The following is a 57671-nucleotide window of genomic DNA, read 5'->3' as shown; positions in this document are numbered from 1 at the left end:
TCGCGGTCATCGCCAACCCCAGGCCGGAAACCACAGCAGAAAGTTCCGCCTCGACCTCTCTCAGCCGCGCCGGCCAGCTTATTGCCACACTGCTGACGGATGCCCCAGACAAACCCCAAGAGCGGGCCACCCCTCTCAATGGTAATCAACCACTCCTTGCCAACCCCAAACTCCCCGCTGAACAACTTGCGCCTTTACTCAAGCAAGCTATCAGCACTAGCGGCCTCTTTTACGAAGCACACCAAGCCCGTTGGACGAGCGGCCAATTTAATCTGGCCGAGTTACTCAAGGAACCGCAGGCTCAGGCAGGAGCCAGCCAATCGCCGCCAGCAGCGCCCTCCAGACAAGAGCCCCCCTCCGTACCTCAACCGCAGTCGCAGTCTCAGCAGCCTGCGACCAGCAATACCCCCACCATCCCCGTGGCACCACAGAAGGCGGATGAGCCCACCGGCACCCAACCCCTTCCCCCTCCCCAAACATTCACCGGCAATACAACGCAAACCACCAGCAACACGCCCCCCGGACTTGCAGCCGATCTAGTTCCCTTAATTCGACAGCAATTGGAGTCCCTAGCCAGCAACACTTATATCTGGCACGGCCAAATCTGGCCTGGACAGGAAATGTTATGGGAAATGGTGGAAGAAGATGGTCGAAATGGGGCACAGGATGAAGACGGCGAACCGGCTAGTACATGGAACACCCGTCTGCGCCTGAATCTCCCCCATCTGGGGGAAATTCAGGCTCGTATCGGACTGACAGGTCACCAGATTTCGCTGCATTTGACCGCGGCCAACCCGGAAACCCGGGAACAACTGCGCGGTCACGGTCTGGGGCTTGCCAGCCAGTTTGAGGCAGCCGGACTCACCTTAGGCGGCTTCATGGTGGAGAAGAATGAACCAGACGCCACCCCCTGAGGACCGCCGTAGCGCCGTCGCTCTGGCCTATCTGGAGACCGATGCTGCCCCCAGGGTGGTCGCCAAAGGCCGGGGAGCGGTGGCCCAGGCCATCATCAACCGGGCCAAGGAACATGGGGTCTATGTGCATGAATCGCCCGAGCTGGTGGCCTTGCTCATGCAGGTGGATCTGGACGAGCGCATCCCCCCTCAGCTCTACCGAGCCATCGCCGAACTGCTGGCCTGGCTCTATCGACTGGAACACGGCGACAACTCGCCGCCACCGTTATTCCAAGCCCCAAGGGAGCAAACTGAGTAATAATGCAATTCTCTAGTTTGCTGCTTTTGTTTACACTTCAGCCTTGCCGAGAAAACCGAATAAACCATGACTGACAAGGCAAGCGAGCCCTTAGAGCCGGAAGCCCATCCTGTGCCACACCACCTAGACGTCGAAGACGACGACAATTACAGTCGCTACCTGCTTTACTCCAAGGCAGAAATTCTTTTCGTACTCAAGGCGCTGGTGCAAAAAGGAGTGATGATTACCGTTTATTTTGACGGTGGTAACTCCTTCCTGCTCACCTCGTTGAACCACATCGGTGCCGACGGGAACTCCCTGATATTCGACTACGGCAGCGACGACGAAATGAATCGCCGCGCCCTGCAAGCCGACAAGCTGGTATTCACCACGACCCTGGACAAGGTCAAGATTCAGTTCAGCCTGAAAGGCCTTACGCAGACGACCTTCGAGGGGCGTACCGCCTTTGGCGGCAAGCTGCCCGAGACCCTGCTGCGCCTGCAGCGCCGCGAGTATTACCGCCTTACCACCCCCATAGCCAATCCCATCAAGGTGTCGGTGGACGTCATTCTGGCGGATGGCACCAAGACCACTATCGAAGCCAACATGCTGGACATCAGCGGTGGTGGTATCGGTCTCATGCTGCCATTGTCCATGGGTGAAACCTTTGCCATCGGTAATGTTTTCCGCGACTGCAAGTTCACCCTGCCCGAGGAAGGACAGCTGGTCACAGCCCTTTCCGTGCGCAACTCGTTCCCGGTCACCACCAAGACCGGCAGTCAGTACCTGCGCATCGGTTGCGAGTACGTTGATCTTCCGGGAACCCGGCTGACCATGATTCAGCGCTACATCACCCGGATCGAACGGGAGCGCAAAGCCCGGATCAGCGGACTGGAATAAGCAATCTACCATTAATAAAAAAGGCACCCGAGGGTGCCTTTTTTTTGCCTACGGAAGACTCACTCCTCCTTCATCGAGGCGGCGATACGCTTGGTCAGGGGATGCAGAAGGTAGGTAAGTACCGAACGCTCACCGGTCTTGATGACCACCTCTGCCGCCATGCCGGGCTGCAGATTGCGGTTGCCCAGCTTTTTCATGCCTTCGGGAGAAATGGAAATACGCACCAGGTAATAGGAAGTCGGCTGGCCGGAACTGGGCTGATTTTCTGTAATAAGGTCTGCCGAAATCGACTGGATGGTCCCTTCCACCAGCAACTGGGGAGAATGGGCAAAGGTGGTGAAACGGACATCAGTCGGCAGGCCCACCTTGATACGGTCAATCAGGTGGGGGGGTACCTTGGCCTCCAGCAACAGGGGTTCGTCAACCGGCACGATATCCATCAACCGCTGGGCGGCCTGGACGACACCGCCAACAGTCTGGGTCACCAGACCGACCACCTGCCCGGCAACCGGAGAACGAATCTCCGTGTGCTCCAGTTCCTCGGTCACCGCCCGCAACTTGTCCTCGTCGACCTGAACGTCGCGCTGCACGTCGGCCAGCAGGGTATCCACCTCCTTGCGGTATTCCTGCTGGCGCTGGATCAGGCGCATTTTCACTTCGGCGATGCCCTGACGCGACTTGATCAGGTTGCCATTCAGGTCCGCCAGGATGCTGCTGACCTCTGCGGCATTACGCTCCAGCTCCAGTTGCCTGGTCCTAGCCATGAAGCCCTGCTTCACCAAGTCGCTGATGCTCTTCAGCTCCTTTTCCAGCAAGCGCAGCTGGTTCCGGCGGCTCTCGATCATGCCCCCATAGCCCGTGACCTGGGCCTCCTGGCCACGGATGGCCTCCCGCATTGCCTGCTGTTCGGCCTCGTAGGCCAATCTGCGGGACTGCAGCAACTGCTCCTGGGTAGCCATCTGCTGCCGGACCAGGGGGTCGTCCGCATATTTCAGGATATCTTCGTGAAAACTGATCTTGGTCGCCCCTGACTGCTCCGCCAGCAGCCTGCCCTCCACCGAACGCAAACTCAGATAGTGCTGACGAACCGCCTCGTAGTTGGCCCGGGCATTGGCATCCTCGAGCTTCAGCAGCAACTCGTTAGCCTGCACGTATTGGCCTTCCTTGACGTAGACCTCCCTGATACGGCCACCAAGCAGGTGCTGGATCGTCTTACGCTTGGTATCAATCGACACCACCCCCTGGGTCGGCACCCCTTCATCCAGTGGCGCCAGGGTAGCCCAGAGAAGCAGACCGCCAAAGCCTATTGCCAGCCCCCAGATGCCGATCCTTAGCGGCCTTTCCGTATCGGTTGGCAATGCGTCGTCGGCCAGGGGAGGGGGCGGTAGAAGAGAAGTTACGGTTGTCTTCAGACGCAACAGCAGGGATCCAAGCGACATAAATACCTTCAGCCGTAGCAGGGTGTTCATTCTAATCGGGTGGCAATGATTGCCCACCAAAAAAAACACCGGCCCGAGAGCCGGTGTTTTCAATGCCAGAGGCAATTAGCCGGTGACTTGGTGAAGATTGGCACCAATCAGCAACTGGGCATCTCCCTGGGTATAGATGTGATAGGTGACACCATCAATCACGGTCACGCCACCATCCGCCCATTGGCCCTGGGAGTTGTTGAGCTGCACAGTGTCATTGGCATCGCCCTTGACCACGATCTGCACATGGCCCTCGCCGGTCTGGGCGTTTTGCACCAGGTCGGTTACACCAAACTTCAGCACATCCTGGGCATTCACGATCAGCAGATCGCCATTTCCACCGTTACCGGCAAGGTTGATCTGGCCCAAGTTGCCTTGTTCAACCACAGCCTGATCCAGGGCGGAGAGGTCGATGACCCGATTCTGCCCTGCGCCAATCTGCAGCCAGACGTCGGACAGCTCATGGGTTTGACCATCTGCCGTGGTGTAGCTGGAAACCAGACCAATCACGTTGCCGTTGTCACCGTCGACCGTCCGGGTAGCCCCAAGATTCAGGCTGGTAATCCCCAGATCGGCCAGCGTGTGCAGCTCGGAGGACTGGGATACGCCGTCTTGGTTGGCATCCACCCAAACTCGCAGATCGGCGAATCCGGCATCCTTGGCATCCACGACACCATCCTTGTTGCTATCCATGGTTTGCAGTGCCTGGAAGCCATCCACCGCGTTGCTGCCATCCGCCAGCTTGGTGCTGCTACCGAACAACTCGCTGCCATCGTTGATGGCGCCGTCGTGGTTGCGATCGATCGCCAGGAAGCCGTCCTTGGAGGAAATCCAGCCCACGCTCGACTGCTCACCCACGGCCCGCAGGTCGAAAGTGACACCGGCACTGATGTTCAGGGTATGGATGCCATCTCCATCCAGATCCAGCACCAACGGCGTCAGCGAGGCCAGATGAGGCATCTGCTCGGTCGTCAGGGCTCCCACCTGGGTGGAAGTCAGCGCGCAGGACTGAGTCGTGGTCAAGGCTTCAATCTGGGACGTCGTCAGCGCAACGATCTGGTCCGTGGTCAGACTCTGAATCTGCACAGTGCTGAGGGCCATCAGGTCCGTGGTTTCCAGGGCGGTGACCTGATCCGTGGAAAGCGAGGTCAGCTGGCTCGTCGAAAGAGCTCCAACCTGGGCCGATGTCAGCGCAGCAATCTGGGCAGTATCCAGCACGGACACCTGCTCCGTGGTCAGAACCACCAGATCACGCGTTTCCAGGGCCGCAATCTGCAGCGTACTCATCACGGTCAGCTGCTCGGTCGTCAGTGCCAGCACCTGGGCCGTCGAAAGCGCAGCAACCTGGGCAGTAGTCAGTGCCTGCAGATCGCTGGTCTCAATGGCGGCAACCGCTGCCGTACTCAATGCTCCGATTTCTGCCGTGGTCAGCGCCCCTACTTGCGCGGAGGTCAGAGCCACCACCTGCTCAGTGGTCAGTACCGCCACATCGCGGGTTTCCAGCGCCCGGATCTGTGTCGTCGTCAGCACGGCGATCTGATCGGTCGTCAGAGCCGTCACCTGATCCGTACCCAAAGCAGCCACGGAATTGACGGACAGGGCCGAAATATCGGTGGTTTCGATCGCCACAATCTGTGCGGTGGTCAGAACACTAACCTGTGTGGTGCTCAGGGCTTCCACCTGGGCAGAGCTGAGGGCCACCACCTGATCCGTGGTCAGCACCACCACATCGCGGGTTTCCAGCGCACGCACCTGGGCCGTCGTCAGCACACCCAGTTGCTCCGTGGTCAGGGCAGCCACCGCAGCCGTCGTCAGGGCAGCCACCGCGGCCGTGTTCAGCGCCGTCAGGTCACCCGTTTCGATCGCCACTACCTGGGCCGTCGTCAGGGCCCCTACCTGGCTGGTCTTCAACGCACCGATCTGGCTCGAGGTCAGCGCCACCACCTGTTCCGTGGTCAGCACGCCCACCTGGGTCGTCGTCAGGGCGGCAACCGCTGCCGTGCTCAGGCCGGAGATGTCCGTCGTCTCGATCGCCACGATGGCCGCCGTGTTCAGCGCGCCAATCTGGGCCGTCGTCAGGGCACCCAGCTGGGTCGAGGTCAGCGCCACCACCTGCTCAGTGGTCAGCACCGCCACGTCGCGGGTTTCCAGCGCACGCACCTGGGCCGTCGTCAGCACGCCCAGCTGTTCGGTCGTCAGTGCTGCTACCTGGTCAGTCGTCAGCGCTGCAACACCCGCTGTGGATAGCGCCCCCACATCGGAAGTTTCGATCGCCACGACCTGAGCCGTGGTCAGGGCACCGATCTGGGCCGTGGTCAGGGCGGCAATCTGGCTCGAAGTCAGCGCCACCACCTGATCCGTGGTCAGCACCGCCACATCACGGGTTTCCAAGGCCGCAATCTGGCTCGTCTTGAGGACGCCGATCTGCTCCGTCGTCAGGGCAGCCACCGCAGCCGTCGTCAGGGCAGCCACCGCAGCCGTGTTCAGCGCCGTCAGGTCACCCGTTTCGATCGCCACTACCTGGGCCGTCGTCAGGGCCCCTACCTGGCTGGTCTTCAACGCACCGATCTGGCTCGAGGTCAGCGCCACCACCTGTTCCGTGGTCAGCACGCCCACCTGGGTCGTCGTCAGGGCGGCAACCGCTGCCGTGCTCAGGCCGGAAATGTCCGTCGTCTCGATCGCCACGATGGCCGCCGTGTTCAGCGCGCCAATCTGGGCCGTGGTCAGGGCACCCAACTGGGTCGAGGTCAGCGCCACCACCTGCTCGGTGGTCAGCACCGCCACGTCGCGGGTTTCCAGGGCACGCACCTGGGCCGTCGTCAGCACACCCAGCTGTTCGGTCGTCAGCACCGCAATCTGGGCGGTGTTGAGCGCCGCCACTGCCGCCGTGTTCAGGCCGGAGATGTCCGTCGTCTCGATCGCCACAAGTTGAGCCGTGGTCAGAGCACCGATCTGGGCCGTCGTCAGGGCGGCAATCTGGCTCGAAGTCAGCGCCACCACCTGATCCGTGGTCAGTACCGCCACATCACGGGTTTCCAGGGCGGCAATCTGGCTCGTCTTGAGGACGCCGATCTGTTCCGTCGTCAGGGCAGCCACCGCAGCCGTCGTCAGGGCAGCCACCGCGGCCGTGTTCAGCGCCGTCAGGTCACCCGTTTCGATCGCCACTACCTGGGCCGTCGTCAGGGCCCCTACCTGGCTGGTCTTCAACGCGCCGATCTGGCTCGAGGTCAAGGCCACCACTTGTTCCGTGGTCAGCACGCCCACCTGGGTCGTCGTCAGGGCGGCAACCGCCGCCGTGCTCAGGCCGGAAATGTCCGTCGTCTCGATCACCACGATGGCCGCCGTGTTCAGCGCGCCAATCTGGGCCGTGGTCAGGGCACCCAACTGGGTCGAGGTCAGGGCCACCACCTGCTCGGTGGTCAGCACCGCCACGTCACGGGTTTCCAGGGCACGCACCTGGGCCGTCGTCAGCACGCCCAGCTGTTCAGTCGTCAGCACCGCAATCTGGGCGGTGTTGAGCGCCGCCACTGCTGCCGTGCTCAGGCCGGAGATGTCCGTCGTCTCGATCGCCACGATGGCCGCCGTGTTCAGCGCACCTACCTGGGCCGTCGTCAGGGCACCCAGCTGGCTCGAGGTCAGCGCCACCACCTGCTCGGTGGTCAGCACTGCCACGTCGCGGGTTTCCAGCGCACGCACCTGGGCCGTCGTCAGCACACCCAGCTGTTCGGTCGTCAGCACCGCGATCTGGGCGGTGTTCAGCGCCGCCACCGCGGCCGTGTTCAGACCGGAGATGTCGGAGGTTTCAATAGCAACGATGGCTGCGGTGGACAAGGCACCGATCTGGCTGGTCTTCAACGCGCCGATCTGGCTCGAGGTCAGGGCCACCACTTGTTCCGTGGTCAGCACGCCCACCTGGGTTGTCGTCAGGGCGGCAACCGCTGCCGTGCTCAGGCCGGAGATGTCCGTCGTCTCGATCGCCACAATGGCCGCCGTGTTCAGCGCACCAATCTGGGCCGTGGTCAGAGCACCCAGCTGGGTCGAGGTCAGCGCCACCACCTGCTCGGTGGTCAGCACCGCCACGTCGCGGGTTTCCAGGGCACGCACCTGGGCCGTCGTCAGCACACCCAGCTGTTCGGTCGTCAGCACCGCAATCTGGGCGGTGTTGAGCGCCGCCACTGCTGCCGTGCTCAGGCCGGAGATGTCCGTCGTCTCGATCGCCACGATGGCCGCCGTGTTCAGCGCACCTACCTGGGCCGTCGTCAGGGCACCCAGCTGGCTCGAGGTCAGCGCCACCACCTGCTCGGTGGTCAGCACTGCCACGTCGCGGGTTTCCAGCGCACGCACCTGGGCCGTCGTCAGCACACCCAGCTGTTCGGTCGTCAGCACCGCGATCTGGGCGGTGTTCAGCGCCGCCACCGCGGCCGTGTTCAGACCGGAGATGTCGGAGGTTTCAATAGCAACGATGGCTGCGGTGGACAAGGCACCGATCTGGCTGGTCTTCAACGCGCCGATCTGGCTCGAGGTCAGGGCCACCACTTGTTCCGTGGTCAGCACGCCCACCTGGGTTGTCGTCAGGGCGGCAACCGCTGCCGTGCTCAGGCCGGAGATGTCCGTCGTCTCGATCGCCACAATGGCCGCCGTGTTCAGCGCACCAATCTGGGCCGTGGTCAGAGCACCCAGCTGGGTCGAGGTCAGCGCCACCACCTGCTCGGTGGTCAGCACCGCCACGTCGCGGGTTTCCAGGGCACGCACCTGGGCCGTCGTCAGCACACCCAGCTGTTCGGTCGTCAGCACCGCAATCTGGGCGGTGTTGAGCGCCGCCACTGCTGCCGTGCTCAGGCCGGAGATGTCCGTCGTCTCGATCGCCACGATGGCCGCCGTGTTCAGCGCACCTACCTGGGCCGTCGTCAGGGCACCCAGCTGGCTCGAGGTCAGCGCCACCACCTGCTCGGTGGTCAGCACTGCCACGTCGCGGGTTTCCAGCGCACGCACCTGGGCCGTCGTCAGCACGCCCAGCTGTTCGGTCGTCAGCACCGCGATCTGGGCGGTGTTCAGCGCCGCCACCGCGGCCGTGTTCAGACCGGAGATGTCGGAGGTTTCAATAGCAACGATGGCTGCGGTGGACAAGGCACCGATCTGGCTGGTCTTCAACGCGCCGATCTGGCTCGAGGTCAGGGCCACCACTTGTTCCGTGGTCAGCACGCCCACCTGGGTCGTCGTCAGGGCGGCAACCGCCGCCGTGCTCAGGCCGGAAATGTCCGTCGTCTCGATCGCCACGATGGCCGCCGTGTTCAGCGCGCCAATCTGGGCCGTCGTCAGGGCACCCAACTGGGTCGAGGTCAGGGCCACCACCTGCTCGGTCGTCAGTACCGCCACGTCACGGGTTTCCAGGGCACGCACCTGGGCCGTCGTCAGCACACCCAGCTGTTCGGTCGTCAGCACCGCAATCTGGGCGGTGTTCAGCGCCGCCACTGCTGCCGTGCTCAGGCCGGAGATGTCCGTCGTCTCGATCGCCACGATGGCCGCCGTGTTCAGCGCACCTACCTGGGCCGTCGTCAGGGCACCCAGCTGGCTCGAGGTCAGCGCCACCACCTGCTCGGTGGTCAGCACTGCCACGTCGCGGGTTTCCAGCGCACGCACCTGGGCCGTCGTCAGCACGCCCAGCTGTTCGGTCGTCAGCACCGCGATCTGGGCGGTGTTGAGCGCCGCCACCGCAGCCGTGTTCAGACCGGAGATGTCGGAGGTTTCAATAGCAACGATGGCTGCGGTGGACAAGGCACCGATCTGGCTGGTCTTCAACGCGCCGATCTGGCTCGAGGTCAGGGCCACCACTTGTTCCGTGGTCAGCACGCCCACCTGGGTCGTCGTCAGGGCGGCAACCGCCGCCGTGCTCAGGCCGGAGATGTCCGTCGTCTCGATCGCCACAATGGCCGCCGTGTTCAGCGCGCCAATCTGGGCCGTGGTCAGAGCACCCAGCTGGGTCGAAGTCAAGGCTTCCACCTGGGCCGTCGTCAGTACCGCCACGTCACGGGTTTCCAGGGCACGCACCTGGGCCGTCGTCAGCACGCCCAGCTGTTCGGTCGTCAGCACCGCAATCTGGGCGGTGTTGAGCGCCGCCACCGCGGCCGTGTTCAGGCCGGAGATGTCCGTCGTCTCGATCGCCACGATGGCCGCCGTGTTCAGCGCACCTACCTGGGCCGTCGTCAGGGCACCCAGCTGGCTCGAGGTCAGCGCCACCACCTGCTCGGTGGTCAGCACTGCCACGTCGCGGGTTTCCAGCGCACGCACCTGGGCCGTCGTCAGCACACCCAGCTGTTCGGTCGTCAGCACCGCGATCTGGGCGGTGTTCAGCGCCGCCACCGCGGCCGTGTTCAGACCGGAGATGTCGGAGGTTTCAATAGCAACGATGGCTGCGGTGGACAAGGCACCGATCTGGCTGGTCTTCAACGCGCCGATCTGGCTCGAGGTCAGGGCCACCACTTGTTCCGTGGTCAGCACGCCCACCTGGGTTGTCGTCAGGGCGGCAACCGCTGCCGTGCTCAGGCCGGAGATGTCCGTCGTCTCGATCGCCACAATGGCCGCCGTGTTCAGCGCACCAATCTGGGCCGTGGTCAGAGCACCCAGCTGGGTCGAGGTCAAGGCTTCCACCTGGGCCGTCGTCAGTACCGCCACGTCACGGGTTTCCAGGGCACGCACCTGGGCCGTCGTCAGCACGCCCAGCTGTTCGGTCGTCAGCACCGCAATCTGGGCGGTGTTGAGCGCCGCCACTGCCGCCGTACTCAGGCCGGAGATGTCCGTCGTCTCGATGGCAACGATGGCTGCGGTGGACAAGGCACCGATCTGGGCCGTCGTCAGGGCACCCAGCTGGGTCGAAGTCAAGGCTTCTACTTGGGCCGTCGTCAGCACCGCCACGTCACGGGTTTCCAGGGCACGCACCTGGGCCGTCGTCAGCACGCCCAGCTGTTCGGTCGTCAGCACCGCAATCTGGGCGGTGTTGAGCGCCGCCACCGCGGCCGTGTTCAGGCCGGAGATGTCGGAGGTCTCGATGGCAACGATCGCAGCGGTGGACAAGGCACCGATCTGGGCCGTCGTCAGGGCGCCCAGTTGGTTGGAAGTCAGGGCAGTGACCTGGTCGGTGGTGAGCACCGCCACATCACGGGTTTCCAGGGCAGCAATCTGGCTCGTCTTGAGGACACCGATCTGTTCCGTCGTCAGGGCAGCCACCGCAGCCGTCGTCAGGGCAGCCACCGCGGCCGTGTTCAGCGCCGTCAGGTCACCCGTTTCGATTGCCACTACCTGGGCCGTCGTCAGGGCCCCTACCTGGCTGGTCTTCAACGCGCCGATCTGGCTCGAGGTCAGCGCCACCACCTGTTCCGTGGTCAGCACGCCCACCTGGGTTGTCGTCAGGGCGGCAACCGCTGCCGTGCTCAGGCCGGAGATGTCCGTCGTCTCGATCGCCACGATGGCCGCCGTGTTCAGCGCGCCAATCTGGGCCGTCGTCAGGGCACCCAGCTGGGTCGAGGTCAGCGCCACCACCTGCTCAGTGGTCAGCACCGCCACGTCGCGGGTTTCCAGCGCCCGCACCTGGGCCGTCGTCAGCACGCCCAGCTGTTCAGTCGTCAGCACCGCAATCTGGGCGGTGTTGAGCGCCGCCACTGCCGCCGTGCTCAGGCCGGAGATGTCGGAGGTCTCGATGGCGACGATCGCAGCGGTGGACAAGGCACCGATCTGGGCCGTCGTCAGGGCGCCCAGTTGAGCCGAACTCAAAGCAGCCACCTGCTCGGTATTCAGCACCGCCACGTCACGGGTTTCCAGAGCGGCAATCTGACTCGTCTTGAGGACGCCGATCTGTTCCGTCGTCAGGGCAGCCACCTGTGCCGTCGTCAAGGAGGCAATTTGAGCTGCGGACAGGGAAGTCGTAAGTGCAGTGATATCAGTGGTTTCGATCGCCACGACCTGAGCCGTGGTCAGAGCACCGATCTGAGCCGTGGTCAGGGCGGCAATCTGGCTCGAAGTCAGGGCCACCACCTGATCCGTGGTCAGTACCGCCACGTCGCGGGTTTCCAGGGCGGCAATCTGGCTCGTCTTGAGGACGCCGATCTGTTCCGTCGTCAGGGCAGCCACCGCAGCCGTCGTCAGGGCAGCCACCGCGGCCGTATTCAGCGCCGTCAGGTCACCCGTTTCGATCGCCACTACCTGGGCCGTCGTCAGGGCCCCTACCTGGCTGGTCTTCAACGCGCCGATCTGGCTCGAGGTCAAGGCCACCACTTGTTCCGTGGTCAGCACGCCCACCTGGGTCGTCGTCAGGGCGGCAACCGCCGCCGTGCTCAGGCCGGAAATGTCCGTCGTCTCGATCACCACGATGGCCGCCGTGTTCAGCGCGCCAATCTGGGCCGTGGTCAGGGCACCCAACTGGGTCGAGGTCAGGGCCACCACCTGCTCGGTGGTCAGCACCGCCACGTCACGGGTTTCCAGGGCACGCACCTGGGCCGTCGTCAGCACGCCCAGCTGTTCAGTCGTCAGCACCGCAATCTGGGCGGTGTTGAGCGCCGCCACCGCGGCCGTGTTCAGGCCGGAGATGTCGGAGGTCTCGATGGCAACGATCGCAGCGGTGGACAAGGCACCGATCTGGGCCGTCGTCAGGGCGCCCAGTTGGCTGGAAGTCAGGGCAGTGACCTGGTCGGTGGTGAGCACCGCCACATCACGGGTTTCCAGGGCAGCAATCTGGCTCGTCTTGAGGACACCGATCTGTTCCGTCGTCAGGGCAGCCACCGCAGCCGTCGTCAGGGCAGCCACCGCGGCAGTGTTCAGCGCCGTCAGGTCACCCGTTTCGATTGCCACTACCTGGGCCGTCGTCAGGGCCCCTACCTGGCTGGTCTTCAACGCGCCGATCTGGCTCGAGGTCAGCGCCACCACCTGTTCCGTGGTCAGCACGCCCACCTGGGTTGTCGTCAGGGCGGCAACCGCTGCCGTGCTCAGGCCGGAGATGTCCGTCGTCTCGATCGCCACAATGGCCGCCGTGTTCAGCGCACCAATCTGGGCCGTGGTCAGAGCACCCAGCTGGGTCGAGGTCAGCGCCACCACCTGCTCAGTGGTCAGCACCGCCACGTCGCGGGTTTCCAGCGCACGCACCTGGGCCGTCGTCAGCACGCCCAGCTGTTCGGTCGTCAGCACCGCGATCTGGGCGGTGTTCAGCGCCGCCACTGCCGCCGTGTTCAGGCCGGAGATGTCGGTCGTCTCGATGGCAACGATCGCTGCGGTGGACAAGGCGCCAATCTGGCTGGTCTTCAACGCGCCGATCTGGCTCGAGGTCAGGGCCACCACTTGTTCCGTGGTCAGCACGCCCACCTGGGTCGTCGTCAGGGCGGCAACCGCTGCCGTGCTCAGGCCGGAGATGTCCGTCGTCTCGATCGCCACAATGGCCGCCGTGTTCAGCGCGCCAATCTGGGCCGTCGTCAGGGCACCCAGCTGGGTCGAGGTCAGCGCCACCACCTGCTCGGTGGTCAGCACCGCAATGTCACGGGTTTCCAGGGCACGCACCTGGGCCGTCGTCAGCACGCCCAGCTGTTCGGTCGTCAGCACCGCAATCTGGGCGGTGTTGAGCGCCGCCACTGCCGCTGTAGACAGGCCGGAAATGTCAGAGGTCTCGATGGAAACGATGGCCGCCGTGGATAAGGCACCGATCTGGGCCGTCGTCAGGGCGCCAAACTGGCTCGAGGTCAGGGCTGCCACCTGCTCGGTGGTCAGCACCGCCACATCACGGGTTTCCAGCGCACGCACCTGGGCCGTCGTCAGCACACCCAACTGCTCAGTCGTCAGCACGCCCACTTGGGCGGTGTTCAGTGCCGCCACTGCGGCCGTGTTCAAGCCGGAGATGTCGGAGGTCTCGATGGCGACGATGGCCGCCGTGGACAAGGCACCAATCTGGGCCGTCGTCAGGGCACCAAACTGGCTGGAAGTCAGAGCGGCAACCTGCTCTGTGGTCAGGACCGCCACGTCGCGGGTTTCCAGCGCACGCACCTGGGCCGTCGTCAGTACGCCCAGCTGTTCGGTCGTCAGGGCAGCTACCGCAGCCGTCGTCAGAGCAGCCACAACAGCCGTATTCAGCGCCGTCAGATCACCCGTTTCGATCGCCACTACCTGGGCCGTCGTCAGAGCCCCTACTTGGCTGGTCTTCAACGCGCCGATCTGGCTCGAGGTCAGCGCCACCACTTGCTCCGTGGTCAGCACGCCCACCTGGGTCGTCGTCAGGGCGGCAACCGCTGCCGTGCTCAGGCCGGAGATGTCCGTCGTCTCGATCGCCACGATGGCCGCCGTGGACAGCGCGCCAATCTGGGCCGTCGTCAGAGCGCCCAGCTGGGTCGAGGTCAGCGCCACCACCTGCTCGGTGGTCAGCACCGCCACGTCGCGGGTTTCCAGCGCACGCACCTGGGCCGTCGTCAGCACACCCAGCTGTTCGGTCGTCAGTACGCCTACCTGGGCCGTATTCAGCGCCGCAATACCGGCTACCGACAGAGCTGAAATATCCGAAGTTTCAATGGCAACGATGGCCGCCGTAGACAAGGCCCCCACCTGAGCCGTGGTCAGAGCAGCAATCTGGGAGGACGAAAGCGACTCAACCTGGCTGGTGGTCAGCACTGCCACATCGCGGGTTTCCAGGGCAGCAATCTGCCGGGTGCTGAATACATTCAACTGCGCCGTCGTCAGCGCCGCCACCTGATCGGTACCCAAAGCCGCAACAGCGGCAACGGAAAGGGCAGAAACATCAGACGTTTCGATTGCCACCACCTGCTCGGTCGTCAGGGCGGCAATCTGGGTAGTACGCAAGGCGGCAATCTGGGCAGAACTCAGCGCGGCGATCTGATCAGTGGTGAGAACAGCCACATCGCGAGTTTCCAGCGCGGCAATCTGGCTGGTTTTGAGAACTGCAATCTGCTCGGTGGTAAGGGCAGCTACCTGAGCCGTATTCAGCGCTGCGGTCGCAGCAGTGGACAGACCGACAATATCCGTCGTTTCAATCGCAGCAATCTGGGAGGTCGTCAGGGCGCCGACCTGGGTCGTCTTCAGGGCGCCGATCTGGGCAGAGGTCAGCGCAACGATCTGGGAGGTCGTCAGGGCAGCGACCTGAGAGGTTGTTAGTGAGCCAACCTGATTCAAAACCTTGAGCACCGCGATGTCAGCCGTTTCCATCACGACCAACTGCGCCGTATTCAAGGCAGCAATCTGGGTAGAGGTAAGCGCCATTACCTGAGTTGTAGTCAGGACCGGCACTTGCACCGTAGTCAGGGCCGCTATGTCGGCCGTAGTAAGGGCAGCGATCTGCGAAGTAGAGAGGGCCGCGATCTGAGCCGTGTTCAATGCGGAAATTACACTCATTTTTTTGCCCTTTTTTTGGAAGACAGCGCTCTGACTAATAACGTAAAGACACGTAAAGCGCACGATACACCATTGCGCCGATTCATTACATGAAATCGGCGTCAAGCATAAAGTGTGCCCACAACCCCGTTCGAGACCGAAGGGAATCCTTACGTCGTTTTACGGCTGGTAGCTCTAATACTTTAGGCCAGGGAAGAAAAAAAACTGAAAGACTTTTCATCCCAAACGGGACGACGGAAAAGGTTCAGCCCATTCACTGGGTGCCAGAGGACTTATGCACCAGAAACGTCACAGGGATGTGACAAGAATTGGCAGTTCGTGCTCAGGAAGCCACCGCGAGTTCCTGGCGCCGGAACTCCGCCACCAGCAAGCCGCCCTCCAGTTTGAGAATCCGGTCAGCAGCGGCTGTTGCATTATTGCGGTGGCTGATCATGACAACCAGTCGGCCTTCTGCCTTGAGCTCCCGAACCGCCCGCAACAAACACCCTTCGCCCGCGTCATCCAGATGGGCATTGGGTTCATCCAGGACGATCAGCAGAGGATCGCCGTACATGGCCCGGGCCAAGCCGATACGCTGGCGCTGGCCGGCGGAAAGCAGATGCCCCGACTCGCCAATCTGGGTGTCATAGCCTTTCGGATGCCGCAACACCATTTCGTGAATGCCGGCCCGTTTGGCCGCCCGGACCACCTGCTCCGGATCCACTTCACCAAACCGGGCGATATTCTCGGCGATGGACCCCTCGAACAACTCGATTTCCTGCGGCAGATAGCCAATCCGGGGACCGAGAAGATGACGATCCCAAGCTTCCACATCCCGTCCATCGAGCAGAACCTCACCTTGCCGCTCCGGCCAGATACCGACCAGACAACGGGCAAAGGTGGACTTGCCGGAGCCGGAAGGCCCCACCACCACCACCACCTCCCCCGAAGAAAAGCTGGCATTCAGGTGTTTGAGAATGGGCTTGGCCCGTTGGCTGGCGGTAGCCGTTAGTCCCCGGACCAGCAGTTCAGCCCGCTCCGGTACTGCATCATCCAATGAGGAAGGACGCCCCCCTCTCTCCAGCAGTTTCTCCAACCGCAGGAAGGAAACCCGGGCAGTAATGAAATTGCGCCAAGTGTTAACCATCATGTCGATGGGCGCCAAGGTACGGGACATCAGCAGATTGGCTGCCACCATGGCCCCCGGCGTCAGCCGGCCATCGATGACCAGCAGGGATGAAATGGCAATGATCAGGGACTGCTGGCTGTAGCGCACAAGCTTCGAGATTTCCTGCAGCCGGTGCGACCATTCCTGGGCCTGGTGATTCAGCCCCAGGGCCCGTTGCTGCTTCTCCCGCCAACGGCGCCGCAGGTTCTCTACCATTCCCAGGGACTCGACCACTTCACAGTGGCGGCTCTTCGCCTGCACATAGCCCAGGGCCTGGCCGCTGGACTCCAGAGCTGCCTCCAGGGGTTCGTGGGTGTAGTAATGGGTCGCCCAGGTAACACCTGCCAGGAGCAGACAAAACACAATGGCACTAAAGCCCAGCAGGGGATGCAGGATAAACAGCACCCCGATGTAAACGATGGTCCACGGCGCATCGAAAAAGGCAAAGATGGCCGGTCCGGTCAGGAACTGGCGAATGCCGGTGAGATCACCGAAACTCTGCACATGGGTTCCGGTACGATTCAGCACCGACTCGAAAGTCGCCTGAAAAACCCCGGTGCTCAAATATTCGTCCAACCGCACGCTCAGGCGCACCAGCAGCCAGGAACGCACCCACTCGGCAAAACCCATGATGCCCAGCAGGACGAAGGCAATGATGGTGAGGGAAATCAGGGTCAGTTCGCTCTGACTGATCATGACCCGGTCGAAGACCTGCAGCATGTAAAGCGTGGGCACCACCATCAGCAGGTTCGAGACAAAACTGAACAACCCCACCACCATGAACTCACGGCGGAAGCCCCATAGAGCATTGGCCAGGACGCTGCGGGAAAAGAACTCCGGCTTTTTCATGCCCCGCTCCCTCCCGAAGCCGGGGCAGGCACCGCTTTCCCCTTGATGGACTGGGGATAGAGCACGGCCAGCACCTCATCGCGCTTGCCATAGAGCTTCACGGCCCCCTCCTGGATCACCAGCAGGGAATCCACCACCCGCAAAACGCTGGTCAGGTGGGAAATAACCACCACCGCAACACCGCGGGCCTTCAGCATTTCCAGCGCCTGGGCCAGGGCCAGGTCACCAGCCTCATCCAGGCTGGCATTGGGCTCATCCAGCACCACCAGCTTGGGATTGCCATAGATGGCCCGGGCCAGGGCCACTCGTTGGCGCTGCCCGCCGGAGAGGAAGCAGCCGTCGCTGCCGACCTGACTGTCGTAGCCCTCGGGCAGGTCGGCAATGTTCTCGTGCAACCCGACGACACGCGCCGCCGCCTCCACCTGCTCCATGTCGACGTCACCGAAGCGAGCAATGTTCTCGGCCAGGGTCCCTTCAAACAGTTCCACATCCTGAGGCAGATAGCCCAGGTGTGGCCCCAGTTCCGTCTTGTTCCATTGGTAGATGTCGACGCCGTCCAGACGCACCTTGCCCACTGCGGCAGGCCAAACCCCCATCAGTACCCGGGCCAGGGAGGTTTTGCCGGCAGCGGAAGGGCCGATGATGGCCAGAATCTCTCCGGGAGAAACCTTGAAATTCAGTCCTTTCAGGATCGGCGCCCCGCCACCGGGAGCCGCCGCCACCACGCCCTCCACCGTCAGATGCCCCTGGGGGGCCGGCAGCCTCATGCTGGCCGGCTTCGCCGGCAGGTCATGCAGGACCTTTTCCAGCCGATCAAAGGCGTCACGGGCGCCCACCACGATCTTCCACATCGAAGTCAATTGCACCAGCGGCTGGACCACCCGACCACCCAGAATGGTCGCAACAATCATGGCGCTGCCGCCACCACTCATCAGTCCTTTCAGCGTCAGCCAGCATCCGAGCCCCAGCAGCAACGAGCCCTGGCCGATCTGGACGACCTTGGCCAGGGTCATCCCTTTCCCCGCATGATCGGAAGCAATCGCCTGCAACCGCAGGAAACGGCGTTGCCGCACCATCCAGCGCTCATGCAGATGGGACAGCATGCCCATCGCCTGAATCACCTGGGCATTGCGCAGAACACCGTGGGCGTAGCCCTGGGCTTCCATCATGGCACTTCCCGCCTGCTTCAGAGGGGGATCGGTACGGCGCTCCTGAACGTAGGTCAGCACGAACTGGATCAGCGCGCCGATCACCGAAAAGTGACCCAGTACCGGGTTGATGCTGTAGATGAGCAGCAGGAACAGCAGGGAAACCGGCACATCCAGCGCCGCCATGAGGGCAGGACTGACAAGGAAGTCGCGCAACGTGCGCAAGTCCGAGAGGGAATGCACTGCGCCGCCCGGCAGGCGTCGCAAACTGGCATCGAACACCAGGTTGAACAGGCGATCCCCCAGCAGGGCTTCAAGCTTGAGACCAGCCTGGAGCATGATCTCGGCCCGGACGTAATCCAGCACCACCGTCAGCACATAAAGCCCGAGCACCAAGCCCGTCAACATCACCAGGGTGGTGAAGTTGCGGCTGTAGATGACCCGGTCGTACACCTGCATCATGTAGGCGACCGGCGCCAGGGCAAGGATATTGATGAAGCAGCTGAAAAAGAACGCCTGGCGGAAACTGCCACCCAACTGGCCAAAAATCCGCCACAGCTCTGAAGTGCGTTTGCCGGCAGCGTTCATGTCGACCTCTCTGGCAAGCACTGCACCACGGCTTCCGGCATTTCCGGCAGCAACTGCCGCCAGAACTCGGGCTCGTACTTCCACCAGGCATGCCCGCCCATCGGCGCCTGTCCACCGTTGACGGCGAAATAGAAGGAAGGCTTGAGTTCCATGGCAAAACGGGAGGCCATCACTTCATTGGGCAGGATGAAATCGGTGGATAGCCCGCCCATGATGGAGAAGAAAAGGTCTTCGCTGGAGCCGGTGCGGTCGAAGATATCCACCGCAGCGCCGAACTCCTGGAGCAGGGACAGGCATTTGCGCACCCGCCGCAGCGAGAGTCCTCCATTGCCGACATGGGCCCGGGTCCGCTTGCCCCGCGGCCCATCGAAAACCCCGGCATTGACCAGAATCTCCACACCATCGGGCCAGGGCGCCCCCACATAATCGAAAGGCTGGGCAGCCCAATAATCCAGTTCGTCCTGCAGCAAGATGGCATCGGTCTGCAGGATGAGCAGATACTCATAGCTGAGGAAACGGGTATAGAACCCGGGACTCAGCAGCAAGCGGTTGTAACCGGGAATGGAGACGAAGTTCTCGGCGGGAAAGGCCAAGTACTGCATTCCCGGGTAACGGGCCTGGTATGCCGAAAGATCCAGGCCTTCAGGACCGATAAAGAGCAATGGGTGCCGGCCGCCGAGCACGGTCAGGGAATGGTCCAGAGAGTACTGTTCCAGGGGGTCGAGGCGGTCCTTGTAGATGGGAACCAGGATGATGGTTTTACGCATGGCCGCCGCTCCGGGAATCATCACTGGTCCAGGCCCAGATAGCCGCCCTGGTAGCTGCGATCACCGCTGGCAATGGCCGCGATGAACTGCTCCACGGCAAGAAAGACCTGCTCGCAACGATTGTCGATATGGTGCTTATCCAGAGCCTCCGCAACGCGTTGAATCAGGCCGCTTTGCCCGGCTGCATCGAAACGGGCGACGGCCTGGTCATTGATGGCCCGGGGATCGATCAGATCGGCCACTTCGTAATAGAGGGGAATATCGCCGAGCAAGGCCACTTCAGGCAGATTGCGATAGAAGGAGGGCACGATGGGAATCCCACCCACCATCAGGGCGTTGTAGACCCGAATCGGCACGCCGCCCAGAACCGGAGCGATCCAGTGGGTCTTGTGGGCCGCCCACTCGCGAAAGTTGTCCAGATCCGACTTGTGCTTGTAGTCGTTGCTGGCAAACCCGACCGTGGGGAAGGTCTTGGTCACGGTGGCCAGAGCCCGGTTGCGACGCTGATAATTGCCGTAGAAGGCATGAGGCCCTAACGGTTCGTTGCTGCGGGCTTCCAGCAGCACACTGAAATGGTCGGCCACGAACTTCCGGGTCCATTGATGCACGCCGATAAAAACAGGGCCAATGACGCAGGGATTGAAGTGGGACAGCAGGAAGGCGTTTTCGGAAGTCCCCGAGATATAGAAATCGCAGTTCATCGCCAACATGGCGCTCATCTGGATCCAGTGCTGGGAATCCCAGTCCCAGATGACAAACAGAACCTCTGGGTTCCGATTGTAGAACTCCATGTAGACCGGCAGATTCCTGCCCACATCGTTGTTGGTCAGGAACAGCAGGCTGCCGGGTGGAAAATGCAGATCGGGGTCGGTGAGGAAATCCGGTGGCAGAGGGATGAACTCCCGGCCCGCCGCCAGAGGCTGGCACTTCTTCAGATGCTCGCCGAGATAAACCTTGCCCACCTTGCCAAAGAGTCCGCTGGCGGCCTTCTTCTCGATCTGGCTGCGCTTGAGCATGGCCAGGGAATCGAAATAGGCGTCCTGCAGAATTTCGTGGATGCCCTTGTTCAGGTCAGCCAGGGCATTGATCAACTCGACGGGATTCTTGGCGGAGGTCATTGGCAGCAATCGAAATGCAATAGTCAGGCAAGAGGGCCGGCTGGCGCCGGCTGCATACGGGCGGATACTGCCTTTACAGCATCAATCACCGCCGTTACCTGGGAATCATCAAGGGTCGGCCCCATGGGCAGACTGAGGACTTCACGGTGCAGAATCTCCGTGATGGGGAAAGCGCCTTCCCTGTACCCCAACCCGGCATAAGCCGGTTGCAGATGGGGAGGTACCGGATAGTGAATCGCCGTCTGCACCCCGGCTTCATGCAGCGCCACCTGCAGCGCATCCCGCTGGGGACTGCGCACCACGTACAGGTGCCGGGCTGACACATGGCCCGGGGCCTCCTGCATCAATTGCAGCCCGGCCGCCCCCAGTTCGGCATCGTAGCGTGCCGCGATCTGGCGGCGACGCTGGTTCCAGCCATCCAGCAACGGCAGCTTGGCCCGCAGGAAGGCCGCCTGAATCTCGTCCAGACGGCAATTGAAACCGGCCTCTTCATTCCGGTACTTGCTGCGGGAACCGTAATTGCGGAGCAACCGCAGTCGCTCTGCCAGTTGCGGATCGGAAGTCGTGATTGCGCCGCCATCGCCCAGGGCACCAAGGTTCTTGCCCGGGTAAAAGCTGAAACCGGCGGCATGCCCCAGGCTGCCGGCCCGTCGCCCGTGGCAGGTTGCGCCATGGGCTTGGGCGGCGTCCTCGATCACCTTCAAGCCATGACGCTCCGCCAGGTCCATCAGAGGCGCCATCTCGGCAGTCTGGCCATAAAGATGAACCGGCATGATGGCCTTGGTACGTGGCGTGATGGCCGCCGCAACGGCCTGCGGATCCATGTTGCCGGTATTGAGCAAAGGCTCGACCGGGACCAGACGGGCTCCGGCATAGGTGACGGCCAGCCAGGTGGCGATGAAGGTATTGGCGGGAACGATCACCTCGTCCCCGGCGCCAATGTCGTAGGCCCGGAGAATCAGGTGCAGGGCCTCCAGGCCATTGGCCACGCCTATGCAGTAGTCGGTCTGGCAATAGGCGGCAAATTCGGCTTCGAACGCCTCCACCTCCTGGCCCAGGACAAGCCAGCCGGAATCCAGCACCCGTGTCAGGGCTGTATGGAGTTCCGGGGCCAGGGAACGATTGAGTTCCTTGAGATCAAGAAAGGGAATCACGCCTGACGCTCCCGAACCGCGGACATGAACTGATCGTAATCCCGGATGTAATCGGCTTCGTCATACTTTGAGGAAGCCAACACCATGCACACGGCACCGGACGAAAAATTGTCCAGATACCGCCACATCATGGGGCAGACATAAAGACCGAAGTAGGACCGGTTGAGATGGAAGCGGCGCTGTTCCTGCCCGTCATCCAGCACCACGTCGAAACTGCCGGACATGGCCACGATGAACTGGTGCAGGTTGCGGTGGGCATGGGCGCCCCGGTCGGCGCCGCCAGGCACATCGTAAAGATAGTAGACGCGCTGGATGTCGAAGGGCACGTGATTCCCCCCTTCGATAAAGGTCAGGTTACCCCGGGGATCGTGAATCTTTGGCAAATCCAGGATGCGACAGTCGGCCAACGGCATGGCGATCTCCTAGACCGGAGGAAGGGAGGCGACGACATAAATCTCGCCGGCAATATCGGGATAGCGTTCGCCCATCTGCATAAAGGCCTCGATCATGGCGGGAGTCCAGTGGCTTTCGATCTGCCCGTTGGAAACCGGCTTGAGCCAGTAGCCGCCGAAAACGTCCACCCGCAATCCGGCCTGGCTGAATGCCGCCCGAAAGGACTCTGGATTAAAGACCCGGCGATGGCCGTGGTGCCGGTCCATCTCGTTGAGGGCATCCTCCTGGGGCAGCAGGCCCATGATGGTGGCGGCCTGCCGGTGCACGGAACGGGCATTGGGCACGGCGGCAAAGATCCGGCCACCGGGCTTCAGCCACTGCCGCGTCCGGGCCAGGATATCCACCGGGTCCTGCACATGCTCCAGCACATGGCCAAGGATGATGGTATCGAACCGCTGGGTCGGCTGGAATTCCTCGAACAGCGCATGTACCACGGTGGCCGCAGGGAAACGCTGGCGCAGGCTGTCGCAAAACAGGGCCGAGCCCTCGACGATGGTCATGGCCTTGCCGGTGGTGGCCAGTAGTTCAGTCATCACGCCTTCTGCCGGCCCCATTTCCAGCAGGCTGTCCCCCTGGAGATGGCGCTGCAGGATGCGGAAACAATAGCTGATGGCCGCTGGCATGACCCCTGCGGAATACAGGGATGCCTGGGATATCTGCTGCAGTTTGCTTTTTTCTTCTGTACTCACGCACTTCCCCCGGGGCGGTGGGCCGCCCTTATCTTTCAATGAATTCAAGCATCAGGCCGTTACGGAACATGACAAAACTGATGCGCCGCCCGCCAAATGCAACTGCCGCCACCGGCGCCACGGTTACCCGGGCCCGCTGGCTGCGGGCCCACTCCAGGGCGCCTTCGATATCCGCCACCAGATAGGCGAAGTGATACATCTTGATACCGGCATTAAGCCAGGGGGTCAAAGTCTCGGCCCCGGGCAGGTTCTCCAACAGTTCGATACGGGGCCCCGGACCGACGAGAAAGCAGCCCGCCACGCCCTGAACGGGATCGGCAAAATCCTCACCTTCCTGACGATAACCAAGAAAGGCAAAGAATGGGCGCTCTTTCTCCAGGGAAGCTGTGGCATAGCCCACATGGTGGAACTCGTACCCTTCGGGCAGCTCCGCCAGGGCCTGGGGCAACTCAAGCACGATACAGCCTCCGCGCGGTCAATTGGGCCAGCTTTTCCAAGCGGGGCGCCAGATCATGCCACGCGGCACGGTTCACCCGGTGCTCCACCGCATCCACACGCCGTCCATCCAGATCGAAATGCCCCGGCAAACGGGTACGCTGGGCGATGCCGCAGGAGTCATGGAAAGACACCACGGATTCGTTATCGGCCACGGTCCTGCAATACACTTCGTCCAGCCCCAGCTGCTCGAAGGCACAACGGTAGATCAGCCAGGCACTTTCCACCGCGGCCAGGGAGCCGGGCCTGAGAATCCAGCGTCCCCACTCCCCGGCATGACCGGCGGCATCGATGTCATAGAGCGAGATCACCCCTTCGGGCAGACCATCTTGCTGCCGCTCCACCACAAAATAGTAGTCACCCGGGCGCTCATAGTACTGGGCCAGCCATGCCAACTGAGCCGCCAGACTGGAGGAAGTGGCATGCAGGAAGCGGTTGAGCTGCGGATTGTTGCGCAATTCCAATACCAAGGCGGCATCCCCGTCGCCGATGGGACGCAGACGGAAAGCAGGCCCCGCCACAGTCAGGTCATGCCGCATGGAGGGCCAAAGCTCCATCCACAATCTGGCTGACGCTATTCAGCTCGGCCAGCGCTTCCTCCGAGAATTGCAGGCCCAATTCATCCTCGATGGCAAAAATGACCTCGATGTGCTTCAAGGAGTCCCATTGGGGCGTGTTCTTGCGCGAGCTGTCGGGATTCACTTCGCATTTGAGAACAGTGGCAAGAACGGCCAGCACCAAGGCTTCAATTCTCTGACGATCCATAATCGACTTATTACTCCTGGTTCAGGGTTACGCCGGCAGCCGGGGTGAAATCCCTCACCAACTGGGCCGGCATATTATGCAGTCCAGCCTCTGGATGGGTATCGCAGCCCAACAGGCGGGCCAGCCAGTCCAGTGCCGGCTGATTGCGCGGACCGTGGGCAACCCGGAATGCCAGCTCCTGGCAACCGGCAAAGATCGGCATCCGGCGCAGGGCTTCCAGGATGATGGTGTCTTCCAGCTGGCGCCCCATGGCCCGGCAGCTGACGCACAACTCTTCCACCAACAGGCGTTCGCCCTGGCGCTCTGCCACGATCACCGCGATCACGCCGCTATCCGACAAACGATCGCTCAGTTGCACGCTGGCAATGCAGGCATCCCGACGCTCCAGCCGCTCGGCCACCTCGGCCTGGTTGAAACGGCGCATGGCCAGATTGAACTGGTTGGTCTTGTTGCAAAGGTCCGCCAGCCGGGTCAGTTGAGCCACCGGGTCGATGCGATACACCAGGCTCACCTGCAGGCTGCGGAAATATTCGGCCGGATCGGTTGCATGTTCGGCCAGGGCATCCCGCTCCGCGTTGGCCTTGAGATCCTGGATGCGCTTGGCATCGTCACTCTCCACCTTCCAGCGCCATAGCCCCGGGTAATAGTGGATCGCGCGGCAGGTCAGGGTAGCGTCCGGGTGGGCATAGACGGCATGGACCGATGGCAGTTGCATGGTCACGCTGGCCAGTTCCCCCGGATTGTCATCGACGAACAGCACGGCATCGGCAGCAATGCGCAAGGCCTTGGCAATGCGCTCCACCGCAGCGGCCTTGTCGCCCCAGGAGACCTCGGTGGCCGAAAAGTCTTCCCAGCGCAGGGGATAATCCTGGCGCTGGGCAAACAGGGCCTCCACGTCGGCGCGCTCGTTGCGCGAGACCAGGGCCACGAAGACGCCCCGCTGCTGCAGGCCTTTGACGTAGTTTTGCAGGGCCTCGTGACCGGGCGTCAACTGCACGCCCTGAATGCCCTCTTCACCGAGTACGCCGGCATGCAGGGTATGGTCCAAGTCCAATGCCACCGCTTTTACCGGCGGCAGCAGGGCCCCAGGCAACCAGTGGCAGGCCAGCTCCCGGGCCAACTGGACCTGGGCGGCATTGGCCACGGGAGTCCCGGCCAGCGCCGCAGAGCGCGAATCCCTCAGGGGCACGCCGGCTTCGCTGCAGACGCTGCCGAGATCGGCGAAGTAAACGGCCGGCAAAGCATCCACCAGCGACTGCAACCGGGCCCGCTGCGGCGCCTCATCGAGCCAGGTGGCAATGATGACGGGGGCCTTGGACATGCTGCGCAAGGCATGCAGACGCCCTTCCAGCCAGGGCAACCATTCATCGAAAGCCATGCGGGCGAGAAAACGGTCGCTATCCAGCCACAACAGTTCCGCATCTGCCTCCTGCCGGTCCACGAACATCAGGGAATCGTCATAGCCGCCCAGACGGAAGTCGGCCTGCCAGCCGCAGAAGGCGAAATAGGGAGTCGTCAGGGGCACCAGAGGCTCGAAGGCATGGTTGCGCCACACATTGACGCTTGCCGACTGGCGGGAAGGCGACGGAAGTGCGAGTCCCTGCAACGCCAGGCGGCTCGGGCGGGGCGCAAACAGGACAGCCTGGGCCTCGAACAGGGACATGGCCCCTTCGATGGTCTTTTCGGTCGGCAATTTTGCAGTAGCAGTCATTTCAAACGTTCCGTCGCTCAGTTACGGCAAGCCCGATTCTATCCAACGCCCCGCCAGTCGGGCGACGGGAGTATCAGCTTTCCAGGGGGACTTTCTGCATCACCGTCAGAAGATGAGGGCCCCGCCACTCCTGAATGCGCATGCTGAAAGCACCCTTGAAGCCATAGGTAGCGGCCCAGCGATTCACATTGTCGAAATACAGAGGGAAGGTCTCCTCGGTAATGATATTGACGTGGGTCGGGTCCCGAAATGCCACCCCATTGGGATAGGCCGGGGTGAGGGAAAGGAACATGCCGCCCACCTTCAATACCCGGTAGACCTCATTCATCAGTTCGATAAAGGAATTGCGCCGGTCCGGCGCATAGACCAGGCGCGGCACATGCTCGATGAAATCGTGGGCCGTCACGTAGTCAAAGAAATTGTCCTCGAAGGGAATGGGCTCCACCACCAGATCGGCACAACGGATATTGGCTTCGAGGTTTTCCAGCACATCGATGCCGTACAGTTCGTCCGCATTGAACGGGTTTTTGGGTTGGGGGCCGCAGCCCAGATCCAGCGTCTTGCTCATTGCATGCTCCCAGCCGTTGCGGCAATCCGCAGCGGCCATTGGTCATTTCTTGGAAATATAGGGGTTGCCGGGGAAGGACGTGATGGACCAGAGCCCGGAAAACTGCCGCACATCGATATCCGGCCGTTCCTTATAGACGATGGCCAGCAGATAGTTGTATTTCTGCTGGTGCCGGGCGCACAGCGTCTCGGCAGCCTCGACCTTCTGGCGGTAATCAACGAACTCGGGATTGTCTTCCCGCGCCACAATCTCGCTGGCGCCTTCGTACCACATGTCATACAGCCCCCGGGTGGCCACCGCGGGCAAGTCCAGCCCCAGGGCAACCTTGTGCAATTCGCGGCGGGACAGGGTATAGACGTAATTGCCGGAGGCTTCGTACCCCGCCGGCCAATCCCCGACATAAGCCGGATGGTCGATCAGGGGGTCCTGGGGTTCGATCAGCACCACCGCCTTGCGCGCCACGCGCAGCATCTCGTAGAGCGCCACCATGGGACGGGGAAAATGGTGGAAGGCCTCCTTGCACAGCACGTAATCCACCGAGTCATCCTTGAAACTCAGGGCTTCGGCATTTTCGACCCGGTAATCCCGGATCAGGCCGCGCTGCTTGGACTGGCGCAACAGGTGCTCGCCAATGCTGGTGGGCAGGACCGACTTGAAACCTTCCCGGGTCATATGGAAGGCATCGGCACCGAACGGGTCACCCACCGTGATCCAGCTATTTTCCTTGGTATGGGACAGGCACTTGAAAACCGGCTCGAAAAACCGGCGGGCACGCCACCAGCCGACAATATCCATTTTCTGGAAAAGCTCGAACTCGGTGTCGTTCTGGGTATTGACCACGTCGAAATCGACATGGGAAGAATAAAGCCGCTCCACCGCCGACGGTGCCAGCCCAGTGCCTTCCAGCAAGCCTTCACGCCGCAGGAGGTCCGACAGCCGCCCTGCCAGACCATCGCCGGCACCCGCCGACGCGACCAACCGGGCAATGTCCCCCAGCGTCCGCTCACGGCGCGCCAGGCGAGCCTCCAGCGGTGCTACATGCAGCTCGGAAAACTCTCCAAGCAAAGTGCTCACAGTCTTGTCCTGCAATTGGCAACTCCCCCAGTTAAGTTTTTTTAGCGACCTACTCAGGTACCGCACAGGGCATCTTCCGCCCCCCCGAGTTGACTGCGCCGCCACATGGCAATGTAGGCAGCCTCCAAATTACGACAGAAAGCATCGGTATCGAACAGGGGCTGGGTCGCCAGATTGGCCTGCAGGCGGGCTTTCAGCGCCGCCAGCCGCGCCGGGTCCGTCGCCAGGGCCAGGGCCAGGGCTTCGTATTCCGCCAGGGATTTGGTGGCCAGTTCCGGCAGACCCACGGCATGCACCAGGCTGCCGGCAACCCGGGCCGGGAAGGCATTGCCCATGTAGGTGACGACAGGCAGGCCGGCCATCAGGGCATCGGCTGCCGTGGTGTGGGCATTGTAGGGATGGGTGTCGAGGAAAATGTCGGCCTGGCGGTAGCGGGCCAGATGGTCCTCAACCAGGGGAACGCGGCCGGCAAAGACCAGGCGGGACGGATCCACGCCCCGGGCCTGGGCCTCCTTGCGCAGATTGCCCTGGGACACTTCATTGCGCGACACCAGCCACAGCACACTACCGGGCACCTGGCGCAGCAGGTTCATCCAGATGTCGAAGACGGGCGGCGACACCTTGTAGTCGTGGCTGAAAGAACAGAACACCACGCCCTGCTCGGGCAGCCCGCATTCGCTGCGACTGGGCGTGCGCTCGGAAATCTTCACCCCCGAGTCGGTCGGCAGGTAGGCATCCGGCAGATAGACGACCTTCTCGTCGTAGAAGCACTGGTGTTCCGGGGGAATGACGAAACGGTCGGCCAGGATGTAGTCCATGTAATCCAGGCCCAGGGTGCCGGGGTAGCCCAGGTAATTGACCTGCACCGGCGCCGGCCGGTAGGCGAAGACGTCGGTACGGGAATCGGCGGTGAAACCGGCCAGATCCACCGCAATGTCGATCTCCATCTCCCGCATCAGTTCGGCGATTTTGCGGGTACCCATCTGCTTGGCATCGATGAAATGATCGAAGGCCTTTTCCATGCGCCCGCGCAGGCGGCTCTGGTCATTGATGCCCAGGGAAATGGCAACCGTCTCGAAGCGGGACTTGTCGTGGCGCTCCAGAACCCCGGCAATCAGATGACCCACCGGGTGTTCCCGCAGATCAGGGGAAACATAGGCGACCCGGATACGCTCATGCCGGTACCGTTCCCCGCGCCACAGGGGCTCGGCCTTGGGATAGTGGTGCTGGGAAAAGGTCCGGGCGCAGCGTTGATGGTCTTCCGCCGAATCGGACAGGGCCATGAAGGCCAGGGACTTGCAAGCCCGCCGCCCGGCCCGCACGCCGGCGACAATGGCTTCCCGCAGGGCAGCGAAGTCGGTCCAGTCGCAGGCATGGAGGCGCTCATAGCTGAGCAGGCCGTAGCCATAATCGTAGTTGGGATTGATCGCCAGCAAACGCTGGAACATGCCCACGGCCTCGGTACTGCGCTTGAATTCGGTGAGCAGGATGCCGCAGTTGCCCAGGGCCAGCTGATGGTTGGGATCGTAGGTCAACACCCGGTTGAAACGCTCCAGGGCTTCCTGGTGCCGCATCAATTCCCGCAGGAGGGCGCCGCTGTTGATCAGCACCTCGGTATAGTCCGGGCGCACTTCCAGGGCCTTGTCGTAGGCCTGCAAAGCCTCTTCCTTCTGCCCCAGGGCCTGCCGCACGGCCCCCAGCACGAACCACAGGGGAGCGAACTGGGGCGCCACCGCCACCCCGTGTTCCAGCAGGGGGATGGCCTGGGCTGCCTTGCCCTGCTTGAGCAGGATGACTCCCACCGAATACAGGGCCGCCGCATCGTTCGGATTGTTTTGCAGGCAGATGTTGAAAAGGGCCAGGGCTTCGTCGAGCCGACCCTGGTTTTGCAATTCAATGGCCTGGATCAGCAGGGTATTGGGGGCGTTCATGAATGAGCGGCGATTTCGGTCAAAGTAAGGCTGAATCTGGCTAATAACGGCACGGGCGCCCAATTATCAAGCCCATCCGGCCCTTTTGCGCAGTTTCCACGAAAAAAACTCAAAAAAAACGCACTCCGTGGAGTGCGTTTTCTGGAATGCGAAAAAATCTGAATCGGAGCAATCCCCATCACACCTGGATATTCATCACATCCTGGTAGGCGGAAACCAGCTTGTTGCGCACCTGGACCATCTCCTGGAAGGAAACGTTGGCCTTCTGCAGGGCGATCATCACTTCATGCAGGTTGGTATTGGAATCCCCGGCGGAGAAATCCTGAGCCATGGATTGGGCCTGTTGCTGGGCCGAATTGACCTGATCGATGGAATTCTTCAGCACCTGGGCGAAATCGGCCCCACCGGCCGACGCGGCAGCGTTATCCACCGACTTGGCGGCAGCGGTCCCTGCGGTGCTCCGCAGCTGACTCAACAAATTATCAATACCTTTGGTGTCCATGTGCTTCTCCAACAGTCACCAGCGTTATAGCAAAAGACAGGCCAACCTGAAAGCTATTCGTTCAAATAACCGGCCAAACGGTACTGCCTGAGCTTATGACGCAAAGTCCGCTCGGAAATTCCCAGTTTTTCAACCGCCAGTTTGCGGGAGCCCCCCACCGAGGCCAGCGTCTCGAGGATAAGCTCCCGTTCCCAGTCCTTAATACTATCGGCTTTTTTCCCGCCGGACTGAAGGGCTCCGTCTTCCTCGACCGATATGGCCTGGGGGGCCTGCGGCGCCAGCTGGGGCACCTCCATCATGACCGGAGGCGGCGGCACATAGGCCGGCGCCGCCGCGGCCGGAGCACCGGGACGGGCCACCAGATGCAGATGTGCCGCATCCACCTGGTCCCCGGGCGCCAGGATCAGGGCCCGCTGCATCACATTGACCAGTTCCCGCACATTACCCGGCCAGGAATGGACGCGCAGGGCCTGTTCGGCCGCCGGCGTCAGCAAGAGGCCGGGGCGGCCAGATTTGCCGCCCTGATCGGCAAGAAAATGCCGGGCCAGGGGCACCACATCGTCCGGCCTTTGCCGCAAGGCGGGAATCAGCAAGGGAAAGACATTGAGCCGGTAATACAAATCCTCGCGGAAGATGCCCTTGGCCACTGCCTCGGCCATGTCCCGGTTGGAGGTGGCCACCACCCGGATGTCCAGGCGCACCGGCTGCTTGCCGCCGACCCGCTCCACTTCCCGCTCCTGCAGCACCCGCAGCAACTTGGCCTGCAGCGCCAGGGGCATTTCCGTCACTTCATCCAGCAGCAGGGTGCCGTTCTGGGCCTGCTCGAACTTGCCGGCCTGGGCCTGATTGGCACCGGTGAAGGCGCCTTTTTCATAACCGAAGAGGGTCGCTTCCAGCAGGCTTTCGGGGATGGCAGCACAATTGATGGCGACAAAGGGTCCTTTGCGCCGGGCGGAATGGTTGTGGATGTAGCGGGCCACCACTTCCTTGCCCACCCCGGACTCCCCGGTGAGCAGGACGGTGGCGTCGGTCTGGGCCACCCGGGCGGCCAGGGAAAACAAGTTACGGGAAGCGGCATCCACCGCCACCACGTCGGAATCCTCTCCCATGGCCGGCAGGCGGTAACGGGCCACATGCTCGAGCAGGGCCTTGGGCTCGAAAGGCTTGAGGAGGAAGTCGCAGGCCCCCGCCCGCATGGCCTCAACTGCACGGTCCACATCGGCAAAGGCCGTCATCAGCACCACCGGCAGGTGCGGATACTGGCCACGGATTTCCTTCAACAGGGTGATGCCGTCCATGGGCTCCATGCGCACGTCGCTGACGACAATGGCCACCGGCCGTTCGGCCAGGACCTTCAGCGCTTCCGGGCCGGAGGCTGCCGAGAGGACAGCCTCACCGGCCAGTTCCAGGGTATCCACCACTGCTTCCCGCAGGTTGGGATCGTCCTCGACGACCAGGATGGGCAGGTTGTTCGCCATCTGCTTTCTAGCTTTCCACGACAAATTGGCTTGCCGGCCCCGCCGGCAACTCCAGGGTAAATTCCGAACCTTCTCCGGGCTGGGAGCGGACACTGATGGTTCCGCCATGGGCCCGGGCAACACCGAGAGCAATTGCCAGGCCAAGTCCGGTTCCCTGACCCCGGGTTGTGAAAAATGGCTCGAAAATCCGCGCCTGGGCTTCGGGGGCAATGCCAGGCCCGGTATCGCTGACGGCGATGTAACAGCGCCCTTCACTTACCCGGGCCTGCAGCAGCACCCGGGGCGGGCGCTCGGTCCGCCCTTCCACTACCTGCAGGGCATTTTCCAGCAGGTTGGTCAGGGCGCCGGCAATGGCCTTGCGCGCTCCCATCATTATAAAGTCGCCGACCTCGGCCTCCACCCGGAAATCCACGCCATGGCGCTTCATCAACGGCTCCACGGCCTGCACTGCCTCGGTCACCAGCGCCGCCACCGGAATGGCTTCCCGGCCGATGCTTTCACCCCGGGCAAAGAGCAGCACGTCCTGGATCAGGCGCTCCAGGCGCTTCAACTGCTCCGTCGCCTTGTCGGCAAAGCGGGTCCGGGCCTCGGGCGCCAGTTCCGGCTTGCCCAGATTGCTGCTGTACAACAGGGCCGTGGCCAGGGGCGTGCGCAGCTGATGGGCCAGGGAGGCGGCCATCTCGCCCATGGCCGCCAGGCGCTGGTTGCGCTCCAGGTTGGCCTTCATTTCATGGGCATGAGTGATGTCGTGCACCAGGAGAATCTGGCCGCCGGCGGAATCCAGGGGGCTTTTGGCAATGCTCACCCGCCGACTGCCGACCTGCCATTCATCCGGCGCCCCGGTGGGTACCAAGGCCTGGCCGGAGACCCGGGACCAGCCCTCACCCACCAGATCCTGGCCGAACATGGCCTTGGCTGCCGGATTGGCCTCGGTCACCAGAAAAGCGCTATCCAGCACCACCACCCCTGCCGGCAGAGCATTGAGCAACAAGGACAGACGCTCGGACAAAGCCTCCTTTTCCTTGTACTGACGCCGCAACTCGCCGTTGGCCACCGCCAGTTCGGCCGTCAGGGAGGCCACCCGGCCCTGCAGGGCATCGTAGGCCTGGGTCAGTTCCTGGGAAACCTGATTGAAAACGTCGAAGGCTTTTTGGAGTTCCTGGGCCTTGGCGTCCGGGCGCTCCTGCACGGGTTCCGGCAACGATGGGGACATGGGAAAGAAGGCGAGAGTTGATTGCAATAAGCGGATACAATATAGAATATTTCTTAGAAATTTTCGCTTTTTGCTTGATTAGTATCTGACTTCCCGGCCCAGCGCCCCTCCTCAGTCTCTGCAAACACATACTATCGATGGCGGCAACCCAGGACACTGTAGATACCACGGCCTCCCAGCCAGGCAACAAGATCAGCGAAAAGCTTCGCGAAGCCCTGGGCCGGCTGACCAACCAGCAAAAGATCGCCCTCATGGTGGCGGTCGCCGCCATCGCCGCCCTCATCATGGGCACCATCCTGTGGAGCCGCCAGCCCGACTACAAGGTGCTGTTCAGCAACCTGTCGGAAAAGGATGGCGGCACCATCATCACCGCCCTCGAACAGCTCAACGTTCCCTACAAGTTCACCGAGGGCGGCGGCGCCATCCTGGTGCCCGGTGAAAAAGTCCATGAAGTCCGTCTGCGCCTGGCCTCTCAGGGGCTGCCCAAAGGCGGTGCCGTCGGCTTCGAGCTGATGGAAAACCAGAAGTTCGGCATCAGCCAGTTCGCCGAACAGGTCAATTTCCAGCGCGCCCTGGAAGGGGAACTGGGCCGCACCATCCAGTCCGTGGCCGCCGTCGAGTCCGCCCGGGTGCACCTGGCCATCCCCAAGCCTTCCGTATTCGTCCGGGAAGAACAGAAACCCACCGCCTCGGTCATGGTGCACCTCCACCCCGGCCGCACCCTGGAGCCCGCCCAGGTGGCGGGCATCGTGCATCTGGTGTCCTCCAGCGTGCCCCAGCTGCCCATGTCCAACGTGACGGTGATCGACCAGAACGGCAACCTGATTTCCCAGCTGAAGAGCAAGCTGATCGAGGCCGGCCTGGACCCCACCCAGATCAAGTACGTCCAGGAAGTCGAAGCCAGCGTCATCAAGCGTATCGACGACATCCTGGCACCGGTGGTCGGACCGGGCAACGCCCGGGTCCAAGTGGCAGCGGACATCGACTTTTCCCAGACCGAACAGACGGCCGAGAGCTACCGCCCCAACACCACCCCGCCGGACATCAGCATCCGCAGCCAGCAGACCTCCGAAACGGCCAACGTCAATCCGCCGGCCCAGGGCGTGCCGGGCGCCCTGACCAACCAGCCGCCGGTGCCGGCTACCGCCCCCATCACCTCGCCGCCCGTGGCCGGCCAGGCGACGGCCCAGACCGGCGCCACCAACGGCCAGCCGCCCCCGCCGGGACAGATCAACGCCGCTGGCGTGCAGGCCCCCATCTATTCGGCAGGCCAGCCCATCAACACCCGCAAGGACTCCACCATCAACTACGAGGTGGACAAGACCATCAAGTACGTCAAGCAGTCGGTGGGGGTGATCAAGCGGCTGTCGGTGGCGGTAGTGGTGAACAACAAGAAGGACACCACCAAGGACGGCAAACCCACCACCCGCCCCCTGACCGAAGCAGAACTGAAGCAGATCAACGACCTGGCCCGGGAAGCCATGGGCTACGCCAAGGAGCGCGGCGACACCCTCTCCGTGGCCAATGCCGCCTTCACCGCCGTGGAGAAGGAAGACAACGAGCCGCCCCTGTGGAAGCAGCTGGCAACGCCGGAAATGGGCAAGGACCTCTTGAAATATCTGCTCATCGGCGCCATCGTTGCCTATATCCTGCTGGCTGTGGTGCGCCCCATTCTGCGCACCATGTTCCCGCCCCCGTCGCCGGAGGTCGAGGAGGAGGAAGGGGAAGAAGGCGAGGAGGACGTCGAGGTGGATCTCACCGCCATGGGCGGCGATCTCATCCTGGCCACCTACGAAGGCAAGATGCAGAAGGCGCGGGAAATCGCCCACGCCGATCCCAAGGCTGTGGCCAACATCATCAAGGATTGGATGGGCGTAAATGCCGGCTAGCGAAGATGGCCTGGAAAAGGCCGCCATACTCCTGATCGCCCTGGGCGAGGAAAACGCCGCCGCGGTGCTGCAGCAGCTCGGCCCCCGGGAAGTGCAGAAGCTCGGCCACGCCATGGCCACCCTGCGTACCGTGCCCCGGGCCCGGGTGGAATCGGTGCTGGAAGAATTCCACACCATCCACCACGAACATGCCGCGGTGCACGTGGATACGGATGCCTACATCCGCAATGTGCTGACCAAGGCCCTGGGCGACGACAAGGCCTCCAACCTCATCTCCCGCATCCTCCAGGGCGGCGAGACCTCGGGCATCGAAGGCCTGAAGTGGATGGATGCCAGCACGGTGGCCGACCTGATCCGCAACGAGCACCCCCAGATCATCGCCACCATCCTGGTGCACCTGGAGCACGACCACTCCAGCGAAATCCTCAGCCTGTTCCCGGAACGGCTGCGCAACGACGTCATCCTGCGCGTCGCCACCCTGGAGGGGGTGCAGCCGGCGGCCCTGAAAGAGCTCAACGACGTCATGCTGCGTCTGCTCTCCGGCTCCGCCAACATCAAGAAGTCCGCCATGGGCGGTGTCCGCACCGTGGCCGAAATCCTCAATTTCATGGGCTCGGCCAACGAAACTTCGGTAATCGACTCGGTGCGGGAATACGACCCGGACCTGGCCCAGAAGATCCTCGACGAAATGTTCGTCTTCGAGAACCTGCTGGACCTGGACGACCGCAGCATCCAGCTGCTGCTGCGCGAAATCCAGTCCGACTCCCTCATCCTGGCCATGAAGGGTGCTTCCGAGAACCTGCGCGAGAAGATTTTCAAGAACATGTCCCAGCGGGCTGCCGAAATGCTGCGGGAAGACCTGGAGGCCAAGGGCCCCGTGCGCATTTCCGAAGTCGAAACCGAGCAGAAGGAAATCCTCAAGATCGTTCGTCGCCTGGCCGACGAGGGCCAGATAGTCCTCGGCGGCAAGGGCGGCGAAGAGATGATCTAGCCGTAGAGGGACCCCCGAACTGCCATGACTGCCGGCTACATCCCGAAAGAAAAGCTGACCGCCTACGAGCGCTGGGAGCTGGCCGCCTTCGACGAGCCGGAGACGCCACCGGCCCCCGAACCGGAGCCGGAACCGCCGCCCCCGGCCGAGGAGCCGCCACCCCCGGCAGCAGAGCCGGAAGAGACCATTCCCTTCCCCACGGCGGAAGAGATCGAGCGCATCCACACCGAGGCCCACGAGGCCGGCTACAACGCCGGCTACGAGGAAGGCGCCGCCCGCGCCAAGGCAGAGGCCGAGCGCCTGGACAACCTCATTCACAGCCTGGCCCAGTCGCTGCAGGTGCTGGACCAGGACATCGCCGACCAGTTGCTGGGACTGGGCCTGGAAATCGCACGCCAGGTCACCCGCAGCGCCCTCAAGGTCAAACCGGAGCTGCTGCTGCCGGTGGTCAGGGAAGCCCTGGCCGCCCTGCCGGTCAGCCATGCCCATCCGACCCTGACCCTGCATCCGACGGATGCCGCCCTGTTGCGCGAGCACCTGGGGGAACAGATCAGCCACGGCGGCTGGCGACTGCTGGAAGACCCGGACATGGAAGCCGGCGGCTGCCGGGTCCAGGCCGGCGCCAGTGACATTGACGCCACCCTGGCCACCCGCTGGAAACGGGTCCTGGAAGCCATCGGCACCGAGCAGGACTGGTTCCAGGGTTAAGCCCGGAGCACCCCCTTGAGCACTCCGCCCCCCTCCTCCCTGGCCGTGTGGCAACAGTTCCTGGCGAACTGCACCGAAGCGGCCGGCAATACCCATCCCCTGATGCCCGCGGGTCATCTGACCCGCATCAACGGACTGGTGATGGAGGCGGCCGGCCTCAAGCTGCCCCTGGGCAGTTCCTGCCGCGTCCTGCCGCCGGGCGGTTCGCCGGTGGAGGCGGAGGTGGTCGGTTTCAACGGCGAGAAGCTCTTCCTCATGCCGTCGGACGACGTCTATGGGCTGTCCCCGGGTGCCGCCGTGGTGGCCCTGGAAACCCCCTCGCCGCCGCCCCTGGTCGGCAAGCCCCCCCCCTTCCGCCGCCGTTCAGTGGACAAGGCCAAGCTGGTTCCGGTCGGCATGGGCCTTCTGGGAAGGGTGGTCGATGGCGCCGGCCGTCCCCTGGACGGTCTCGGCCCCCTCCATGCGGAAGCCCTGCGCCCCCTGCACAGCCGGCCGGTGAACCCCATGTCCCGGGCTCCCATTAGCCGCACCCTGGATGTGGGCGTGCGCGCCATCAACGGCCTGCTCACCGTCGGCCAGGGCCAGCGGATGGGCCTCTTCGCTGGTTCCGGCGTCGGCAAGTCGGTGCTGCTGGGCATGATGGCCCGCTATACCGAGGCCGAGATCATCGTCGTCGGCCTGATCGGCGAACGGGGCCGGGAAGTGAAGGAGTTCATCGAGCAGATCCTCGGGGAAGAAGGCCGGCGCCGTTCCGCCGTCATTGCCGCCCCCGCCGACACCAGCCCCCTGATGCGCCTCCAGGGCGCCGCCTACGCCACCTCCGTGGCCGAATATTTCCGCGACCAGGGCAAGCAGGTGCTGCTGATCATGGATTCCCTCACCCGCTATGCCATGGCCCAGCGGGAAATCGCCCTGGCCATTGGCGAGCCCCCGGTGACCCGGGGCTATCCGCCCTCGGTCTTCGCCCGCCTGCCCCAGCTGGTGGAGCGGGCCGGTAACGGCCCGGATGGCGGCGGTTCCATCACCGCCTTCTACACCGTCCTGGCGGAAGGGGACGATCAGCAGGACCCCATCGCCGACTCGGCCCGAGCCATCCTCGATGGCCACATCGTGCTCAATCGCCAGCTGGCCGACGCCGGCCACTATCCGGCCATCGACATCGAGCAATCCATCAGCCGGGCCATGGTAAACCTGATCACCCCGGCCCAATTCGACCTAGTGCGGCGTTTCAAACAGCTCTATTCCCGCTACCAACGCTCCCGGGACCTGATCGCCGTCGGCGCCTATGTCGCCGGCTCGGACCCCATGGTGGACCAGGCCATCCAGCTGATGCCCCTGCTGGAAAAATTCCTGCAACAGGACCTCTCCGACCGCTCCAGCATTGAAGCCACCCTGGCCATGCTGCAACAGATATTTCCAAGCATCGGCTAGTTTCCCTTTCCCCATACTCTAGAATGGGGAACATGGACTGGAACCGCCAATGACCAAGCCTTTCACCCTGCAACCCCTGCTGGAACTGATGCAGAACCGGGCCGACGAAGCCAGCAAGGAACTCGGCCGGCGTATTGCGGCCGAGCAGGACACCAAGGCCAAGCTGAACATGCTGATCCAGTACCGGGACGAGTACGCCGAACGCTTCCGCCAGGCCTCGGCCCAGGGCCTGAGCCCGGCAGGCTGGCGCAACTTCCAGGAATTCATCGGCCGCATCGATGAGGCCATCGCCCAGCAGCGGGTCGTGGTACTGACCTCGGAACAGCACACGGCCGCAGGCCAGGCCGAATGGCTGGCCCACCACCACAAGCTGAAAGCCATCGACACCCTGGCCGAACGCCATCTGGCTGCCGAACTGCAACGGGAAATGAAGCAGGACCAAAAGCAGCAGGATGAATTTTCGGCCCGCAAGGCCCGTTCCGATCAATCCGACGCAGCCTGACTCCCTGGCACGGGGATTGCTCATCCATCGACAGTTCCGATTTGCGGATGAGAGATAACCATGCCCAGCCCTGCCGTTGCCGCCCCCGTCAATATGCCTCCCGCCATGGCAGGGGCCGCCAATGCTGCCGCTGCCGCTTCTAGTGCCAGCAACAGCGGCGATGCATCGGCTTCGGCGGCGATCAATGGCCCGATTGGCGCCGATTTCGCCGCCCTGCTTCTGGCCCAAATGGGTACTGCGGTAGAAATGGTGGCGGGTGGCGACATCGCCGCCAATACCGAGTCCGCTGAATTGACGGAAGAAACAACCGACCCCACCGCCAACGCCAGCGACATGTCGGCATTGTTTGCCGCCCTCGCCTTTACGCAGACCCAGCCGACAACACCGGCAGCCCCGATTCTGGCCAAGGAAGCCAGCAACGGCCCGCTGACAGCGCCGGAACTCAAGATCGGCGAAGGCACCGGTAGCGCCAAGGGAGCCGACCCCCTGGCTGCACAAGCAGAGGGTGGAGTGCCATCCCCGGTCATCGGCGGTAGCGCTGCGGAGAACAGCGGCAACGATTTTGGCAACAAGCCTGGCGGCAAAGCGGCAAACATTGCCGCCTTCGACACCACACTGAAGCAAATCGAGGCCAAAACGGACATTTCCGCCCCCGTGCTGCCGGATGCGCCGCCGGCCGTGCATGCCGCCCATCCGGCCCACGGCAGCGCCAATACTACTTCCTCCGTGACTCAGGCCCGGGTCGACACGCCGGTGCGGGACCCGGCCTTTGGCCAGGAATTCAGCCAGAAAATCGTCTGGCTTGCCGGCCAGGACAAGCAGTCCGCCCAGCTGACCCTGAATCCGCCCCAGTTGGGACCGGTGGAAGTCAGCCTGAAGATCAGTGGCGACCAGGCCACCGCCGTCTTCTCCTCACCCCACGCCGAGGTGCGTGAAGCCATTGAAGCCGCCCTGCCCCGTCTCCGCGAAATGATGGGCTCGGCCGGTCTGGAGTTGGGACAGGCCAACGTCAGCAGCCAGTCTTTCCAGCAGCAGCAACAGGAACAGGCCGCCCAGAACCAGGCCGGCGCCTCCCGGGGCGGCAGCACAGGCGGTATACTTGCGGAAGGTGGCAATGAACCGGCTACAACTACAGGTACCGTGATTCGCCAGAGCAACGGCCTGGTGGACACCTTTGCCTGAGACAGACGGCCCTGCCGATAAAAACACGACCGCCAAAGCGGCATGACAAATAGAGGAGTCCACTATGGCGAAAGCCGAGGCCAAACCGGCCGCTGAAGGTGAACAGGCGCCAAAGAAAAAGGGCAAGCTGCTCATCATCATCATCGCTGCTGTCGTCCTGCTCGGCGCCCTGGGCGCGGGGGCCTTCTTCATGCTCGGTTCCTCCAACCATGATGAGGACGAAGAGGTTGCCGCCGATGCACCCAAGGCCAAGAAGAAGAGCGGCAAGGAATCCCCGCCCGTCTATGTGGCCCTGGAGAACTTTACGGTCAATCTGGTGCCCGACCAGGGAGAGCAGTATCTCCAGGTGGCGGTATCCATCGAACTGGGCGATGCTGCGGCCGGTGAGCAGATCAAGCTGCACATGCCCAAGCTGCGCAACAAGGTGATGCTGCTGCTGTCGAGCAAGAAAGGCTCCGACCTGGTTTCCAAGGAAGGCAAGGAAACCCTGGCCGAGGAAATGAAACAGGAAATGAACGGCGTTCTCGACCCTGCAGGCAAGGGCAAGGACGGCCCCATCAAGGAAGTGCTTTTCACCTCCTTCATCATTCAGTAGAAACCGGAACCCAATGTCCCAGGATTTCCTGTCCCAGGAAGAGGTCGACGCCCTGCTCAAGGGCGTGACCGGCGAAAGCGACGAACCGGAGCAATCCGGCGACGCCGAGGCCGGCGTTCGCGCCTACAACCTGGGCACGCAGGAACGCATCGTGCGTGGGCGCATGCCCACCATGGAGTTGATCAACGAGCGCTTCGCCCGTTATCTGCGCATTGGCCTGTTCAACTACATGCACCGCAACGCCGAAATTTCGGTGGGCCCCATCAAGGTGCAGAAGTACAGCGAGTTCATCCGCAATCTGGTGGTGCCGACCAACCTCAACCTGGTGTCGGTCAAACCCCTGCGCGGCACGGCCCTGGTGATCTTCGATCCCAACCTGGTGTTCCTGGTGGTGGACAACATGTTCGGCGGCGACGGTCGCTTCCATACCCGGGTCGAAGGGCGGGACTTCACCGCCACCGAGCAGCGCATCATCCAGGGCATGCTCAACGTGGTTTTCGGCGAATACGAGCGTTCCTGGAAGCCGGTGCACGAACTGAAGTTCGAGTACATCCGCTCGGAAATGAATTCCCAGTTCGCCAACATCGCCACCCCTTCCGAAATCGTCGTTTCCACCTCCTTCACCCTGGAATTCGGCGGCGCCACTGCCGACATGCACATCTGCATGCCCTATTCCATGGTGGAACCGATCCGGGACCTGCTCTACAGCACCATGCAGAGCGACCAGCTATCCACCGACAAGCGCTGGGTGGGCACCCTGCGCCGGCAGTTGCAGACGGCGGAAGTGGAGCTGGTGGCAAATCTGGCCCATGCCACGGTTTCGCTGCGGCAGGTACTGAAGATGAAACCGGGCGACGTCATCCCGGTAGTCATTCCCGAGGTCCTGAACGTGGAGGTCGATGGTGTCGCCATCATGGAATGCAAATACGGCCAGCAGAGCAACCAGTACGCTCTCAAGGTAGAACGATTCATCGCGGCGGATAACCCCGACGCCCCGCAGGGAGAAGCCAATGGCTGACGAAAACACCGAGAACCCCCAGGACGCGGCCGACGCCATCGGCGAAGACGATTGGGCCGCCGCCATGGCCGAGCAGGCCATCGCGGAAAGCACCCCGGAAACCCCGGCAGCCCAGCCGGCCGACATCTTCCAGTCCTTCGGCGGCGCCGATGCCCAGAGCGGCATGATGCGCGAGCTGGACATGATCCTGGACATCCCGGTGCAACTCACCGTGGAGCTGGGCCGGACCAAGATCACCATCAAGAACCTGCTGCAACTGGCCCACGGCTCCGTGGTGGAACTGGATGCCCTGGCCGGCGAACCCATGGATGTGCTGGTCAACGGCACCCTCATCGCCCAGGGGGAAGTGGTGGTGGTGAACGACAAGTTCGGTATCCGCCTGACGGACATCATCACGCCCTCCGAACGCATGCGCAAACTGGGCCGCTGACCCCGCCAGCCACCGCTTCGGTGCCGAACCGCCCTCATCCACAGGTGAGCGGCGGTTTTTTATTTCCGGTGCATGGATTAACATAGCGGCCATCCTTACCGGGAATCCGGCCCTTCATGCCGCCGCCCTGCGGCTTCAACCCATATCGACGCCCGTGCCCCAACCCCCCCGCATTCCTTCGACCACGGCAGGCCTCCTGACCTTGCTGGCGCCGACGCTGGCCCTGGCCCAGAGCGCCCCGGCAGCAGCTCCCGGCGTCTCCGGCAGCAGCGTCGTGCAGGCCTTTGTCGGTCTGCTCATCATCGTTGGCCTGCTGCTGCTCGCCGCCTTTTTCATGCGCCGGATCTATGGCGGCCGCCCCTTTGGTCAGGGCCCCATGAAGTTGCTGGGCGGCATCGCCGTCGGCAACCGGGAGCGCATCCTGCTGGTGGAAGTCCAGGACACCTGGCTCATCATCGGTCTCGCCCCCGGCCAGATCCGCACCCTGCACACCCTGCCCAAGGGCGAACTGCCCCAGGGGGCAACCGGTCTGCCCGGTACTCAACCCTTTGCCCACTGGCTGAACCAGGTGATGGCACGTAAAACCGATAGTACTCAATGAATCTCGCAAAACTCCGGCCCCTGCTGCTGCTCGGCATCCTGCTGGCCCCCGCGGTCGCCCTGGCCCAGGCTGGCGGCCTACCGGCCTTCAGCAGCACCCCCGCCCCCGGCGGCGGACAGAATTACACCCTGTCCATCCAGACCCTGCTGACCCTTACGGCCCTTACCTTCATTCCGGCCGTACTGCTGATGATGACCGCCTTCACCCGCATCATCATCGTCCTTTCCATGCTGCGCCATGCCATGGGCCTGCAGACCACGCCGCCCAACCAGGTGCTGCTGGGACTGGCCCTCTTCCTCACCTTTTTCGTCATGTCCCCGGTGGCCGACCGGGTCTATACCGAAGCCTACGTGCCCCTGGCGGAAAACAAGATCACTTTCCTGCAGGCCCTGGAAAAGGCCGAGCAACCGGTGCGGGGCTTCATGCTGAAGCAGACCCGGGAAGCCGACATCGCCCTCTTCGCCGGATTTGCCGGCATCAAGAACATCGAGAGCCCGGACAAGGTGCCCCTGCGCATTCTGGTCCCGGCCTTTGTCACTTCGGAACTGAAAACGGCCTTCCAGATCGGCTTCATCATCTTCATCCCCTTCCTCATCATCGACATGGTGGTGGGCAGCGTCCTGATGTCCATGGGCATGATGATGATGTCCCCGGTCATGGTGGCCATGCCCTTCAAGATGATGCTGTTCGTCCTGGTGGACGGCTGGCATCTGGTGCTCGGCTCCCTCGTCCAGAGCTTCGCCACATGACCCCCGAAACCGTCATGAACATCGGCCGCCAGGCGGTGGAGGTGACCATCCTGGTTTCCTCACCCGTGTTGCTGGTAGCGCTGGTGGTGGGCCTGTTGATCAGCATCTTCCAGGCAGCCACCTCCCTCAACGAAACCACCCTGTCGTTCGTACCCAAGATCATTGCCATGTTCCTGACGCTGATCTTCGCCGGCCCCTGGATGCTGCAGATGATGACTGACTACATCCAGCGCCTCTATTCCAGCATCCCGAGCCTGATTGGATGATCAGTGTTACCTCCGCGGAACTGAATGCCTGGATTGCGGCCTTCATCTTTCCCCTGGTCCGCATCCTGGCCTTCGTCGCAGCGGCACCGGTATTCAATAATGCGGCGGTGCCGCGGCGTGTTCGCCTGATCCTCGGGCTGGCACTAAGCGCAGCAATCATCCCCGCGGTACCTGCTCTGCCCCCCATCGAACCGGCTTCAGGCATAGGTTTGGCGATCCTGGCCCAGCAGATATTGATCGGAATCGCCCTGGCGACGGTCATGCGTTTCGTTTTTGCCGGCATCGGCCTGGCCGGCGAACTGATGAGTTTTCAGATGGGGCTTGGTTTTGCCACCCTGTACGATCCGCAAAGCACGGCCCAGACAGGTGTTGTCGCCGAGGTGGTCACCCTATGCGCAACCATGGTTTTTCTCGCACTGAACGGACATCTGCTCATGATTGCCGGGCTGGTCGAGAGCTTCCAGAGTATCCCCATCGCCACCCCATCGGTCAGTGCCGGACTGTGGCTGAACCTGGCCGAAGCAGGTGCCAAGGTGTTCAGCATCGGCCTGCTGCTGTCATTGCCAGTCGTTATAGCCCTGATGATTACCAACCTCGCCTTGTCCATCCTCTCCAAGGCGGCGCCCCAACTCAACCTGATGGCGGTTGGTTTCCCTATCACATTGACCATTGGACTGGGCACCCTGGCGTTGACCCTGCCCTATATGGTGCCGCCGCTGACTCGTATCTTCGACGAAGGATTCCGCCTGATGCTGGAGGTATTCGTCCCCATCAAGCCATAGCAAGCCCACTCACTCAGGGGTTGCTGCGGGCCATCTGCACCAGCCCTTGGGCATACCGTTGTGCGATCGGCGTCGAAGATTCGATACCCTCGACATAATCCACCACCCGATAAGAAGCAAAGCCGTTTTCCCGCCGCAGTTGCTCTGCCCGCCGCTTGATGACCATCATGGCCTCACCGGAACCACCAGTGTGGAAACGCTTCATCTTCAGGTCCAGCACATAGACGTTGTCCGCCACCTTGGCCTCCACCACTTCCCAGTTCGGCGCCAGAGGGTCGTAGATGTTGTAGAGAATCCAGGCACCTGCGCCAGTAAGAACGATCTTCTCCAGGGAATAGGAGATGGTTTCGCTCAGCTTAATCTGTGAATTGGGTAGCAGAGAGGACTTGTGGGGATACGATCCGCCGACGCTGTCCCATCTGGCGCAACCCGCCAGCAAAAGACTGCCGGCAAGTGCAGTAACAAGCAGCTTACCCATCACAGCATGCTGAACAGGCTGAGGCTGGAGACGCTCATAAAGGCCTTTTGAGAAGCCTGGAGCTGGACCTGCTGCTTGCTCAGATCAGAAAGAGCAGAAGCGTAGTCCAGATCCCGCAGATCCGAAATGATTGAGGAATACTGGATGTCGATATCGGAACTGGCGCTGGCCAGCGAGTCAAGTTCGCCGAGCTTCGCACCCACAGTGGAACGCACGCTGACCGCATTGTCCTTGGCCGCATAGAGGTCATCCAGCGCACTGCTGATGGCACCGGGGAGGGCTGCTGCTGCTGCCGGATTATTGGCCACAGGCGTTTTCAATGTATCAATCAGGTTCTTCATGGTATCGAAGACACTCTGGTCTGACACGTTGCCATTGCGGTCCCGAACGCGCATGAAAATATCGACACCGGACTCGGTAATTTCCATTTGCCGGGAAGCATCCACCTGCAATTCACGGGTACCCTGGTCGCCAGCAAAAGTTACATAAGGATTGGTGTTGTTATAGGGACCGGTATTGGCAGTGATGCTGAAAGGACGGACAGTGGATTGATAACCGGAGAACAGGTAGTGGCCATTGCCATCCTGGCTGTTGCTCAGGGCCACCATCTCATCCAGACGAACCTGCAGCTCTTCTGCAATCGCGGCCCGGTTGGCATCGTTCAGGGTCGTGTTGCCGGCCTGGATGGTCTTATCCAGGACTTCCTGCAACACATTGACGGCGCTATTGAGCTGGGTTTCCACAAGCTTCAGGCTATCCTTGGCCTGGCCCTGGTTCTCCATGTAGCGCTTGTTCACCTCTTGTGCCTGGGTATTGATCAGCACCTGGGACGCGGCGACAGGATCATCCTCCGGCGTCACCACCCGGCGTCCGGAGGTAATCTGGTTATAGGTCTTGAGTTGGGCCGCCTGATTGTTCAGGATGCCGTTGGTCCCCGAACTGTAGATCATGTTGGTACTGATACGCATGATGGCTGCTCCTTAATCGCCGGCTGTCAATCAGCTGCGAATGGATAGAATCGTGTTGAACAGGTCGGAGGCAATGCTGATCATCTTGGCCGAAGCCTGATAGGCCTGCTGATACTTCAACAGGTTCGAGGCTTCTTCATCCAGGTTGACCCCCGACTGGGCTTCCCGGGCGGCAACCCCTTGATCCACCAAGGCTTGTTGCGCATCGCGGGTCACCTGGGTTTCCCTGGTCTTGTTGCCAATGGTACTGACCAGGCGGGCATAGGAAGCCTGATAGGTACTCGCGCCGCCATCCACCGTCCCCTGGGTCTGCAACTGCCCCAGCAGGTTTGCGTTACGGCCGTCAGAAACCCCGCCGGAATTGCGGTCCAGGGTAAAAGTATCGTTATCGGCCGGGTTGCCGCTGATTTCAAAAGAAATCCCGTTGATCGTGTATTTGGTCGAAGGGTTGTTATAGGGAACCGAGCCGGCAGAAACCGTATTGGTTCCGGATGCATCGGTATAGGTCACGGTCAAAGCCGTCGGCACGCCACCGATGGAAAAAGACAGGTTGCCCCCATTGAAGGTCATGGTGATGGTGCCTGCAGGTGCTGCAGCAGGATCCGTGTATCCGGGTGAAACGGTACTGGAAGAAATGACACCGCTGCCGGTATTACTGCTGCCGGAGCCGGAACGTACCGGCTGGGCAGCAGCAAAGAGGCGGGAATCGGCAGCGATTGCCTGGTTGACCGAAATATTCCGGGCAATTTCCCGGGTCGGCTGAATCAGGAACGAATCACCTGCTGCTATACCGGCGCTGATCGAAAAATTGATACCGTCGCTGGCGCCAACCGTCGCCGACAGTGCATTGGGATCAGCATCGCTCCATTGCTTGTTGTCAGCCAAGCGCGTCAGGGTATAGTTCGCTCCATCGTAGGTCAGGCGATAGTCGCTGGCGGTGATGTTGGTCGCGTAATGGGCCGACGTCATGTCCAGGGTCGTACCGGTATCGGCGTAAACCTGCTGCACCAGCGAGTTCAAGTCGGTATAGCCCGGCCACTGAGTACCATCGGAAGCACGAACGGCCGTGTAGGTTCCCGCGGTCTTATCGTAGGTCAGGCTGAACGCCCCGCCATTGAGAACCATGGGCGGCGGATTGACGAAGCTGGCGCTGACTGTGGCGGTTCCCGTGTTGAGGGCATTGGCCCAGGACTTGGGGTCGGAAATATTGAAAAAGTCCGCATTGAAATCCGCGTCGCCGGCCACGTTGCCCAGCATGTCCTGCCCCAAGGCGTGCTGGGCATTGAACGTCAGCGCCAAGGAAGCTGCCACCTGACCGAGGGAGTTGGCGGCCTTATCGAGGGACTCGCTGCGGAAGGCCAGCAAGCCACCCAGGTTGCCTCCGGTCACCAAGTATTCTGGTAGTTCCTGAACACCACCCACGGTACGCATGCCAACCACCATCCGCTGGGGGTCGGCAACAGAAGGCTGCACAGCCAGGGTACTGGCCTTGGTACCGACCACCAGTTGCTGGCCGGTACCAAAAAATACGCTGATCGCGCCGTTGGAGTCTTCGGAGGTAGTGACCCGCACTTCCTTGTTCAACTCGGCAATAAGCTGGTCTCGCTCGTCCAACAGGGCATTGGCGGGCTGGTTAACGGCAGCCTGTGCAGTGACAATGCGCTCGTTCAACTCGGCAATCTGGGTCGCATAGGAATTGATGGCGGAAACCGTGCTTTCCAGCTGGCTATTCACACCGGAATACATTGCCGTGAGTCGGGACTCCAGGTTCTGCAGCCGGGAGGTAAAGGTCTTGGCCGAGGAAACCAGGGCATCCCGGGAAGTGGTCAGAGCCGGATTGGAGGCAACCGTCTGCACCCCCTTGAACAAATCCTGCAGCGTCGGCGACAGGCCGGCCTTATCATCGGCCAGCATGTTATCGATCTGCTTGATCTGATCGTAGTACTTGGACAACTCGCTGGCCTTGGTCTGGGACTGGTTGATCTGGTCAGTCACCACCGAGTTGTAGATGCGGGTAATGGTATCCACCCGGGTTCCCTGGCCGATGAAGCCGGACCCGGTGGCAATGGAAATGTTGTTGGACTGACTGATGCGCTGCCGGTTGTAGCCCGGGGTATCGACGTTGGCAATATTATTGCCGGTCGTCAGCAGCCCCATTTGGGCGGCATTGATGCCGGTAATACCGATACCGAATAATCCGTTGGACATAGCGCACCTCGATTCCTGCCGTATTTAACGGCGAACTACCGCAAAAATTGAGGCAGGTCAGCCCTGAAGGGCCTGGCGCAAGGTGGGTCCATTGATGATGCGGCCTAGTTTGTCCGCATACATTGGGTCCGTGGCGTATCCTGCCTGTTGCAGAGATCGAGCAAACTCCATGCCATCCTGTTGCCCCAGGGCTCCCGCAAAGCGGGGGCGCTGCAGCAGGTTGGCATAGTCACGGAAGGCCTCGGCATAGGAACCGTAGGCACGGAATTTTTCCTTAGAGGTCTGGGCAACCCCATTCACATATTCGGTAGTGGTCGCCTCAACGGTAGCTCCCTGCCAGCTTTTGCCGGCTTTGACGCCAAACAGGTTGTAGCTGGAAGATCCATCCGCCCGACGTATTTCAGACTTTCCCCAACCGGTTTCCAGCGCCGCATGAGCCACCAGGAAATGGGCTGGCACACCGGTAGCCTGGGAGGCCTCTACCGCATGGGGCCATAGCCGATTGACGAAATCCTTGCCACTCGAAGAGGCGGAGGAGGACGCCCCAGGCGTCACCTGCGCGGCAGATTCGGCACTAGCAGCGGCAGGAATTGCCGAAGCGGTACGGGCTGCATTTCTTGCCGCAATCTGCTCCCTGGCCAGGGCAAGTGCCTGACGCATGGTCTCAGGCGACGAAAGGGCCGAAACAGGGGCAACACCCGCAGATAAAGACGAGGAAGAGGGACTCGTCGGATTATCGGCATCCGGCGGCAAAAAACGCCCCATCTGCTGCTCAATCAGTTTGGCAAACCCCAACTGCCCGGAAGACGACAGCTTCTGGGCCATTTGCTGATCCAGCATCGACGTGTAGAAGCGGGACTGGTCACTGTCAAACAAACCATCCTGGGGCAGGGTGTCGCGCATGCTCTTCAACATCATGTTGAGGAACAGGGACTCGAACTGCTCCGCCACCTGCTTCAGACCCTCGCGCGGGTTCTGTTTCAGTTTCAGGCGCAGGTCATCCGACTGTCGCACATCGACAGCCAGACGGGAGGCGGAGAGGTCACCGGATTTCATGATGGGTCAGATTTTAGGCGGTCCGCAGTTGCAGGTCACCCATCAAATCACTTCCAGTTCGGCACGCAGAGCACCGGCCGCTTTCATGGCCTGCAGAATAGCCAGCAAATCCTGGGGATTGGCGCCCAATGCATTGAGGGCCTTGACCACGTCTGCCAGATTGGCACTGGCCTTCACGCTCTGCAGCGCCCCGGCATCCTGCTTGATCTGGATGTCCGCCTGGTTGGTCACCGTGGTCTGCCCGCCTGACAAGGCGTTGGGCTGACTGACGTTCGCCTGGTTACCGATCACGACATTGAGATTGCCGTGGGCGACGGCGCAGGCATCCACATTGACCGACTGATTCATCACCACGGAACCGGTCCGGGCATTGACGATCACCTTGGCCGGCAACTTCATCGGCTGCACATCCAGGTTTTCCACCCGGCCCATAAAAGCCACCCGGGCATTAGGGTCTTCCGGCGCCCGCACCTGGATCATGCGTCCATCCAAAGCCTGGGCCACCGGACCGAAGTCCCGCGCCATCTCGCGATTGATTGCATCCACGATGCGCTGGGCCGTACCGAAATCGCTGGTGTTCAGCTCGTAATGGACGAAAGGTCCTTGACCCACCGGGGTCGGCACAGAGCGCTCGACAGTGGCACCACCAGCGACGCGCCCGGCAGAAAGATGATTGATCTGGGCCGAGGAACCTCCGGCAGAAGCTCCGGCACCGCCAACCACCACATTACCCTGGGCCATGGCGTAGACGTTGCCGTCAGCCCCCTTCAGGGGCGTCATCACCAGGGTACCGCCACGCAGGCTCTTCGCATTCCCCATGGAAGACACCGTAATGTCGATCTGTTGCCCAGGCTTGGCAAAGGGCGGCAATACGGCCGTCACCATCACGGCGGCGACATTACGCAACTGCAAGGACTGGCCGGGCGGCAAGGTCACCCCCAGTTGGGACAGCATGTTGATGATGCTCTGGACGGTAAAAGGCGTCTGGGTCGTTTGGTCACCGCTGCCATCCAAACCCACGACCAGACCATACCCCACCAGCTGGTTGTTACGCACCCCCTGAACGCTGGCCAGGTCTTTGATGCGCTCGGCCTGAGCCGGTTGCGGCAAGAACGGCAAAAGGGAGGCGGCAACAATTGCCACCCCCCGCAAGGTTTTCCCGATATTCATTGCCATGGTCCTTCTCCCGCGTTTTCTCCTAGAACGGGATAAAGGTAAGGAAGAATCGTGCCAACCAGCCCATGACCTGGGCTTCATTGATGATGCCAGAGGACTTGTACTCAATCCTGGCATCGGCCATCTGGGAGGAATTAACCGCATTGGCCGCTGTGATCATATAAGGATTGACCACCCCGGAGACCCGGACAAACTCCTGCCCCTGGCCAATCGCCACCTGCTTCTCCCCGGACACCAGCAGATTGCCATTGGGCAGGACCTCGATCACGGTGGCAGTCATGGTCCCGGTAAAGACATTGCTGCTGCCGGACTCGCCCTTGCCATCAAAGGTGTTGGAACTACTGGTCTGGGCATTCAAGCCCTGGAAGGACTTGCCCGGCACACCGGCCAGGGCGGTAACGGAAGCGTTGATGGCCCCGGTTTTCTCGGCACTGGTGTTGCCCTTGATGGAGGCCTGGGTGTTTTCCACGATATTGACGACGATGGTATCGCCGACAAAACGGGCCCGACGATCCTCGAACAGGGGACGGCTGGCAGTCTGCATGAAGATACCGCCGTTGTTGGTCGCCAAGTCGTTGCGCGGCTGGGGCCTGGCAGTCATGGGCTGGTGCACATTGGTCGGCGGCACGGAGGCGCAGCCGGAAAGCAATGTCAGCAATCCAATAATGAACGGCAGGGACAGTTTCATGGCTTTTCTCCCTGGTGGCTTACATCTGGGTCAGACGACTAAGCATCTGGTCGGAGGTGGAAACCACCTTGGAATTGAGTTCGTAGGCCCGCTGGGTCTGGATCATGGTCACCAGTTCCTCGGCCACATTCACGTTTGAGGTTTCCACATACTTCTGGTTGAGCACGCCGAGGCCATTGGTTCCCGGCGTGTTGGGCGTAGGCGTGCCGCTGGCTGCGGTTTCCAGGAAGAGGTTTTCCCCCACGCTCTGCAAGCCAGCCGGATTGATGAAACTAACCAACTGCACGGAGCCGATCTGGACCGCTGCAGTATTTCCCGGCTGGGTCACGCTGACCGTACCATCCTTGGCAATGGTGACGGAGAGCGCATTCTGGGGAATGGTGATATTCGGCTGCAGGGGATAGCCGCTGGCCGTCACCATCTGCCCCTGATTGTCCTTATGGAAGGAACCGTCACGGGTATAGGCCGTAGAGCCATCCGGCATCAGAATCTGGAAAAAACCGGCGCCGTTGATGGCCACGTCCAGATCATTCCCTGTCTGCTGCAAATTGCCCTGGGTGTGGATGCGCTCAGTGGACACCGGCTTAACACCGGTACCCAATTGCAGGCCGGCGGGAATCTGGGTCTGCTGGGAGGATTGGGCACCAGGCTGACGCATGGTCTGATAGAGCAGATCCTCGAACACCGCCCGGGACTTCTTGAAGCCATTGGTGGAAGTGTTCGCCAGGTTGTTGGCAATCACGTCCATCTGCATCTGCTGGGCATCGAGGCCGGTGCGGGCAATCCAGAGTGAGCGGATCATTTGTTATTCCTTGCGTTGGCCAAAATTAGCGGGCGGCGGTCAGCAACTGGCCAGCGGCCTTGGCGTTGGCATCTGCGTTCTGCAGCATCTTCATTTGCATGTCGAACTGGCGGGCAATGGAAATCATGTTAACCATGGCATCCACCACATTGACGTTGCTGCCTTCTAGGGTTTCCGGCGCCAGGCGCACATTGGCATCCAGATTGGCCGGCTGGCCGTTCTTCTGGCGAAACAGGCCGTCAGCGCCCCGCTCAAGCTGATCCTCTGGAGGATTCACCAACTTCATGCGGGCCACGATATTGGTGGTGTTGGGCACCCCAAAGGTGGGGACCACGGAGATCGTGCCATCCGGCGCCACAGAAATACTGGAATCTGGCGGGATGCTGATGGGACCGCCTTCGCCGAGTACATTCTGACCGTCTTTGGTCTGCAATTGACCGTTGGCATTCACGTCCAGGCTGCCCGCCCGGGTGTAGGCCTCCTTGCCATCGGCGCCCTGGACGGCAATCCAGCCCTTGCCCTGCACGGCCACATCCAGGGAACGGCCGGTATACATCATGGGCCCCTGATCCATCACATCCTTGACCGAAGCATCCACGGTAAAGGTGCGGGTGGCGAACCCCTCCCCTTGCACCGGCACAGCCCGAAAATGGTGCTCCTGAGAACGATAGCCAGAGGTGGCCGCGTTCGCCAGGTTGTGGGCCACTCCAGCCTGCCGCATGAAGGCATGCTTGGCACCGGTCATGGAGGTGTAGATCAGACGATCCATAGGGGCTCAGTCCAGTTGCTCAGAGATTCAACGATTAGCGCAGATTGACGATGGTTTGCATAATCTGATCCTGGGTCTTGATGGTCTGGGAGTTCGCCTGGTAGTTGCGCTGCTGGGTAATCATCTTCACCAGTTCGGACGTCAGATCCACGTTGGACTCTTCCACCGCATTCGATTGCACTTCCCCCAGACGACCGGTGCCCGGAGCATCCACCGTCGGCTGTCCGGAAGTGGAGGTTTCGATCCACTGATTGCCGCCGATGGCCTGCAAGCCATTCGGATTGTCGAAGCTCGCCAGCACCATCTGGCCTACATTGCGTGTCTGGCCGTTACTGTAACGCCCCTGGATAACGCCATCCTTGCCGATATTCAGGCCCGCCAGATTGCCGGAGCTGTAGCCGTCCTGAACCCGCCGGTTGGTTGCAAAAGCGTCACCATACTGAGTCGTGCCGGCCAAGTTCAAATTGAATGTCATGGGAGTGGTTGCTCCCCAAGTCACACGTCCCAGATTAGTTGCAACCTGATCCAGATCAATGGACACAGGAATCTCGGGCAATGCCCCACCAGCTGCTGGATTGGGTGCAACAGGCGCACCGCCGATGGTTTCAAGCTGCCCCACACTATCAAAAGTAATTAGGATAGGTGTCGCCAAGTTGGGCGAGTCACCTGCACCATCCATTCGGGTACCGTCCACGTTAGTGTAAAGCTCCCACTCCCGGGGATTGGCCGTCTTGACGAAGTACATCGTCATGGTATGCGGATTCCCAAGAGAGTCGTAAATGGTCAGACCCGTTGAATAGTTGTAGCCCGCCGGGTCAATGTTCGGCTCCCCACCGGCACCGACAGAGAAGGTTTTGTCGGTTACCCGGGAGTCCAAATTAACAGCAACTTGGGCCCCGGCGTATTCGCCACCGGTACTGGAACCGGTCGCCACCGGCGACAATTTCAGCAGATCGGCCGTAACCTGAAGCTCCCGCGGATTCTGCTGCCGGATGGAACCGTCCATGCCGGCCGGATAACCCGTCAAGCGCAGATTCTGGTCATTGACGATATAGCCGTTCTTGTCCAGATGGAACTGACCATTGCGGCTGTAACTGATGGCGCCATTCTGACTGAGACGGAAGAAGCCGTTGCCGTTGATGGCGATGTCCAGGGTATTGTTGGTGGTGGACACGTTGCCTTGGGTAAATTGCTGGACGATGCCCGACAAGTTGGTACCGATACCCACCTGGTTGGCGCCGCCAGCCCCGAGGGTCGACGCATAGACATCGGCAAAATGCGCATCCGCCGACTTGAAGCCGACAGTGCTGGAGTTGGCGACGTTGTTACCGATGACGTCCAGTGCCTTGGAAGAAGTGTTGAGGCCACTCAAGCCTTGTTGGAATGCCATATTGTTCTCCTGCCCTTACAGAATCTGGCGAACGTCGTCGTAGTTGATCAAGGTCCCGGTTCCCACATCCAACTGGAAACCGCTGGTCCCACGGACTACAGCAGAAACTGTGCCAACCTGTAGTGGTTGAGACGTGACCTTGGTATCGCCTTTGGTCGCCTCCACCGTCACCGTGTACACACCATTGGCAGAGACAGTGCCGGCCTCATTCTTTCCATCCCAGGCATACAGGTGGCTACCGGCCTTGGTTGCTCCCATATCCACTTTATTGACCACCACGCCATTGGCATCCTTGATGGTCAGCACCACCTTGTCGGCATCGCTTTCCAACTCGAAACCACCGACAGCCTGGCCGTCAGTGAGGCCAATATTGCCGCCGGGCACCAGGACATTTTTGCCGAGCATTGCCGCCGCCTGCATGGACTGGCCATCGTCGTAGATGTTGAGAACCTTCTCCAGGGTGGAGTTGAGCTTTTCAATGCCGCTGACGGTGTTGATCTGGGCCAGCTGGCTGGTCATTTCCGCGCTCTGCATCGGATTCAACGGATCCTGGTTCTGCAGTTGGGTCACCAGCATGGTCATGAACTGGCTCTGGATGTCGTCAGCCGTCGTGGACTTTTTGCTCGTCGTTTTATCGGTCGCCACGCCATTCAGAGAGGCATACGGGTCCGTAATGGCGGTATTGGAAGAAGTACTGGTTGCCATGTTGCTCTCCTAAATCTGGTTACTGGCCCATGGCCAAGGTACGCATCAACAGGGTTCTGGCCGTATTCATTACGTCGGCATTGCTCTGGTAGGAGCGGGAGGCGGAAATCATATTGACCATCTCCTCCACCACATCCACATTGGGCATGGAGACATAGCCCTCGGCATTGGCGGCCGGATTTTTGGGGTCATAAACCATCCTGGGCGGCGCCGCACTCTCCACCACCTGTTTCACCCTCACTCCCTGGGCCGACTCATTGCCCATGGGCGTGGCTTCGAATACCACCTGTTTGGCGCGATAGGGAGTGCCATCGGCACTGGTAATGCTGTCTGCGTTGGCCATGTTGGAAGCAACTGCATTCAGACGCACAGACTGGGCCGTCAGAGCGCTACCGGCCACATGGAACATGTTGAAAATACTCATGAACTAGACTCCTTACTGTCCGCTCTGGCCTTGAATCGCCGACAACATGGTCTTGAACTGACCACCGATGAACTGCAGACTCGCCTCGTACTGGACAGCGTTCTCGGCAAATTTGGCGCGCTCGATATCCATATCAACGGTATTGCCGTCAGCGCTGGGCTGATTGACCGTGCGATACATCAGGGAAGCGGGGCCTGCACTGCTGGTGCCAGAAATATGCCGGGGCGAGGTGGTACTCATGCCCAGGTCGGACTGCCCCTTGCCGGCCAAGGCATTTTGCAAGGCAGAGTTGAAATCAATGTCCCGCGCCTTGAAATTCGGGGTGTCCGAATTGGCAATATTGGCAGCCAGCACCTGTTGGCGATAGGCACGCAGCCCCAACGCCTGGCGGTTGAAATTTATGGTTTGATCAAGTTTGCTGACCATGGCTGCCATCCGGAAATAATTAGCTGAGCTAGCAATGCACTTTTCGTGCCACACAAAACCACCCCTCTGAGGCAAGAAATTACAGAGGGGGGCGCAACAAGCAGCCATGTTTCGGCAACTTTTGCCGCCTGGAGTACCCCGCCATTCCCTGTCCTAAGGCAAAATAGCGACATGCTGCTCCCTTTCAGAATCTTTGCCCTTATCCCCACCTTAGTGCTGGCGCTGACCCTGCATTTGCAGATCGGCAATGCCCATGCCCAAACGCCTACGCAGAATGGGGACGTAGTCATCAACGCGGTGGACCAATTTCTCCGCACACAGACCAAAGGGCTCCCGGGGCGGGTCCAGTACACCATCACACCTCTCGACAGCCGCACCCAGCTAGCCGCCTGCCCTGCGGTTGAGGCCTTCCTTCCCCCGGGCGCCCGCCTCTGGGGGCGCATTTCAGTAGGGGTGAAGTGCCTCGGCGATGCCGGCTGGAGCATCTATGTGCCGGTCCAGGTCAGCGTCACAGCCAACTACTTGGTGGCCGCCCGCCCCCTCTCACCCGGGCAACCCCTCACTCTCAATGATGTCGTTGCCCAGAGCGGCGACCTGGCCGGATTACCAAGCGGCGTCGTAACAGATGTACAGCAGGCCGTCGGCAAGACCTTGCGTAATGCCATTTCCGCCGGCCAACCTTTGCGGGCCGAGATGCTGATGGCGCCGCTGGTCGTTCAACAGGGTCAAACCGTAAAGATCATGTCCCGTGGCTCTGGCTTTTCCGTAACCAGCGAAGGGCGCGCCATGAACAACGCAGCCGAAGGTCAGATCGCCCAGGCACGCCTGGCCAACGGACAAACGGTGAGCGGCATTGCCCGGCCCGGCGGCATCATTGAGATCGGCCATTAGCCGCAGCCGGACAAGATTCAATGCCATCAGCCACACCAAAAAAACGCTAAAGTTTCTGCAGGTTTGTGCCGTTAAATCCAGCAAGATGAAAGCCTGAAAGGGTTCGCCGTGAAAATTGAATCGTCTCTCGCGCCCGCCGGCACCCCCGGGGTTGATACGCAGAAGCGCACGACCAAGCCACAGACCAAGACCGAAGCCAGTTCCGGGGATGTGCAATTGAGTTTCGCCGGACGGCTGCAGTCCCTGGAAGAGCAGGGCAACGCTCCGGTGGACAATGCCAAGGTAGCCGCTATCAAGCAGGCCATTGCAGAAGGGCGCTTTTCCATCAACGCCGACGCCATTGCGGACCGCCTGATTAATTCGGCACAAGAATTGCTGAGGAAGCAGGACCAATCCTGATCCGGCGCCCGCCCTCCTCCCTATGAATCAAGCGACGATGACCCTCAAATCCCTGTTGGAAGGCGAACTTGCCCAGATGGGGGATTTCATCAAGCTGCTGAAGGAAGAGCAAGGCGCCTTGACTGCCGGGGATACCGAAGCCCTGGAGGCCCTCAGCGCCACCAAGGTTGCTTTGGTGCAAACCTTGAATCGTAGCGGGGAAGCCCGTAACGTCGTGCTCAGAAGTGCGGGTCTGGAAAACGACCGCCCGGGCGTAGAGGCCTGGATTCGGGGCAACCCGAAGGATTTCGCCGTTCAGCAATTGTGGAACAGCCTCAAAGTCGCCGTGGTGGAAGCCAGGGAACTCAACCTGCTGAATGGAAAGCTGATTGCCATGCGCCTGCAGCACAACCAGCAGACCCTGAGCGCTTTGCTGTCCACCTCCGCCACTCCCCAGAGCAATCTCTACGGCCCCGACGGTCAACCGACCCAACTAAGTGGCCGGCGCATCATCGACGCCGCCTGAACCTCCGGTTCCGGGCTCCCCGTTCCCGGAGCCCCCCCCTGCCCTCCCGTTTTACTTTACTACTCCAAGGCCCCTCTATCTGGCAGGAGTCGCGATGCCCGCTGGCGAAGCAGGAGGAACACCGGCCGGCGGCGCCATGGGCGCCTGAGGAGTCGGAGCGACCACGGCAGGTTTTTCCGGCAGCATGGAATCAATCAGGATGCTGACCCGCCGGTTCCGGGCCCGCCCTTCCACCGTCTCATTCATCTCGACCGGCCGGGTTTCGCCGTAACCGATGGCTGTCAGATGGGTAGGAGCGACTCCGGCATCGACAAACAACCGCAGCACCGTGGTGGCCCGCACCGCGGACAACTCCCAGTTAGACGGGAATTGGGCGGTCCGGATGGGGATGTTGTCGGTATGTCCTTCGATGGTGATGGGGAAATCGGTCGGCGCCAGTACCTCACCGACCGCCCGCATGGCCCGGATGGAGGTCTGTTCCAGCTGGGCCTGACCTGGGGCGAAGAGAATGCTGTCGTTGATTTCGATAGTGACGCCACGGGCCGTTTCCAGCACCCTGACCTTGCCCTGCTGCACCAGGGGCGCCAGGACGGCAAAAATGTCCTTGGCCACATTGCGCATCTTGTCCCGTTGCTGCTGTTTGGCCTCGACGACCTTGGGATCCTCCTTCACCACGATCTGCTTGACCACACTGTCCGGCGTCCGCTTGGGCACGACCGTGATGGCGCCCCCATCGACGATGGAGGGGTTCTTGAAGGCAGTGATCAGGGAATCCGATAGCACCCGGTACTTGCCCTCGTTCACCGACGAGATGGCGTACATCACCACGAAGAAGGCAAACAGCAGGGTAATGAAGTCGGCGTAGGAAACGAGCCAGCGCTCCAGATTCTCATGCTCGTCCGCGTGCTTTTTATTGCGGCGTCCCATGGGATCAGCTCACGTAACCCTGGAGGCGGCTCTCGATGATGCGCGGGTTGTCGCCGTTGGCGATGCCGACCAGGCCATCCACCAGCATTTCCCGCAGGGTCACCAGGCGGGCAATATGAGCCTTCAGTT

The 57671-nt window shown here is 61.7% G+C and carries 52 protein-coding genes and 1 pseudogene (2 of these 53 only partly in view); 19 read left to right on the top strand and 34 right to left on the bottom strand.

Features of this window, described 5'->3' with window-relative positions:
• From fliK to AC3QLZ_RS15735, 3 genes are all read left to right on the top strand, one after another.
• A protein-coding gene (gene fliK, locus AC3QLZ_RS15745) for a flagellar hook-length control protein FliK (RefSeq protein ID WP_014236862.1) crosses the window boundary here: on the top strand, positions 1-914 show its 3' portion. The gene continues 265 nt to the left of window position 1, outside the view; only the last 914 of its 1179 coding nucleotides appear in the window; its start codon lies beyond the left edge, outside the window; its stop codon occupies positions 912-914.
• Positions 892-1212, top strand: a complete 321-nt coding sequence (locus AC3QLZ_RS15740) for an EscU/YscU/HrcU family type III secretion system export apparatus switch protein (protein WP_014236861.1) — start codon at positions 892-894, stop codon at positions 1210-1212. Before fliK ends, AC3QLZ_RS15740 begins: the two co-directional genes overlap by 23 nt.
• A 66-nt stretch (positions 1213-1278) precedes the next feature.
• The gene (locus AC3QLZ_RS15735; RefSeq protein WP_014236860.1) at positions 1279-2091 is read left to right on the top strand and encodes a flagellar brake protein; all 813 of its coding nucleotides are present in this window, start codon (positions 1279-1281) and stop codon (positions 2089-2091) included.
• Between the two features lie 59 nt (positions 2092-2150).
• On the opposite strand, the gene AC3QLZ_RS15730 is transcribed toward AC3QLZ_RS15735, so the two are convergent.
• The 20 genes and pseudogenes from AC3QLZ_RS15730 to AC3QLZ_RS15635 all read right to left on the bottom strand — a co-directional run bounded on the left by AC3QLZ_RS15730 (position 2151) and on the right by AC3QLZ_RS15635 (position 32586).
• Positions 2151-3560, bottom strand: a complete 1410-nt coding sequence (locus AC3QLZ_RS15730; protein WP_014236859.1) for an HlyD family type I secretion periplasmic adaptor subunit — start codon at positions 3558-3560, stop codon at positions 2151-2153.
• Positions 3561-3635: 75 nt separating this feature from the next.
• Complete coding sequence (locus AC3QLZ_RS15725) at positions 3636-14750, bottom strand: SPM autocatalytic domain-containing protein (RefSeq protein ID WP_492783638.1); 11115 nt, start codon at positions 14748-14750, stop codon at positions 3636-3638.
• Between the two features lie 66 nt (positions 14751-14816).
• A pseudogene (locus tag AC3QLZ_RS15720) lies at positions 14817-14936 on the bottom strand (hypothetical protein); the annotation flags it as partial.
• Positions 14937-15258: 322 nt separating this feature from the next.
• Positions 15259-16932 (bottom strand): type I secretion system permease/ATPase, encoded by a 1674-nt coding sequence (locus AC3QLZ_RS15715; protein ID WP_014236857.1) that lies wholly within the window; start codon positions 16930-16932, stop codon positions 15259-15261.
• Positions 16929-18668 (bottom strand): type I secretion system permease/ATPase, encoded by a 1740-nt coding sequence (locus tag AC3QLZ_RS15710; protein WP_014236856.1) that lies wholly within the window; start codon positions 18666-18668, stop codon positions 16929-16931. The genes AC3QLZ_RS15715 and AC3QLZ_RS15710 overlap by 4 nt, the downstream gene beginning before the upstream one ends.
• Positions 18665-19435, bottom strand: coding sequence for a DUF5672 family protein (locus AC3QLZ_RS15705; protein WP_014236855.1), 771 nt, complete (start codon positions 19433-19435; stop codon positions 18665-18667). The genes AC3QLZ_RS15710 and AC3QLZ_RS15705 overlap by 4 nt, the downstream gene beginning before the upstream one ends.
• Before the next feature lie 20 nt (positions 19436-19455).
• Positions 19456-20553: a hypothetical protein gene (locus AC3QLZ_RS15700; protein ID WP_014236854.1), complete on the bottom strand. Its 1098-nt coding sequence runs from the start codon at positions 20551-20553 to the stop codon at positions 19456-19458.
• A 23-nt stretch (positions 20554-20576) separates the two neighbouring features.
• Complete coding sequence (locus AC3QLZ_RS15695; protein ID WP_014236853.1) at positions 20577-21707, bottom strand: DegT/DnrJ/EryC1/StrS family aminotransferase; 1131 nt, start codon at positions 21705-21707, stop codon at positions 20577-20579.
• Positions 21704-22120 carry a sugar 3,4-ketoisomerase gene (locus AC3QLZ_RS15690; RefSeq protein WP_014236852.1) on the bottom strand — a complete coding sequence of 139 codons (417 nt, stop codon included), beginning with the start codon at positions 22118-22120 and terminating at the stop codon, positions 21704-21706. Before AC3QLZ_RS15690 ends, AC3QLZ_RS15695 begins: the two co-directional genes overlap by 4 nt.
• Before the next feature lie 9 nt (positions 22121-22129).
• Complete coding sequence (locus tag AC3QLZ_RS15685; RefSeq protein WP_014236851.1) at positions 22130-22783, bottom strand: class I SAM-dependent methyltransferase; 654 nt, start codon at positions 22781-22783, stop codon at positions 22130-22132.
• Positions 22784-22877: 94 nt separating this feature from the next.
• Positions 22878-23306, bottom strand: coding sequence for a VOC family protein (locus AC3QLZ_RS15680; protein WP_014236850.1), 429 nt, complete (start codon positions 23304-23306; stop codon positions 22878-22880).
• Positions 23299-23883, bottom strand: a complete 585-nt coding sequence (locus AC3QLZ_RS15675) for a GNAT family N-acetyltransferase (RefSeq protein WP_014236849.1) — start codon at positions 23881-23883, stop codon at positions 23299-23301. The genes AC3QLZ_RS15680 and AC3QLZ_RS15675 overlap by 8 nt, the downstream gene beginning before the upstream one ends.
• Positions 23873-24109 (bottom strand): acyl carrier protein, encoded by a 237-nt coding sequence (locus AC3QLZ_RS15670; RefSeq protein ID WP_043797977.1) that lies wholly within the window; start codon positions 24107-24109, stop codon positions 23873-23875. Before AC3QLZ_RS15670 ends, AC3QLZ_RS15675 begins: the two co-directional genes overlap by 11 nt.
• A gap of 10 nt (positions 24110-24119) precedes the next feature.
• Positions 24120-25820, bottom strand: a complete 1701-nt coding sequence (locus AC3QLZ_RS15665) for an HAD-IIIC family phosphatase (RefSeq protein ID WP_014236847.1) — start codon at positions 25818-25820, stop codon at positions 24120-24122.
• 73 nt (positions 25821-25893) lie between these two features.
• On the bottom strand, positions 25894-26427 hold the full coding sequence (locus AC3QLZ_RS15660) for a methyltransferase domain-containing protein (protein WP_492783263.1): 534 nt from the start codon (positions 26425-26427) through the stop codon (positions 25894-25896).
• 3 nt (positions 26428-26430) lie between these two features.
• Positions 26431-27477, bottom strand: a complete 1047-nt coding sequence (locus AC3QLZ_RS15655; RefSeq protein ID WP_157870604.1) for a class I SAM-dependent methyltransferase — start codon at positions 27475-27477, stop codon at positions 26431-26433.
• A gap of 38 nt (positions 27478-27515) precedes the next feature.
• On the bottom strand, positions 27516-29393 hold the full coding sequence (locus tag AC3QLZ_RS15650) for an O-linked N-acetylglucosamine transferase, SPINDLY family protein (RefSeq protein ID WP_014236844.1): 1878 nt from the start codon (positions 29391-29393) through the stop codon (positions 27516-27518).
• A 178-nt stretch (positions 29394-29571) separates the two neighbouring features.
• Positions 29572-29895, bottom strand: coding sequence for a flagellar hook-basal body complex protein FliE (fliE, locus tag AC3QLZ_RS15645; RefSeq protein ID WP_014236843.1), 324 nt, complete (start codon positions 29893-29895; stop codon positions 29572-29574).
• A 53-nt stretch (positions 29896-29948) separates the two neighbouring features.
• Positions 29949-31373: a sigma-54-dependent transcriptional regulator gene (locus tag AC3QLZ_RS15640; protein ID WP_014236842.1), complete on the bottom strand. Its 1425-nt coding sequence runs from the start codon at positions 31371-31373 to the stop codon at positions 29949-29951.
• A gap of 7 nt (positions 31374-31380) precedes the next feature.
• A complete protein-coding gene (locus AC3QLZ_RS15635) occupies positions 31381-32586 on the bottom strand; it encodes a sensor histidine kinase (RefSeq protein WP_014236841.1) in 1206 nt (401 codons plus the stop codon).
• 137 nt (positions 32587-32723) lie between these two features.
• Between AC3QLZ_RS15635 and fliF the strand changes: the two genes are divergently transcribed.
• The 13 genes from fliF (at position 32724) to fliR (ending at position 43730) form a co-directional block, all read left to right on the top strand.
• Complete coding sequence (gene fliF / locus AC3QLZ_RS15630) at positions 32724-34475, top strand: flagellar basal-body MS-ring/collar protein FliF (RefSeq protein ID WP_014236840.1); 1752 nt, start codon at positions 32724-32726, stop codon at positions 34473-34475.
• Positions 34465-35466, top strand: coding sequence for a flagellar motor switch protein FliG (gene fliG / locus AC3QLZ_RS15625; RefSeq protein ID WP_014236839.1), 1002 nt, complete (start codon positions 34465-34467; stop codon positions 35464-35466). The genes fliF and fliG overlap by 11 nt, the downstream gene beginning before the upstream one ends.
• Before the next feature lie 24 nt (positions 35467-35490).
• The gene (locus tag AC3QLZ_RS15620; RefSeq protein ID WP_014236838.1) at positions 35491-36174 is read left to right on the top strand and encodes a flagellar assembly protein FliH; all 684 of its coding nucleotides are present in this window, start codon (positions 35491-35493) and stop codon (positions 36172-36174) included.
• Positions 36175-36189: 15 nt separating this feature from the next.
• Positions 36190-37605 (top strand): flagellar protein export ATPase FliI, encoded by a 1416-nt coding sequence (gene fliI / locus AC3QLZ_RS15615; RefSeq protein ID WP_014236837.1) that lies wholly within the window; start codon positions 36190-36192, stop codon positions 37603-37605.
• 49 nt (positions 37606-37654) lie between these two features.
• Positions 37655-38107: a flagellar export protein FliJ gene (gene fliJ / locus AC3QLZ_RS15610; protein ID WP_014236836.1), complete on the top strand. Its 453-nt coding sequence runs from the start codon at positions 37655-37657 to the stop codon at positions 38105-38107.
• A gap of 60 nt (positions 38108-38167) precedes the next feature.
• A complete protein-coding gene (locus AC3QLZ_RS15605) occupies positions 38168-39289 on the top strand; it encodes a flagellar hook-length control protein FliK (protein ID WP_014236835.1) in 1122 nt (373 codons plus the stop codon).
• Positions 39290-39353: 64 nt separating this feature from the next.
• Positions 39354-39884: a flagellar basal body-associated protein FliL gene (fliL, locus tag AC3QLZ_RS15600; RefSeq protein ID WP_014236834.1), complete on the top strand. Its 531-nt coding sequence runs from the start codon at positions 39354-39356 to the stop codon at positions 39882-39884.
• 13 nt (positions 39885-39897) lie between these two features.
• Positions 39898-40902 carry a flagellar motor switch protein FliM gene (gene fliM / locus AC3QLZ_RS15595; protein WP_014236833.1) on the top strand — a complete coding sequence of 335 codons (1005 nt, stop codon included), beginning with the start codon at positions 39898-39900 and terminating at the stop codon, positions 40900-40902.
• Positions 40895-41332: a flagellar motor switch protein FliN gene (gene fliN / locus AC3QLZ_RS15590; protein ID WP_014236832.1), complete on the top strand. Its 438-nt coding sequence runs from the start codon at positions 40895-40897 to the stop codon at positions 41330-41332. The genes fliM and fliN overlap by 8 nt, the downstream gene beginning before the upstream one ends.
• A 154-nt stretch (positions 41333-41486) precedes the next feature.
• A complete protein-coding gene (gene fliO / locus AC3QLZ_RS15585) occupies positions 41487-41933 on the top strand; it encodes a flagellar biosynthetic protein FliO (protein WP_157870603.1) in 447 nt (148 codons plus the stop codon).
• Positions 41930-42682, top strand: coding sequence for a flagellar type III secretion system pore protein FliP (gene fliP / locus AC3QLZ_RS15580; RefSeq protein ID WP_014236830.1), 753 nt, complete (start codon positions 41930-41932; stop codon positions 42680-42682). The genes fliO and fliP overlap by 4 nt, the downstream gene beginning before the upstream one ends.
• Complete coding sequence (fliQ, locus tag AC3QLZ_RS15575) at positions 42679-42948, top strand: flagellar biosynthesis protein FliQ (protein ID WP_014236829.1); 270 nt, start codon at positions 42679-42681, stop codon at positions 42946-42948. Before fliP ends, fliQ begins: the two co-directional genes overlap by 4 nt.
• Entirely contained in the window at positions 42945-43730 is a 786-nt protein-coding gene (gene fliR / locus AC3QLZ_RS15570; RefSeq protein ID WP_014236828.1) for a flagellar biosynthetic protein FliR, read from the top strand. The genes fliQ and fliR overlap by 4 nt, the downstream gene beginning before the upstream one ends.
• A gap of 13 nt (positions 43731-43743) precedes the next feature.
• Here the strand turns inward: fliR and AC3QLZ_RS15565 are convergent, their stop codons facing one another.
• From AC3QLZ_RS15565 to flgB, 12 genes are read right to left on the bottom strand one after another with little or no spacing between them, the layout of a single operon-like run.
• Positions 43744-44208 (bottom strand): hypothetical protein, encoded by a 465-nt coding sequence (locus AC3QLZ_RS15565; RefSeq protein WP_014236827.1) that lies wholly within the window; start codon positions 44206-44208, stop codon positions 43744-43746.
• Positions 44208-45176 (bottom strand): flagellar hook-associated protein FlgL, encoded by a 969-nt coding sequence (gene flgL / locus AC3QLZ_RS15560; RefSeq protein ID WP_014236826.1) that lies wholly within the window; start codon positions 45174-45176, stop codon positions 44208-44210. Before flgL ends, AC3QLZ_RS15565 begins: the two co-directional genes overlap by 1 nt.
• A 30-nt stretch (positions 45177-45206) precedes the next feature.
• The gene (gene flgK / locus AC3QLZ_RS15555; RefSeq protein ID WP_014236825.1) at positions 45207-47384 is read right to left on the bottom strand and encodes a flagellar hook-associated protein FlgK; all 2178 of its coding nucleotides are present in this window, start codon (positions 47382-47384) and stop codon (positions 45207-45209) included.
• Positions 47385-47441: 57 nt separating this feature from the next.
• Positions 47442-48440, bottom strand: a complete 999-nt coding sequence (gene flgJ, locus AC3QLZ_RS15550; protein ID WP_014236824.1) for a flagellar assembly peptidoglycan hydrolase FlgJ — start codon at positions 48438-48440, stop codon at positions 47442-47444.
• A gap of 42 nt (positions 48441-48482) precedes the next feature.
• Complete coding sequence (locus tag AC3QLZ_RS15545) at positions 48483-49616, bottom strand: flagellar basal body P-ring protein FlgI (protein ID WP_014236823.1); 1134 nt, start codon at positions 49614-49616, stop codon at positions 48483-48485.
• Positions 49617-49638: 22 nt separating this feature from the next.
• Positions 49639-50304, bottom strand: coding sequence for a flagellar basal body L-ring protein FlgH (locus AC3QLZ_RS15540; protein WP_014236822.1), 666 nt, complete (start codon positions 50302-50304; stop codon positions 49639-49641).
• 19 nt (positions 50305-50323) lie between these two features.
• Positions 50324-51106, bottom strand: a complete 783-nt coding sequence (flgG, locus tag AC3QLZ_RS15535) for a flagellar basal-body rod protein FlgG (RefSeq protein WP_014236821.1) — start codon at positions 51104-51106, stop codon at positions 50324-50326.
• Positions 51107-51131: 25 nt separating this feature from the next.
• Positions 51132-51875 carry a flagellar basal-body rod protein FlgF gene (gene flgF, locus AC3QLZ_RS15530; protein ID WP_014236820.1) on the bottom strand — a complete coding sequence of 248 codons (744 nt, stop codon included), beginning with the start codon at positions 51873-51875 and terminating at the stop codon, positions 51132-51134.
• A gap of 34 nt (positions 51876-51909) precedes the next feature.
• Positions 51910-53265, bottom strand: a complete 1356-nt coding sequence (flgE, locus tag AC3QLZ_RS15525; RefSeq protein WP_014236819.1) for a flagellar hook protein FlgE — start codon at positions 53263-53265, stop codon at positions 51910-51912.
• Positions 53266-53280: 15 nt separating this feature from the next.
• On the bottom strand, positions 53281-53970 hold the full coding sequence (locus AC3QLZ_RS15520) for a flagellar hook assembly protein FlgD (RefSeq protein WP_014236818.1): 690 nt from the start codon (positions 53968-53970) through the stop codon (positions 53281-53283).
• Positions 53971-53989: 19 nt separating this feature from the next.
• Positions 53990-54394 carry a flagellar basal body rod protein FlgC gene (gene flgC, locus AC3QLZ_RS15515; RefSeq protein WP_014236817.1) on the bottom strand — a complete coding sequence of 135 codons (405 nt, stop codon included), beginning with the start codon at positions 54392-54394 and terminating at the stop codon, positions 53990-53992.
• 12 nt (positions 54395-54406) lie between these two features.
• Entirely contained in the window at positions 54407-54820 is a 414-nt protein-coding gene (flgB, locus tag AC3QLZ_RS15510; RefSeq protein WP_014236816.1) for a flagellar basal body rod protein FlgB, read from the bottom strand.
• Positions 54821-54991: 171 nt separating this feature from the next.
• On the opposite strand from flgB, the gene flgA reads away from it, so the two are divergent.
• The 3 genes from flgA to AC3QLZ_RS15495 all read left to right on the top strand — a co-directional run bounded on the left by flgA (position 54992) and on the right by AC3QLZ_RS15495 (position 56615).
• Positions 54992-55711, top strand: coding sequence for a flagellar basal body P-ring formation chaperone FlgA (gene flgA / locus AC3QLZ_RS15505; protein ID WP_014236815.1), 720 nt, complete (start codon positions 54992-54994; stop codon positions 55709-55711).
• Between the two features lie 108 nt (positions 55712-55819).
• Positions 55820-56110: a flagellar biosynthesis anti-sigma factor FlgM gene (gene flgM / locus AC3QLZ_RS15500; protein WP_014236814.1), complete on the top strand. Its 291-nt coding sequence runs from the start codon at positions 55820-55822 to the stop codon at positions 56108-56110.
• 37 nt (positions 56111-56147) lie between these two features.
• Entirely contained in the window at positions 56148-56615 is a 468-nt protein-coding gene (locus tag AC3QLZ_RS15495; protein ID WP_014236813.1) for a flagella synthesis protein FlgN, read from the top strand.
• Positions 56616-56690: 75 nt separating this feature from the next.
• Here AC3QLZ_RS15495 and motD read toward each other — a convergent pair whose 3' ends face one another.
• Positions 56691-57542 carry a flagellar motor protein MotD gene (gene motD, locus AC3QLZ_RS15490; protein ID WP_014236812.1) on the bottom strand — a complete coding sequence of 284 codons (852 nt, stop codon included), beginning with the start codon at positions 57540-57542 and terminating at the stop codon, positions 56691-56693.
• 4 nt (positions 57543-57546) lie between these two features.
• Positions 57547-57671, bottom strand: the 3' end of a protein-coding gene (locus AC3QLZ_RS15485; protein ID WP_014236811.1) for a flagellar motor protein. The gene runs 616 nt beyond the window's last position; the window shows 125 of its 741 coding nt (coding positions 617-741); its start codon lies off the right edge, out of view; its stop codon occupies positions 57547-57549.

The organism is Azospira sp. MPR-LB4 (assembly GCF_058809525.1).
Note: the sequence above shows the minus strand (reverse complement) of the source record. Positions and strands in the feature narration are given on the sequence as shown.

Excerpts from the sequence above, each read along its gene's own strand:
- AC3QLZ_RS15705 (WP_014236855.1), bottom strand. The coding sequence starts at position 19,435 with ATGCGTAAAACCATCATCCTGGTTCCCATCTACAAGGACCGCCTCGAC.
- AC3QLZ_RS15640 (WP_014236842.1), bottom strand. The coding sequence starts at position 31,373 with ATGGCGAACAACCTGCCCATCCTGGTCGTCGAGGACGATCCCAACCTG.
- flgK (WP_014236825.1), bottom strand. The coding sequence starts at position 47,384 with ATGTCCAACGGATTATTCGGTATCGGTATTACCGGCATCAATGCCGCC.
- motD (WP_014236812.1), bottom strand. The coding sequence starts at position 57,542 with ATGGGACGCCGCAATAAAAAGCACGCGGACGAGCATGAGAATCTGGAG.
- AC3QLZ_RS15495 (WP_014236813.1), top strand. The coding sequence starts at position 56,148 with ATGACCCTCAAATCCCTGTTGGAAGGCGAACTTGCCCAGATGGGGGAT.
- fliG (WP_014236839.1), top strand. The coding sequence starts at position 34,465 with ATGCCGGCTAGCGAAGATGGCCTGGAAAAGGCCGCCATACTCCTGATC.
- fliL (WP_014236834.1), top strand. The coding sequence starts at position 39,354 with ATGGCGAAAGCCGAGGCCAAACCGGCCGCTGAAGGTGAACAGGCGCCA.
- flgG (WP_014236821.1), bottom strand. The coding sequence starts at position 51,106 with ATGATCCGCTCACTCTGGATTGCCCGCACCGGCCTCGATGCCCAGCAG.
- AC3QLZ_RS15675 (WP_014236849.1), bottom strand. The coding sequence starts at position 23,883 with ATGCGGCATGACCTGACTGTGGCGGGGCCTGCTTTCCGTCTGCGTCCC.
- fliR (WP_014236828.1), top strand. The coding sequence starts at position 42,945 with ATGATCAGTGTTACCTCCGCGGAACTGAATGCCTGGATTGCGGCCTTC.
- AC3QLZ_RS15605 (WP_014236835.1), top strand. The coding sequence starts at position 38,168 with ATGCCCAGCCCTGCCGTTGCCGCCCCCGTCAATATGCCTCCCGCCATG.
- AC3QLZ_RS15715 (WP_014236857.1), bottom strand. The coding sequence starts at position 16,932 with ATGAAAAAGCCGGAGTTCTTTTCCCGCAGCGTCCTGGCCAATGCTCTA.
- AC3QLZ_RS15520 (WP_014236818.1), bottom strand. The coding sequence starts at position 53,970 with ATGGCAACCAGTACTTCTTCCAATACCGCCATTACGGACCCGTATGCC.
- AC3QLZ_RS15665 (WP_014236847.1), bottom strand. The coding sequence starts at position 25,820 with ATGACTGCTACTGCAAAATTGCCGACCGAAAAGACCATCGAAGGGGCC.
- AC3QLZ_RS15700 (WP_014236854.1), bottom strand. The coding sequence starts at position 20,553 with ATGACCTCCGCCAAGAATCCCGTCGAGTTGATCAATGCCCTGGCTGAC.
- fliF (WP_014236840.1), top strand. The coding sequence starts at position 32,724 with ATGGCGGCAACCCAGGACACTGTAGATACCACGGCCTCCCAGCCAGGC.
- AC3QLZ_RS15635 (WP_014236841.1), bottom strand. The coding sequence starts at position 32,586 with ATGTCCCCATCGTTGCCGGAACCCGTGCAGGAGCGCCCGGACGCCAAG.
- AC3QLZ_RS15660 (WP_492783263.1), bottom strand. The coding sequence starts at position 26,427 with ATGGCCGCTGCGGATTGCCGCAACGGCTGGGAGCATGCAATGAGCAAG.
- AC3QLZ_RS15730 (WP_014236859.1), bottom strand. The coding sequence starts at position 3,560 with ATGAACACCCTGCTACGGCTGAAGGTATTTATGTCGCTTGGATCCCTG.
- flgJ (WP_014236824.1), bottom strand. The coding sequence starts at position 48,440 with ATGAAATCCGGTGACCTCTCCGCCTCCCGTCTGGCTGTCGATGTGCGA.
- flgL (WP_014236826.1), bottom strand. The coding sequence starts at position 45,176 with ATGCGTATCAGTACCAACATGATCTACAGTTCGGGGACCAACGGCATC.
- AC3QLZ_RS15725 (WP_492783638.1), bottom strand. The coding sequence starts at position 14,750 with ATGGAAACGGCTGACATCGCGGTGCTCAAGGTTTTGAATCAGGTTGGC.
- fliP (WP_014236830.1), top strand. The coding sequence starts at position 41,930 with ATGAATCTCGCAAAACTCCGGCCCCTGCTGCTGCTCGGCATCCTGCTG.
- AC3QLZ_RS15565 (WP_014236827.1), bottom strand. The coding sequence starts at position 44,208 with ATGGGTAAGCTGCTTGTTACTGCACTTGCCGGCAGTCTTTTGCTGGCG.
- AC3QLZ_RS15545 (WP_014236823.1), bottom strand. The coding sequence starts at position 49,616 with ATGGCAATGAATATCGGGAAAACCTTGCGGGGGGTGGCAATTGTTGCC.
- AC3QLZ_RS15670 (WP_043797977.1), bottom strand. The coding sequence starts at position 24,109 with ATGGATCGTCAGAGAATTGAAGCCTTGGTGCTGGCCGTTCTTGCCACT.
- AC3QLZ_RS15690 (WP_014236852.1), bottom strand. The coding sequence starts at position 22,120 with ATGCCGTTGGCCGACTGTCGCATCCTGGATTTGCCAAAGATTCACGAT.
- AC3QLZ_RS15540 (WP_014236822.1), bottom strand. The coding sequence starts at position 50,304 with ATGAAACTGTCCCTGCCGTTCATTATTGGATTGCTGACATTGCTTTCC.
- AC3QLZ_RS15620 (WP_014236838.1), top strand. The coding sequence starts at position 35,491 with ATGACTGCCGGCTACATCCCGAAAGAAAAGCTGACCGCCTACGAGCGC.
- AC3QLZ_RS15685 (WP_014236851.1), bottom strand. The coding sequence starts at position 22,783 with ATGCCAGCGGCCATCAGCTATTGTTTCCGCATCCTGCAGCGCCATCTC.
- flgC (WP_014236817.1), bottom strand. The coding sequence starts at position 54,394 with ATGAGTATTTTCAACATGTTCCATGTGGCCGGTAGCGCTCTGACGGCC.
- fliM (WP_014236833.1), top strand. The coding sequence starts at position 39,898 with ATGTCCCAGGATTTCCTGTCCCAGGAAGAGGTCGACGCCCTGCTCAAG.
- flgF (WP_014236820.1), bottom strand. The coding sequence starts at position 51,875 with ATGGATCGTCTGATCTACACCTCCATGACCGGTGCCAAGCATGCCTTC.
- AC3QLZ_RS15735 (WP_014236860.1), top strand. The coding sequence starts at position 1,279 with ATGACTGACAAGGCAAGCGAGCCCTTAGAGCCGGAAGCCCATCCTGTG.
- flgA (WP_014236815.1), top strand. The coding sequence starts at position 54,992 with ATGCTGCTCCCTTTCAGAATCTTTGCCCTTATCCCCACCTTAGTGCTG.
- fliN (WP_014236832.1), top strand. The coding sequence starts at position 40,895 with ATGGCTGACGAAAACACCGAGAACCCCCAGGACGCGGCCGACGCCATC.
- flgB (WP_014236816.1), bottom strand. The coding sequence starts at position 54,820 with ATGGTCAGCAAACTTGATCAAACCATAAATTTCAACCGCCAGGCGTTG.
- AC3QLZ_RS15710 (WP_014236856.1), bottom strand. The coding sequence starts at position 18,668 with ATGAACGCTGCCGGCAAACGCACTTCAGAGCTGTGGCGGATTTTTGGC.
- fliQ (WP_014236829.1), top strand. The coding sequence starts at position 42,679 with ATGACCCCCGAAACCGTCATGAACATCGGCCGCCAGGCGGTGGAGGTG.
- AC3QLZ_RS15740 (WP_014236861.1), top strand. The coding sequence starts at position 892 with ATGAACCAGACGCCACCCCCTGAGGACCGCCGTAGCGCCGTCGCTCTG.
- fliE (WP_014236843.1), bottom strand. The coding sequence starts at position 29,895 with ATGGACACCAAAGGTATTGATAATTTGTTGAGTCAGCTGCGGAGCACC.
- AC3QLZ_RS15650 (WP_014236844.1), bottom strand. The coding sequence starts at position 29,393 with ATGAACGCCCCCAATACCCTGCTGATCCAGGCCATTGAATTGCAAAAC.
- fliJ (WP_014236836.1), top strand. The coding sequence starts at position 37,655 with ATGACCAAGCCTTTCACCCTGCAACCCCTGCTGGAACTGATGCAGAAC.
- flgE (WP_014236819.1), bottom strand. The coding sequence starts at position 53,265 with ATGGCATTCCAACAAGGCTTGAGTGGCCTCAACACTTCTTCCAAGGCA.